Here is a 57,671-nt window from a genome sequence, read left to right on the forward strand (position 1 = left end):
AACTGGTTGAGGAACGACTGGTGGGTGTCGCGGAACTCGCCGAACGAGGCAAGTTCGATAACGGCTTTCACCTCATCTTCGAACAAGGCGGGAAGAATGATGACGTTGGCCGGCGAGGCGCTGCCGAGGCCTGATGTGACGCGCAGGAATTCCGGCGGGACATTGTCGAGCATGATTGCGCGCTTGTCGGCAGCACTTTGGCCGACGAGACCTTCGCGCAGGTCGAGGCGCTGCTTGATCGCCGCCTTGCTTTCAGCGCCATAGGACGCCGCCAGCTCGAGATAGGATTCCTCTTCGTCGCGATTGGTAACGTAGAACACCCCATATTGGGCGTTCACCAGCGGCGCGAGTTCGGACATGATGAGCCGCGAGACAGTGGCGAGGTCGCGCTCGCCTTGCAGCATCCGCGAAAACCGGGCGAGATTGGTTTTCAACCAGTCCTGTTCGGCATTCTTCAGCGTCTGATCCTTCAGGTTGCGGATCATTTCGTTGATGTTGTCCTTGAGCGCGGCAACTTCACCCGAAGCTTCGACGCTGATCGAGCGCGTCAGATCGCCCTTGGTGACCGCTGTCGAAACCTCGGCAATGGCACGCACCTGGGTTGTGAGATTGGCGGCGAGCTGATTGACATTGTCGGTCAGGTCGCGCCACAGGCCAGCCGCTCCTGGCACACGCGCCTGGCCGCCAAGCTTGCCTTCGATACCCACCTCGCGGGCGACGTTGGTCACCTGGTCGGCAAAGGTCGCGAGTGTCTCGATCATGCCGTTGATCGTATCGGCAAGGGAGGCGATTTCGCCTTTGGCATCCACCGTCAGCTTGCGTTTGAGATTGCCTTGCGCAACCGCCGTGACCACGTCGGCGATGCCACGCACCTGGTTTGTCAGGTTCGTCGCCATCAAATTGACGTTGTCGGTGAGGTCTTTCCAGGTACCGGCGACGCCTTCGACACGGGCCTGACCGCCGAGTTTGCCCTCGGTGCCAACCTCGCGCGCCACGCGCGTGACCTCACCGGCGAAGGAGTTGAGCTGGTCCACCATCGTGTTGATGGTTGATTTCAGCTCAAGGATTTCCCCCTTCACGTCGACCGTGATCTTTTTCGACAGATCGCCACGGGCAACAGCGGTCGTCACCTCCGCGATGTTGCGCACCTGCCCGGTCAGGTTCTCGGCCATCGAGTTGACGTTGTCGGTCAGATCTTTCCACGTCCCGGCAACGCCGCGCACCTGCGCCTGCCCGCCGAGCTTGCCTTCGGTACCGACCTCGCGCGCAACGCGGGTCACTTCCGAGGCAAAGGAATTGAGCTGGTCCACCATCGTGTTGATGGTGTCCTTCAGCTCGAGAATCTCTCCACGGACGTCCACGGTGATCTTCTTCGAGAGGTCACCGAGCGCCACGGCCGTCGTCACCTCGGCGATGTTTCGCACCTGACCCGTCAGGTTGGCGGCCATGGCGTTGACGTTGTCGGTCAGGTCCTTCCAAGTGCCGGCAACGCCGCGCACCTGTGCCTGACCGCCGAGCTTGCCGTCCGAACCGACTTCGCGCGCCACACGCGTCACCTCCGAGGCGAACGAATTCAACTGATCGACCATCGTGTTGATGACATCCTTGATCTGCAGGATCTCGCCCAGGGCATCGACCGTGATTTTCTGCGTCAGGTCGCCCGTCGCGATAGCCGTCGCGACCTTGGACACATCGCGCAACTGGACAGTCAGGTTGCCGGCCATCGCGTTGACGTTGTCAGTCAAGTCCTTCCAGGTGCCACCGACGCCTTCGACATGAGCCTGTCCGCCTAGTTTGCCTTCCGATCCCACTTCACGAGCGACGCGCGTCACTTCCGAGGCGAAGGAGTTCAACTGATCGACCATCGTATTGACGGTGTCTTTGAGCTCCAGGATTTCCCCTTTGACGTCGACCGTGATCTTCTTGGACAGGTCACCGCGGGCCACGGCCGTCGTAACCTCGGCAATGTTGCGCACCTGCCCGGTCAGATTGGCGGCCATCAGATTGACGTTGTCGGTCAGATCCTTCCACGTGCCGCCAATGCCCCTCACCTCGGCCTGGCCACCGAGCTTGCCTTCGGTGCCGACCTCGCGCGCCACGCGTGTGACCTCCGAGGCAAAGGAGTTCAACTGATCAACCATCGTGTTGATGGTGTCCTTGAGTTCGAGAATTTCGCCTTGCACCGCCACGGTGATTTTTTTGGAGAGGTCGCCGGAAGCAACCGCCGTCGTCACCTCCGCGATATTCCGCACCTGGCCGGTGAGGTTCTCAGCCATCGAATTGACGTTGTCGGTGAGGTCTTTCCACGTGCCGGCGACGCCACGCACCTGTGCCTGGCCGCCAAGCTTGCCTTCAGTGCCAACTTCGCGCGCTACGCGCGTGACCTCGCCCGCGAAGGAGTTGAGCTGGTCGACCATCGTGTTGATCGTCGATTTCAGCTCGAGGATTTCGCCCTTCACGTCGACGGTGATCTTCTTCGAGAGGTCGCCCAGAGCCACGGCGGTCGTCACCTCGGCGATATTGCGCACCTGGCCGGTGAGGTTCTCGGCCATGGAATTCACATTGTCGGTCAGATCCTTCCAGGTGCCGCCGACCCCTTCGACGCGTGCCTGGCCGCCGAGCTTACCCTCCGTGCCGACCTCGCGTGCCACGCGCGTCACTTCCGAGGCGAAGGAATTGAGCTGGTCCACCATTGTGTTGATGGTGTTTTTCAATTCGAGGATTTCGCCCTTGACGTCGACGGTAATCTTCTTCGACAGGTCGCCCGACGCGACGGCGGTCGTGACCTCGGCGATGTTGCGCACCTGCCCGGTCAGGTTGGTGGCCATCGCGTTGACGTTGTCGGTCAGATCTTTCCAAGTCCCGGCGACGCCTTTCACGCGCGCCTGACCACCCAACTTGCCTTCGGTGCCGACCTCGCGCGCCACGCGCGTCACTTCCGAGGCGAAGGAGGCTAACTGGCCGACCATGGTGTTGACGATCTTGCCAATCCGCAGGAACTCCCCACGCAGAGGCCGGCCGTCAATTTCGACCATCATCGTTTGCGACAGGTCGCCCTTGGCAACGGCACCGATGACTCGGGCGACCTCGGCTGTCGGCTGGACCATATCCTCGATCAGATCGTTGACGGACCGGACACTTGATTCCCAACTGCCAGTGGCGTTGCGAACGCGACCGCGCTCACCTATGCGCCCATCCTTGCCGACAACCCTGCTGAGGCGCTCGAACTCACGCGTCACCTGATCGTTGAGGTCAACGATCTCGTTGAAGGTTTCCGCGATTTCGGAATCGACCCCCTTGTATACGTTGTCGATACGGACGGAAAAATCACCGCGGCGGAAGGCTCTTAGAGAATTCAGAATGATTACATGGTCCAGTTCCCTTTTGGATGCCTGCACGGTCACAGCGCCCCTCCGATGCCGATGGATTGCGTTTGGATAGAAAGCCCCACGGCCAAGCTACATCTCGCCGCAAGCTTGAAAACGTGCCATTTGGATAATGGTTCCATGTCGCTTGGGGGGTGCGCACCGACTGAAAACCCACGTTCCGGCACGATTGTGGTTCTGACGTTCAGCCTCGGACGAACGTTTCCTCAACGCAACGCCGCCAGTTGTGAATCGGCGTGCAAAATTACTCATCCAAGGCAACGAAGCCGGAATCGCTGACCTACTGGTGTGGGGAAAGGCGGTAGCGGTCTAACGCCACCGTCATCAACCACACCAATCTCACCAGCCGATGCATCCTGTTCGCCCCCGAAGGGGTGACCTTCGGCCACCGCGTCACCATCGAGCCGACTTCGATGGCATTTTTCCACAAGAGGGTTTGCGGCGAAATTGGCGCGATCTCTCCTACTTCCGCAGTGCTTACGCACAAAAAGCGCGATGCCAATTGCTAAAATCGTTTTCTTCTAACTATCTGATATCCCTTCATAAGTTGGCGCTCAAGACAGGATTCGGCGCCGATTTTCGTAGGCTGTGGCAGGTCAACATTTTCTTCTGTCTGCTTCCGTGATCTCCTCACCGCCACCTCTTCGTTCCAACTGCCGATCAGACTTGCCAAGTCATGATGCTACGGCGTTATTTGCCGTCAGTTGCCTCGGTTGTGGAGCAAAACTGACGTCTTGCCTCAGACAGTATCGATCGGGAGAGACCGGTATCGCTTTCCAGTGAGACTCGCCAACGCGTTTACCACGGCCGGCGATATGACTGGGGTCGCGGGTTCCCCAACACCCAGCGGGGCGTCATCGCTTGGCACGATATGGACATCGATCGCCGCCGGCGCGTCGGACAGGTAAGGCGGCCGAAATCCATCGAAGTTCGACTGCTCAACCTCGCCGTCCTTGAGTGTGATGGCCGACATGAGCTGAGTGAGACCGAAGCCGATCGCGCCCTGGCACTGCGCTTCGATGGAAAGCGGATTCACCGGCAGCCCGCAGGCGATGGCAACGGTAACGCGGTGGACCCTTGGCCGATTGTCGACGAGCGACACCTCGGCCGCACAGGCGATACCCGTATCCCAATAGTCAGCGCAGGCAATGCCGGCGGCATGGCCGGACGCAAGGCCATTTCGCCAACGGCTCTTCTCCTCGAGCAGGGTCAATGCATCGCGGACCTTGGTGGCCTCGGGATCGAGAAGCTTCAGCCGATAGGCGATGGGGTCGGCTTTGGCGCGAACGGCGAGCTCGTCGATCAGCGTCTCCATGACAAAAGTGTTCTGTGAGTGCCCGACGGAGCGCAGGGTGTAGACCGGCACGTTCACCGCCGGATGGTGTACCGACACCTCAAAGTTCGGAATGCGGTATTTGTTGTTCACCGCTCCCTCGATGACGAGCGGATCAACGCCGTCCTTGATGAAGGTCTTCTCCATCGCCGTTCCGATGATGAACGACTGGCCCACGGCGACGTGTCGCCAGGCCCATGGCATCCCATCGGCCCCGATGCCGATTTCGACGCGATGGGTGGTCATTGGTCGGTAGTAACCGCTCCGCATGTCGTCTTCGCGCGTGTAGATGAGCTTGACCGGCGTGCCGCGCACGCGCTTGGCAATGGCCGCGGCCTCGAAGGGCACATTGCCGTCGAGCGGGCTGCGCCGGCCAAATCCGCCGCCGGCAAAGACCACATGCAGTGTGACTTGGCTGGGATCCAATCCGAGCGCTTGGGCGAGCACGCCTTGGTCAAGCGTGGCAAATTGGGACGGAATCCATGCTTCCGCGCGGTCGCCGTCATAGCGAAGCGTCATGTTCAGGCACTCGAGCGCGGCTGCGGCCAGATATGGAAGTTCATAATCCGCGACGAGGCGCTTGGAGGGTTCTGTCCGCGAAAGCGCGGTCTTGTCGCCTCGGCTGAGAGCGACGTTTCCCGGCGTTTTGGCGAGGGCCTGATACCTGGCGCGCAATTCGTGGCTGTCGGCGCGCTCCACGCCTGAGAAATCCCAGTCGATCTTGAGCTGGTCCCGTGCCTGTTTCGCGCTCCAGAACCGATCCGCGACCACAGCCACGGCGCTCCCCTTGACGAGGGGAATTTCGAACACGTCCCGCACACCGTCCATCGAGCGGACTGCCTGCGCGTCGAACGCCTTGACCTTCGCCCCGAATACCGGCGGCCGTGCGATGAGCGCGATCTTCATGCCTGGAAGGTCGATGTCGAGCGCGAATTTTTGCGACCCATCCGTCTTCGGGCGGCTGTCCATGCGGCGCGTCGGCTTCCCGACAATCCGGAAGTCGCCAGGGTTCTTCAACACGACCTGCTCCGGCACAGGCCTGCGCGAAGCATCGTCCGCGAGTTCGCCATAGCTCGCCGATTGGCCGCTTGGACCATGGACCACGCCGGCTTCCGTGCGGCATTCGTCCGGGCGCACCTTCCATCGGTCGGCGGCCGCGCCCACCAGCATAGCGCGGATGCGAGCGCCGAACTCGCGGTGCTGCTGATAGCCATAGCGTACGGACCACGAACCGCTCGTGCTCTGTATCCCGAGCGGTGGCGCCTTGTAGGCATCTCCCGCCGGGGCAAGCTCGGCGCTCACTTGGGACCAATCCGCATCGAGCTCTTCGGCTACGATCATCGGCAGTGATGTGAGCACGCCCTGCCCCATCTCGATATGCCGCACAGCGATCACGATCCGCCCGTCGGGTTTGATGCGAACATATGCGTCGGCTGGGGCTGGTGGCGCCCCGGCATCCTGCGCGAGCGCGGGAAGATCGAAATGCAGCGAAACCAATAGTCCGCCCGCGGCAACTGCCGATGCGCGCAGGAAGGTGCGGCGGCTCAAATGACCCTTGTCAGGCTGGTATGCGAACCGCATGGTCCGGCTCCTTTGCTAGATCAAACGTGTCGAGGCGTCCTGAATGGCTGCGCGGATGCGCACATAGGTGGCGCAGCGGCATAGATTCGTCATCGTTCCCTCGACATCGGCTTCCGACGGTCGAGGCGTCACCTTGAGGAGCGCCACGGCGGCCATGATCTGGCCGCTCTGGCAATAGCCGCACTGCACGACATCCTTCTCCACCCAGGCCTCCTGCACGGCGCGACCGACACGATCGCCGCCGATGCCTTCGATCGTCACCACCTCCTGATCGCCGACGTCCGAGACCGGCAAGCCGCAGGAGCGGGTTGCTTCGCCGGCAAGGTGCACGGTGCAGGCGCCGCACAGGCCGATGCCGCAACCGTATTTGGTGCCTGTCAGCTTCAGCTCTTCGCGCAGAACCCAGAGCAGAGGGGTCGATGGATCAACGGTTACGTCCCGGCGCTGTCCATTCACCGTGATCTTGTATGTCGCCATCGAGGTTCTCCGTCGTATGACGTCGAGGTTGGTGCCGAGCCTTGACGGCTTGAGGCATCTCGCAGCCTATGGCGCGACGCTGACGATCGAAATGACATAAATCCCAGAAAAACTGCCGCCAACGCCGTGAGACATGGGCCTCGTCCAACCGCGCCTATCGCTGACGCGCCGTTGCCGCGAATGAAGCATCGAGCATCGTGGCCGGGCGCCGGATACCGACAATCATTCGGCACCCGACCACGGGGCAACCAGCGGCAGGCGAGGTGCCGGAGCGGTCGGCTTGCGAAGCGCCGTTCGCTACCAGGTTCGCTCCGGGAAGTGCGCCCCTCCGCTGACCGCCGCGCGAAGGAATGGGCCGTGCAGCAGGTTGTACGGAAAACCGAGTTCGATGGCGCTCACCGCATCCAGCCGTGCCATCTGTTCGGCGCTCAAGGTGACGTCGAGGGCGCCGAGATTGTTTTCCAGTTGCTGCAGCGTGCGCGCGCCGAGCAGCAGAGCCGTCACGCCGGGATTGGCCATGACCCAGGCCAGCGCGACCTGCGCCGACGACCGATCTGTTTCCCGGGCGATCTCGCCGACGACATCGGCGATGGCCAGGCTGCGTTCCGACAGGGACCCGTGGGCGCCGGCAACCGCCTTGCGCGACCCCGCGATGCCGGTCTGCGAAGCGCCGAGATCGGCGCGGCTGTATTTGCCCGAGAGGACGCCATTGGCCAGCGGCGCCCAGGGCATGAAGCCCATACCCATCTCGTTGGCCATCGGGATCAGGTCGCGTTCCGAGGTGCGTTCGACCAGGCTGTATTCGCTCTGCAGCGCGACGAAGGGCGTCCAGCCACGCAGGTCGGCGATTGCCTGCATCCGAGATGCCTGCCAGGCGGGAATATCCGAAAGGCCGAGATAGAGCACCTTGCCCTGCCGCACGAGATCGTCGAGCCCGCGCAGGATCTCTTCGACCGGGGTCAGCCCCTCCCACTGATGGACATAGAGCAGGTCGATATAGTCGCTTTTCAGCCGGCGCAGGCTTTCCTCGACCGAAGCAACCATGCTCTTGCGATGATTGCCACCCGAATTCGGATCGCCCGGATGCGTCGCCATCGTATATTTGGTCGAGATCACCAGCCGGTCGCGCTTGCCCTCGGCGAATTCGCCGACAAGGCGCTCGGAGGAACCGTTGGTGTAGGCGTTGGCGGTATCGACGAAGTTACCGCCGCGATCGACATAGGCGTCGAATATGCGCCGAGCCTCGTCCTGTTCGGCACCCCAGCCCCAATCGGAGCCGAAGGTCATGGTCCCCAGGGCAAGCGGGGAGACGCGCAGGCCAGAACGGCCGAGCAGGCGATAGATAGCAAGGTCAAGCGATTGGGTCATGGGGTGAACCCTCCAGGAACGAGTGAAGTTATGGGACTGAAGATGCACCGTCGCGGCCGATAAAATAATCCTCTATAATCCTGATGGGTCAGTTAGAGAACGATGCATAATGCGAGGATCAGACTTTGCCGAACTGAAAGCCTTCGCGGCAATCGTGGAGCATGGAAGCTTTGCCCGCGCAGCCAACCATCTCGGCTTGTCCCCATCCGCTCTCAGCCAGACTATACGCCTGCTCGAAAGCCGGCTCGGTGCCCGGCTGCTCAACCGCACGACACGAAGCGTGGCGCCGACCGTAGTCGGCCAACGGCTCTATGAGCGGCTGGGGCCAATCCTGCTGGAACTTGATTCAGCGGTGACCGAAGCGGTCGACGCGACCGGCCGCGTGGCCGGCCTGCTGCGCATCAATGCGCCTGGCTACGCTGCGATCATGCTGATCGCGCCCAGGCTCGGGCACTTTCACAGGGCCTATCCGGACGTGGTGCTGGACGTCGTCTCCGACGACAGCCTCAGCGACATCGTCGCCGGGCGCTTCGACGCCGGCATCCGCGCCGGCGAGCGGCTCGAAAAGGACGTCGTGGCCATTCGGCTGACGCCGGACATGGAGATGATGGCCGTCGCGTCGCCAGGCTATCTGAGTACGCGAGGGATCCCGAACACACCGGCGGACCTGCACGCCCATGCTTGTATCAACTGGCGCTACCCCGGCAGCGGCGCGGTCTATCGTTGGGAGTTCGAGAAGGGCGGAAAGGCGTTCGAGATGTCGGTCGACGGACCGTTGACCTCGAACATGCAGGAGGTGGTGCTGGATGGCGCGCTTCAGGGTCTCGGCATCCTCTACACGTTCAATGATCATCGCATCGTGCGTTCAATCGAGGAAGGACGCCTGCAACGAGTCCTGGTGGATTGGTCGCCGACCTTTCCCGGCCTCTTCCTCTATTATTCGAATCGCCATTCACCGACGCCGGCATTGCGGGCCTTCATCGACTGCCTTCTGGATCGAAATTCGTAAAGCGGGGTCAGTTCGTATCGACGCGCCATCGGAAGGGGCACGCAAATCGCATGCGAGCCGCCCACGACGAGCGCTGGTCCTTGCGGGCACTCGTGCGGTTCTTATTGACCGCTAGGGAGACCTGCTCTCCGCCGCCAGCCTCGCCACTGCCAGCAATCCACCGATGACCGCCATGTGTTCGATGGCGAAATCCAAAGAGATCGCGCGGTCGGCGCCCACCTGATTCCAAAAGTCGTGGGCGACCGGAATTGTCAGCGCGACGAAACCACTCAGCGCGATGGCGCCAAGCCATTTATATGGACCGACGATCAACATGGCGCTTCCGAGTAGCTGGACCAGGATCGTCGCTGCTGCATAAGGTGCTGGCGGCGACAGATGGAAGTGTGTCATCTCCGAAATCGCGCTATTCCAATCGCCTAGCTTGCTCAGCCCGCTTATCCAAAACGGCGAACTGACGAGTATGCAGAGCAGTCGCAGCGAGACACTGGAAAACAGTGGATGGCTTGATCTTGCGTTCATGCCGAAATCCCTCTTTGGCTCCTGGCGCTGCGCCCGATCTTGAGCGTGGGATCGGGCGCAGTCGACCGTCAGGACCGGTGCGGGAGGAGCTAGGAAGCCTTCTTGGCGGGGTTTGCGGTCTGGGCCTCGAAGCTGTCCATCAACAGGCTGTAGCTGTGATAGTGATCGCGAACGACCGGCCCGAATTCCTGGGCGGTCGGCAGCCTCCAGTCGCGCTGCAACTCGAAGCCGACGGTTGTCCAGTTGATGGGGGTGACCCCGTGATCCTGCATTCTGGCAATGGCGAGGTCGCGAAGGGTCTCGTCACTCCCGCCAGAGGCGTCGACCACGCCATACACATTGTAGCCCGCCTCGACCGCCTGCATGGCGGGGAAGGCGAGGCATACATCGATGGTGACACCGGCCATGATCAGGTTCTTGCGGCCCGTTTTCTCGACCGCGGCCAGGAATTCAGGATCATCCCACGCACTGATGATCCCTTGCCGCCGAATCAGCGGGGCATCGGGGAACATGCTCAGCACCTCGGGGATAAACGGGCCGTTGGGACCTTGGTCAAGGCTCGTGGTCAGGATGGTAGGCAGCTTGAAGGCTTTGCCGAGCTTCGCAAGCCCCAGAACGTTGTTGCGGTATTCGGCGGGTGAATAGTCATGCACCAGCTGCAAGATTCCCGACTGATGGTCGATCAGCAGAAGTGCCGCGTTGTCTTTAGTGAACCTGGACTTTGTATAGCTGTTCGTAGTCATTGCTGTTTGCTCCTGTGGATGGATGTTACGGTGAACGGAATTTGGACCCGCGCCGGGTGGAACAGTAGACTCGCATTTGGAACTCCAGCGTCTTACATTTGGAACGATGACTGACGCCGTTGACCTCTCCGGGATGGCCCTTTTCGTAAAGATCGTGGAGTGCGGCTCCTTGAGCGCCGCCGGCCGCTTGCTCGGTCTTCCCAAGGCGACGATCAGTCGCCAGCTTGCGCTGATGGAGCAGCGCATGGGGGCGCCGCTGCTCCTGCGCTCGACGCGCGCACTCAGTCTCACCGACACCGGCCGGCGTTACTTTGAGCGGATCCGCCCGATCGTTCACGATGCCGAGCAGGCCCAGGTCGAGGCGCTCGCGGAACATGCCATCCCGAGTGGAACGTTAAAGATCGCCGCCCCTATTGCTTATGGCCAGCATGTCCTCGCGCCGAAACTCTTCACATTTCTGCAGCGCTATCCGGAGGTACGCATCGACCTGCACCTCAGCGACGAGCTCGTGAATGTAATCGCCGGCGGCTTCGATCTTGTGATACGACTTGGCCAGCTTGGCGACAGCGATCTGGTGAGGCGTCGGCTTGGTCATGTCGACAGGAAGCTGGTCGCCTCGCCCGACTATCTCGATCGCGCCGGAACACCTCGGACGGCGGCAGAGCTTGCCAGCCACCGTGGCATCCTCACTCGCACGGATCTCGACCACTGGACGATCGATAATCAATCGATACGCATCCCGTGGAAAATCAGTACCGGCAACATGCACGTAACCCGCGATGCGGCGTGCGCAGGTCTGGGTATAGCCCTGTTGCCTGGGTATCTGGCCGACAACCCGATCGCGGAGGGAAGTCTTGTCCGAATCCTTCCTGAAAGTCGCCTTGATCAGATTGAGACGACGGCACTGCAGGCGCGCTCGGTTATACCGTCCATCGCCGTAAAAGCGCTCATAAAGCACCTTGTCTGACCCCGACAGCATCGTCGCTGCCGTCGGGCGCCATCACCAAGTCCCAGCTCTCGCTCTGCCGGATTCGTTGCGTTCTGAACCCGAACCGGGATGCGCGGTCACCCTTGCCATCTTCAGTCGAACCTGGTCCGCTCCTGCTGGGTCTGGCCGCCATTGATTTCGTAAACCGAGCCGGTCACAAACGACGCTTCGTCGGAGAGCAGGAACGCCACCACGCCAGCGAAGCCGCGACACCACTTACGGGGGTCTCGAGCCGATTTTGCCGAATGACCGATCAAAAGCTTATCTGCCAAGTCAATCACACTTCCTCCGCCCGGCCCTTTGCGACGGACTCGGCGTCAGCATCGAGCCCTTGCAGCGATCTCTCAAGGTCTACTTCTACCTCGGGCGGTAAGACCTCTGAAATGCCGTAATCCCATAGTTTCCGCCATTTTTTGCCTGGTGTGCTCGATTGTGTCTGATGACCACGAGCCGACCTCACCTCTCGGCTGTTCGCCGCATTGTCTTGGATTACCAGACGCCCAGCGCGAAAAGTGCACCAAGAAGAACGACGACCCCCGCCAAGTTCCTTTTTGGCCAGAACGCTGTCCGGGTCGCGCTTGTGATCGCCGAGACCGAGTTTGCGGCCCGCGATCTCGGTGATCGGAACTGGCGCTTGCAGTGGTGCGACGCCGAAGACGCCATGGCGGGTCTCACATCCGATTGTGATTACGCGCCTGCATGACGAAGGTGGAAAAGTGGGCCACGTCGGCGTCGCTTGGTTCCTGCCCGGTGAAGCTGCGCAGATAGGCCGCAAGGTGGCCAAGGCGAATCTCCGCCGGCTCTTTCACGTCGAGCACATAGTAGCCTATTTGCATGTAGTAGAGCACGCGGGCGCGAATGAGAGCGTCTTCTTCACTGTAGCCATGACGCAGATAAAGGTCGCGTATGGCGCCCAGTCTCTCATCATCCGCCGTGTCAATGATCCTGCGCACTTCGGCGGAGCGGCGTGCCCACTCGCGCACAGCGAAATCGAAGCGCGGGTCGAACAGGCTCTCGTCCGCCCAGCACTCAAAGACGTTCATTACACCGCCTATGATATTCGGTGCAGGCCTTGCCGCCCGTTCGACTATTGCCCTGGTGTTGGTGTCGCGCCAATGCTCCAGCAGACGATTCAGCAGATCCTGACGGTTCTCGAAATAATGGTAGAAGCTCGATCGCGACACGCCTAGTCTCTCGCCTACCTGCAGGACGCGTACGCTTTCCACGCCCTCGGTGACTAGCACCTCCAGAGCCAGATTGATCCAATCCCAACGGGTCACCTTGATGTTGCCGGGGGCGGGCTCTTTCTGCGGCATCAGCTTGATCATCACTGACGAATGACACAGCCCAAAACATCGCGCAAGGAGCTACTGGACATATCTGTCCAATCATTGTACATATATGTCCAATGGTGATCATCCTGGTCTTGGGAGGCAGGATTGAAGTCACACTACCGAGCAGTCGCAATCGGAGGCAGGGCCGCCGGCGCTTTGGTGTCGTATCACCTCGCCAAGCTCGGTGGGACGGATGTGGTCCGGATCGGCCGGGCTGAATTCGCCGCCGGCTCAACATGCCATGCGGCCGCTGGCTTCCGCGCTTTGAAATGCCGATCCGAACGCCCCCGCTTTCCACGAGCCGCCAGTCCTCGACCTTTCGAATTTCGGCGCTTCGACGGAGACCAGTTCGCGCCCGGCAACCGAACGCGCCAACGGCATCTGGAGCGGACGCTCGAGGGTTTCCTGTGGCCGCTGCCTCGGCCGAGATCTCGGATGGGTTCATTGCGAGCCGCATAGAAGAGGACGGCGCCATGCCCGTCTCCTGACGGGCATGGCGGACGAAACGGGCCTGATGGCCAATGGGAGGAAGAAATGGGCTTTCTGACACGCAACGACAAACCTGTTCCCGAAACTGTCCAGCGGATGGCGGTGGAGGCCGCTGAGGGACGCATGGATCGCCGCGAATTCCTGGCACTCGCCAGCGTCTTCGGGCTTTCGACAGCCGTCGCCTACGGCATGATCGGTCTCGCGGCCCCGGCGGCGGCGGCGGCACAGCCGAAGAAAGGCGGCGTCATCAAGGTGGCCATGCTGGTCAAGGAGATGAAGGATATACGCAGCTTCGACTGGGGCGAAATGGGCAACATCGCCCGCCAGGTCCTGGAGCCGCTTGTCAGATACACGAAGGATTTCACTTTCAAGCCCATGCTTCTCGAAAAATGGGACGTGAACGACGATGCGACCGAGTACGTGCTGCATGTGCGCAAGGGCGTGAAATGGAACAACGGCGACGATTTCAACGCCGACGACGTCATCTTCAACCTCGAACGCTGGTGCGAAAAATCTGCGGAAGGCAATTCCATGGCCGCGCGCATGGCCAGCCTGATCGACCCGGCGACGGGCAAGGCCCGGAACGGCGCCATCGCCAAGGTCGATGACCATACGGTGAAGCTGACGCCGTCGGTGCCGGACATTTCCATCATCCCCGCCTTTTCGGATTATCCAGCCCTCATCGTGCATCGCGACTTCGAGAAGATGGGTTCGGATTTCGTGAAGAACCCGATCGGCACCGGACCGTTCGAACTCGTCTCCTACGAAACCGCGGTGCACGCGGTCTACAAGCGGCGCGAGAACGGCGGGCCCTGGTGGGGCGGCGAGGTTCATCTCGACGGCATCGAATTCATCGACTACAGCAACGACCCCAACGCCATGATCAGCGCCTTCGAGGCGGGTGAAGTCCATACCAACTATGAGACCACCGGCGACTATGTGGCGATCCTGGACAAGATGGGGCTGGTGCGCAGCGAGATTCTGACCGCCGGCACACTTACGGCCCGCATGAACGTCAACAACAAGCCATATGACGACCAGAGGGTGCGCAATGCCGTGCAACTCGCGGTCGACAATGGAGCGGTGCTCGAACTGGGCTACAACAATCTTGGCGAGGTGGCGGAAAACCATCATGTGTGCGGCATCCATCCCGAATACGCGCCGCTTCCCAAAGTGGAGAGGAATATCGAGAAGGCGAAAGCGCTGATGGCCGAGGCCGGTCAAGCGGACTTCGAGCATGAGATCATCACGGTCGACGAGGATTGGCAGAAGAACACTGGCGACGCGATCGCGGCGCAGATGCGCGAGGCGGGCTTCAAAGTGAAGCGGACTGTTCTGCCAGGCTCGACCTTCTGGAACGATTGGACGAAATATCCCTTCTCGCTCACCGTCTGGTCGATGCGGCCGCTCGGCGTGCAGGTGCTGGCGGTTGCCTACCGCTCTGGCGAAGCTTGGAACGAGTCCGGTTTCTCGAACAAGGAATTTGATGAGAAACTATCTCAGGCGATGGCTACCCCCGACGTAGAGAAGCGGCGCGCGATTATGAAGGATGTCGAGAAGATCCTTCAGGACTCCGGTGTCCTCGTTCAGGCTTACTGGCGCAAAATCTTCAATCACTCTGCACAGGCGGTGAAGAACTATAGCACCCATCCCATGCAGGAAACGATCTTCGAAGAGGTATGGCTGGAAACCTAGGTGAAGCTCACATCGAGCGGCACGGGCTGTCCGTCATAGACACGACCATAGAGTCCGCCCCGATCAACTACGCCGATACCGTTGCCCCCAGATGCAAGGAAACAAAACGTGGCCACACGCTTGACCGAGGAAAGGCATATCGTCCTTGCTGTTTATCCGGGTGTATCGCTGTTGGATCTGGGCGGACCGCTGGAGGCTTTCCGCGTGTTCTCGGAGTTCGGAGGCGAGCACCGCATCCGCTACAAATGCACCGTTGTTTCTTCGCAAGGCGGCCAGGTAGCCACCGCCGACGGAGTGCCGCTTGTCGCTCAATCGATCAAATCCCTCTATCGTGTGAAGATCGATACGCTGATCGTGCCCGGGGCGTTTCTGGTCGATGACGTCACGCGTGATGTCGATCTCATCAAATGGGTGGCAAAAACAGGCCCGCGATGCCGCCGCGTATGTTCCGTCTGCGTCGGCAGTTTCTTGCTCGCCGCGGCAGGCCTGTTGAAGGGTCGACGCGCCGCCACTCATTGGATGCACGCGAAATTGCTTGCCCAACGGTATCCCGAAATAACCGTGGAACCCGACGCCATTTTTGTCCGCGACGGACGTGTCTGGTCGTCTGCCGGAGTGACCACAGGTATTGATCTGGCCTTGGCACTGATCGAGGACGATTGCGGTCGCGAGGCGGCGATGAGCGTAGCGCGGATGCTTGTTGTCTATCTCAAACGCGCCGGCGGTCAATCGCAGTACAGCGCGCTTCTCGCGACTCAAGGAGAAGCGGATTCTGATACGTTCATCGAACTCGACCGTTGGATCGCCGAGAATCTCACCACCTCGCTGAATGTCGAGGCCCTGGCGGATCGTATGCACATGAGCTTGAGGAATTTTACCCGTGTTTACACCCAAAAACGCGGGCGCACTCCCGCCAAGGCGGTTGAAGCAATACGCCTCGACGCCGCGCGACGCCTTCTTGAAGAAAGCGACGATCGGATCGAAGGGATAGCCGAGACTTGCGGATATCGGGGCGAGGAGCAAATGCGGGCCGCGTTTGTGCGCGTGCTAAACATTCCGCCTCGTGAGTATCGCCGCCGCTTCGCCACCAGGAACAGATCGGTGGAGAGGTCAAACGAAGCCGGCGACGGCTGCCAACTCAATTCGCAATGATCCGGCTGTCTTTTGCGTAGTTGGTCGGTTCAAATCGTCGCCGCGACAGTCACCGAGCGACTTTTGTCGCCTATTTTTCAACACCGCCTGCGGCGGCAATAGGGCCTTTACGCGGTTCGGAGCGAGCTCATTGCAATCGAGACACCTGCTCACTGTTGTGCTCCCAGAGCCTCTATTTGACGGGGTTGGCCCGGGCCCAACGGTGTCGATTACGGCGTGGTGAAGCCTCCATCCACGGCATGAACAGTGCCTGTCGCGTAGCGGGAATCATCGGACAGCAAGAAAGCCACGAGCCCGGCTACGTCCTCCGGTGTGCCGTGGCGACCGAGCGGCACGGTCTCGGCGAACGTCTTGTCGGACCCTGCGAACACTTCCTCGGCAAGCTTGAATGTCATGGATCCTGCTATTGGACCTGGAGCGCATGCATTGACCCTGATGCCGCGGTTCCCAACTTCGAGCGCTGCGGTCTTCGTCATGCCGACAATTGCATGTTTAGAGCCGACATAGGCGACGATGCCGGGGCCGCCGACGACGCCAAGCGCGCTCGACATGTTCACCACTGATCCTCCGTCGCGCATTCGCGGAAAAATGTACTTCATCCCGAGAAAGACTCCGCGAACGTTGACAGCCATGACCCGGTCAAAATCCGCTTCGGGAAAGTCGACAATCGGACGAACCCGGGTCTGGATGCCGGCATTGTTGACGAACCCGTCGATCGCACCCCACAGCGAGAACGCCTTTTCGGCATACGCTTTTACCTGCTCGGTGTTTGTGACGTCGGCGACAAAGGACTCCAACACGCCCGGCGGCGGCGAAATCTTGTCCAGCTTGGTGCGTTCTTCCTCGCGCTCCACCACGGCGAGCACGTTTGCTCCCTCCGATATCAGCCGCTCGGCGATGGCCAGACCAAGGTCGCCGCTGGCGCCTGTAATGACGATGTTCTTTCCCGTGAAGCGCATCTTATCCCCCGTGATCGGCTGTCGATCTCTGTCCGTCATGCGTCCCAGGCTCGCGTCGGGAACGCCGAAATCATGGAAAATCTGCGCAACTCGACGTCGCCGGTGATCAGTGTCGGTGCTGCTGCCAGGAACTCTCGGACATGTTTCGCATGCATGTGGGCGTCCAATCCGCTGGCTGTTTTCCAGTTTTCGTAGACGAACCAAACATCGGGATCCTCGACGGACTGGTGCAGGTTGTAGGTCAGACACTCCGATTCGCTCCGTGTAGGCTCGACAAGGGCCATCAGCGCAATCCCCAGCTCATTCGTCCGCCCTGGGCGAGAGCGGAAGAATGCGAGATTTGTGACCGTGCTCATCTTCTTCGATCCTTCCGAAATCACTGGGCGTCACTTGGTAAGGATCTCGGCCAGGCGTTCACCAATCATTATGCTGGGCGCCTGGGTATTGCCGGTGATGATGTCGGGCATGATCGACGCGTCGGCGATGCGAAGATTGTCGACGCCATAGACCTTCAGTTTTGAATCCACGACAGAAGCATCGTCTTGCCCCATCTTGGCGGTGCTCGTGGGGTGATGCATGGAGGTCGCGCCGTCGCGAATGAGATTGTCCAATTCCTCCCCAGCACGATCACCGGGCAGAAGCTCCCGCTTCACAAATGGCTTCATCGCTTCGGAATTGCCGAGATCGCGGGCCAGTTGCATGCCACGTCGCAAGGCCGCAAGATCGCGCGGGTCCGACAGGAAGTTCGAGTTTATTTCCGGCGCAGCGCGAGGATCGATCGATCTAAGTTTGAGAAAGCCACGGCTCGCCGGGCGAACCAGGCCAGGTGCAATCGTCCAGGCGCCGTTTACGGCATATTGTGCGGTGACTTCGGAGACATAGGGAACTTCGATCTGGAATATATGAAGATCGGGAGTGGCCAAATCGGCGCTGCTTTTGACGAACAGATTGGCTTCGGCGGCATTGTTACGGACCACCATAGGCTCGTGTGGTTCCCATAGCGCGGAGCCGATAATGGGATGGTCTTGAAGGTTCCGTCCAACGCCGGGCAAATGCGAAACCAGTGGAATCCCGAACCGGTCCAGTTCGGCACGATCGCCGATACCGGAGAGCAACAAGATCTTCGGTGTTTGAATGGCGCCCGCCGAAAGAACCACTTCCCGTGAAGTCGCTACCCGGTGAATTTCACCCTGCCATTCGAATTCGATCCCGGTGACCGCGTTGCCATCGGCCAGCAGGCGGTAGACGAACGCGTTCGTCAAAACCGTAAGGTTCTGTCGGTCCATCACCGGGTAGAGATAGGAAGCAGCAGTATTCAGGCGGCGGCCGTCACGGATGCGGACGTTCGAGATGGCAGCGCCTCCGGAACCTTCCTGCATGACGCCGTTCTGATCTTCAAAGACAGGTATCCCCAAGAATTCAGCCGCCTTCAGGAAGGCCGGCGCGAGGGGGTTGGGGTCCGGTGCCGGTTGGACGAAGACTTCTCCGCCCTGGCCACGGCGTTCCGGGTCGGGTTCACCATGCCAGTCCTCGATGCGCTTGTAGATTTCCAGCACATGCCGATAGCCCCAGTCCGCATCGCCCGCTGCACTGGCCCAGGAGTCGAAATCATGTTTGTGGCCGCGTGCCCACACCATGCCATTGATGCTCGTTCCGCCACCGAGCGCCTTGCCGGAGGCGTGCTTGATCGAGCGGTGGTTGACGCCAGCGCTCGGCGTGGCTTCGTACGCCCAATCAACGTCGGTGCCCTGGTTGAGGTACCAGGATTCGGTCATGAGGATTCCTGGCCTGAGGTCATCGCCGCCTGCCTCAAGCAGGAGCACGTTGTTAAGACTATTCTCGGCCAAGCGGCGAGCCACCGCAGCGCCCGCGGCGCCGGCCCCCACCACGATGTACTCGTAACTCTTCCTCAGTCGAGATCGGAGCGCGGTCTGGTTGGCTCCAATGGCCATAAACTTCTGTGCCGCCTGGTCGGCGTCCGGGCCCGGCAGGCCCAGTTGCGTCGCGCCGTCCAGGAAAACCCGACGATCGATTTGTCCCGTGACCAGTTGGCCTTCCAGCAGAGCAAGCCGGACAGCGTTCGACGCATTGGAAATTTCGTTCATGGCTCCCTCCCCAATTGAATGGCAGGCGGAAAACTGGAGCCAGCGATCGGATTGGGTGCGAAAGCGCCGCTCTGTCATCTCATGAGGGAATATCCGGCTTCACGGAGGTTCGCCGCAATGACAACTATCCCACAAAAACTGCCACCCGCGAGGCAGCCGCCGATCACCGCAGGGATCGCTGAGCGGCCTTTCGATGCCAGAATGGCACCAAGTGTTTGGTCTGCGGGGTCATTACAGCTATTTCCAGGAAGACAGGGCGACCGCTCACGCGGCCGCGCGGGCTGGCGCGCCTTCCGCGGCCCAGTCATTCAGCCTTGTGGCATAGCTGGAGACAGCGTCGGCCAGTTCCAACGCGGTCAGCTTGTCGGCGCGATAGATCAGGAAGGGGACTTGCGCAAGGCAGCTTGCACCGGTGGGCGTGGCGCAGTGGGTTCAACAGTTCGCCGAGCGGAACCTGGTTTTGCCCACTCAGCGTATAGGCCTCAGGCACGTTGCCAGCCGTCGCCGCGATCAGGATTGGGGTCGAACGAGAAGGCGTCGTTCTCAAAGAGGAATTTCATGTCACTGGCTCCGGTACGGACGAATGCGTAAGCCGGCTCTGAGGTATCGGCCCTACAGTTGAGCGCCAGGAACCTTGGCTACCCCCAGTTGCTGCATGAAAAGCAGGCTGTCGGCATTGGCCCAATATTCAGCCAGAAGACCATGCTCGATGCGCAACGTGTCCGTGCCGGTGAAGGTGATCGTGCGGCCGACCGCATTGGCCGATGCACCGGGGAAACCGCCATGGTAGGTGCCCCGTGCCCGCCAGCGAACAACCAGGAAGTCGCCATCGATGATCGGCCCCTGCTCGATCGTGAAATCGAGGCCGGTGAGGACGGAATTGATGCCGCCGACCCAGGCGTTGAGGGCGGCGCGGCCCTTGATGGTGTCATCGCCGAAGCCGGTCAGCGGCGCGGCGTGGGCGACGAAATCCGGAGCGATGATCTTGTCGGTGTAAGATAGATCTCCGTTCCAGAGCAGACGCCAGGGTTCGGCAAGAGCGGCATGGGATGATGTGTTGGTCATGGGATTCTTTCGAGTTCGAACGGCTTCGTTGGTGATGATGAGGGCGGTCCGCGACGAGTTTTGCGGACCGTGCGAGGCGACAGACGCATCCTCGGCATTCCGGCAACCGACCGACAGCAGAGCGACGGGATTCCCGTCGCTTGCTGCCAAAGTGTCGGCTGTCAATGGCTGCCAAACAGATTACGGTCGCTGCCCTGAACGACGGGCTGCTTGGCCGCGGGCTCCGATTTCTTGATCGAAGCCGTGTACGGGTTGTCGACGGTAGCGGCCGGCTGGTTGGCATCAGCCGAGCCATAATTGTCGCTGCCGGCGAAGGCGGCGCCCATGGCAACGAGCATGGCGGCGGCGGTAATTGCGATCTTGGTCATGTTGGATACTCCTGGTTTTCAAGGTTGGTGGTTTCTGGGAGGGCTGCAGGCCGTCTCCGTGTTTGCTTGCACCTGCTGTATGAAGCCTTTGACTTCGAATAGAAATTGACAGAAAACGGCAATCTGATATTCACAAATGAATGACAGAGATCGACTGGAACCTGATCAAGAGTTTTGTCACCGTGGCGGAAACCGGCAGCCTGTCCGCCGCCGCGCGAAAGCTCGCCGCGAGTCAGCCGACGCTTGGCCGCCACATCGCCGAGTTGGAACAAGCGCTGGGCGTGACGCTGTTCCGGCGCGGCCGAAGCGGCTATGCGCTGACGGAGGCCGGCAGCACGCTTTTCGAACGCGGCCGGGCGGTGAGCGAGCAGGCCAGCGCCTTCTCACGGCTGGCGTTGGGATCCGTCGAGGCCATCGAAGGCAGCGTGCGCATCGCGGCCAGCGAGGTGGTGGCTGCCTATGTCCTGCCGGAGATGACCGCCAGGCTTGCCGTCGAGGAGCCCGGCATCGAGCTCGAAATCGTCGCTTCGAACCAGGTTGAAAATCTCCTGCGCCGGGATGCCGACATCGCCATTCGCATGGTCAAGCCGGCGCAGAACGAGTTGGTGGCGCGCAAGGTCGCGGACATACCGCTGTGCACTTGCGCAGCGATATCCTATCTCGACCGGCGAGGCCGCCCGCGGGAGCTCGGCGATCTCGCCGCCCACGATCTGGTCGGCTTCGACCGCAGCGACGACATGATCCGCGCTTTTGCCCAGTTCGGCATCTCATTGACCCGCAATGCTTTCCGTTTCAGGGCCGACAACCAGATCGTTCTGTGGGAAGCGCTGCGGACTGGAAATGGCATCGGCATCGGTCAGGAGCCGCTGATCCGCCGCGACCCGTTGATGGAAGTGGTGCTGCCGGACCTGCCGCTGCCGGTATTGCCGGTCTGGCTCGCGATGCATCGCGACGTGCGCACCAGCATGCGTATCCGCCGGGTGGCGGATTTCCTGCATGAAGAATTGAAGCTTTATTCGGCCAACGCCGGGTCGGGAGCCAATTGGGCGCGGTGAGCAAGCCCCGCCAGACGGGCCGCGATGGTGGCAGCCGGCTGAACGACACTCATGACAAAGCGCAGGAATGCACGATAGAGTTCCGGGCGCCACTCGACCTTAGGGCGAGGCAAGGTGCCGAAGCCGGGCCAGTCGATGGCGGTCGTCGCGAAGGATGTACCGAGCCGCTCCTGCAGCGACCGCATCTCGGTATGGGTCGAGATTGAGCTGAGCGCCGGCAGCAGGAGCAGGCTCTTGCCCGCTCCAAAACGGGTCAGGCCGATGGCGACCTTGTTGCCATCGGCGCTCCATTCAATTTGATCCTCGATCCAGTCCATGCCTTCAATGCTGTTTGACGTTCACCTTTCGGGGTGAACCATCCGTCGCCTGGCAGGGAAGCCGCCGCTCGATTTGCAGCGCGAGTGCAATGTCAGGCTTTCCAATCATTGCCACGGCCTTGCCGACGCGCAAGCAGCGCATCGGACGCCCCTCCTCGAATATGCTGATGACGGTTTCCAGATCAGGACAGCCCGATTCGCGGCAGCGAACCTCCGTAACGGTGATTGCGACATCTTCCTTCAGATCAAGCCCATTGCGCATCCATTGTTTGATCCTGTCGGCATTCGATGATGACGGCCCCCGTCTGGGAGCAAAGGGATTGACGAATTTCACCAGCTTCTCAGCCTCTCTTGATCGGCAAAGGTTACGCCCGGCACTCCATGAAGCCGCTTTCGATGATGTCCTTCGGCAGATTACGACCGATGAAGACAAGGCGACTGATCCGTTCCTCATCGGCCTTCCATGGCCGCTGGTGATCGCCCTCGAGCAGCATATGGACGGCTTGCACCACGAAGCGGTCGTCGTCTTGCTTGAAAGCGAGAATGCCCTTCATGCGCAACATATCCATGCCGAACCGCTGCGTGATCGTCTGCAGCCATGGCAGGAATTTTTTCGGGTCGAGCGCTTCCCTGGTGACCAGAGCGAAGCTGGTCACATGGTCATCGTGCTCATGCTCGTGGAACTCGACGAGGAAATCCGGCTCCACGTCAAGGATCCGGTCGAGGTCGAATGAATTGCGACCGAGAACCTTGTCGAGATCGACGTCGCAACGCTGCGTGCGGTGGATGGAAACGGTGGGATTGATGCGCCGGATGCGGCTTTCGACCTCCTTCAGTTCCTCGGCCGAGACGAGGTCGGTCTTGTTGAGCAGCACCGTGTCGGCGAATGCCAACTGCTCCTGGGCTTCGTGCGCTTCATCGATCTCGCCGAGCAGATGCTTGGCGTCGACCACGGTCACGATGGAATCGAGCCTGGTCTTGGAGCGAACGTCCTCGTCAACGAAAAAAGTCTGCGCGACCGGCGCCGGGTCGGCGAGTCCGGTCGTTTCCACCAGGATCGCGTCGAAACGGTCGCGACGGCGCATGAGGCTGTCGATGATGCGGATCAGGTCGCCGCGTACCGTGCAGCAGATGCAGCCATTGTTCATCTCGAACACTTCTTCGTCGGCGTCGACGATAAGATCGTTGTCGATGCCAACCTCGCCGAACTCGTTGACGATGACGGCATATTTCTTGCCGTGATTTTCGGACAGGATACGGTTCAGAAGCGTGGTTTTCCCCGCGCCGAGATAGCCGGTCAGCACGGTCACTGGAGTCTGGGTCTGCATGGAGGGAACTCCGTTGAGGGACGGTTTTCATCTTGTTATCGGTTATAGTATAACGTATCAAGCAGAAAGATGTGAGACTTGGGTGGATGCATCCATGCTTCACCGCGCATCACCCGGCGGTGGCCGCCGGTATCGTTGGCAAGCCATCGAGAGATCGATGATACCGTCGCGCCGATCGAGGCCAAGGAAGCCGAGAAACTAATCATTCGAGAGCCTTACAGAAAGCGATCGAATGGCTTAGAAACCGACCCACTACCCATAAAAGTCCAATTTTGATGGCTCCATCAACGGCAATTGGCGTTTTGGCAATCGTGGCAGGTCCGTGAGTGGCGCAGTTTCCTGAAGAAAAAGCGAGCCTGCCGTCCGGCAGATACGAAATCCGGCTTGGCTACTATTCTTACCGTCTCGTGGCGGCTGCGACCGCTTTGACGGCCGGGTCGACAATGGCGCAAGCGCATATCATTCAGCCAGGGACAGGTGGATTTGGCAGCGGCTTTGAACATCCGCTGACCGGGCCCGATCATTTCCTGGCGATGTTTGCTGTGGGACTATGGGGCGCCCAGATCGGCGGACGTTCGATCTGGGCGCTGCCGGTTGCGTTCCCGCTGATCATGGTCATGGGCGGGATCGCCGGGATTGCAGGGGTCGCGCTACCCGGTGTCGAGACTGGTATCGCCCTCTCGATCATGGTCTTGGGGCTTGCCATTGCATGCGCTTGGCGGCCGGCGGAATGGGTCGCGTTGCTTATGATTGCCGTGTTTGCAATCTGCCATGGATACGCCCATGGGGCGGAACTGCCCAATGCAGCCGACCCTGCCGATTATGCCATTGGGTTTGTCATCGCCACCGGCTTCATCCACCTGCTGGGCATCGGTGTCGGACTTCTGCTGGGCAAGGCATTCGGCGGGCGGTTGTCCCAGGCCTTGGGCGGATTGATCGCGGCGGGAGGCCTCTATTTCCTTGCCGTCTGAAGCAACTCCCGGGCGCTCGGCCGGGCGATTCCTGTATCGATGGTCGGGCCCGGTTCTGGCTGTCGCCGGGATCGCCATGATCGCCGCGCTCGCAGCGTCCTCCGAAAGGACACAGACATCATGGTGGATCCTCAACAGCGCCCTTTCGCCCGAACGTATCCTGCCCTTGGTCGGACTGGGCGTTGGAACCGCTTTGGTAGGCGTGAGGCTTCGAGTTTTCACACTCGCGACCTTCCTGCTGGGCGAACTGGTCGGGGCGTTGGTTTATGATCGATATCTTGCCCTTATGGCGGACGTGCCGGGCGCGACGACTCACGCTTTCCTCACTGCGCCGTTTTCGATGCTGATAGTTGGCATCGTCCTTATCGTTTCCGGTCGCTTCAGAGGCTGGACAATCGCTGTGGCGGCGGCGCCGATCGGCGCTTTTTTTGCCGTCGTCATAAAGCTCACCGACCCTACCGTGAACGACCCTCGAATCCCGCTGTTTGGGACGATCATTGCCCTCTGGGTCATCGTCGCAATCGGCCTGACCGGGCGGATTTTCCGACCTGCATGGTACACGATCGGCGCACGCATCCTGGGCAGTTGGCTGGTCGCGATCGGACTTCTGCTCGGAGGCGCGGCCATCGCCACCAAGCCTCCAGCAGCCATGTCCCAACCATCGGAGGCTCCATCCAACGGGTCGAGCCCTGGCAAATACCGCTACGAGCCGCCTGCTCCGCAATTCACCCGGCCGCGCGATCCCTTGAAGCAAGACACGCATAGGTCGATACCGTGAACGGCACGGCAGGCCTGAAGAAACGCGTGGTCCTTCTGCCCGTCAATGCGCCGCCCTCCAACGCTGGATGAGGCCGGCAGCCAGATAGGCGGCTGCTCCGAGCGACGTGATCCAGAAGCTCGTCGGCCAATCGGTCAGGAAAGCAAGCCACAGGCTGGTCCAGGCGATGATGACCGCTAGCGCGATCGAAATAAGAATGCCTCGCAGCACGCCGCGCGCCAGGCGCAGCGTTGTTGCCGCCGGGGCGACCATCAGCGCGAAGACGAGCAGCACGCCGACTATCTGGGTCGCCTCGGCAGTCGTCACCGCGACAATGATCATGAACATGGTCGAGACGAAATCGAGGTTCACGCCCTTCGCCTCCGCCAGTTCGGGCTGCAGGCTGGCGAAGAGCAAGGGCCGGGAAATGAAGATCAACGCCGCCAAGATCACCACGGACAGGACAGCAAGGATGATGACTGTCCGGTAACTTATGCCGAGCACGTTTCCAAACAGCACATTCGTCGCCTGTGACGCGAAGGCGGTGTAGAAATGCAGGAACAGCAAACCGAGACCGAGCGAAAGCGTCAGCACGATGCCGATCGCGACGTCACGATGCGCTCTTTCCCCCAGAAGTCCGATGCCGATACCAGCCAGAACGGTGAAGACGGTCAGCCCGAAGAATGGCGACAGGCCGAGCAAGCCGGCGCCTGTCGCGCCGGGAAATCCGACATGGGCCAACGCATGTCCGGCGAAAGTCTGGCCGCGCAGCACGAGGAAATATCCGACCGCCCCGGTCACGATGGCGACGACCGTGCAAGCCGCGAAGGCGTTGCGCATGAATTCGTAGTCAAACATCGTGAACATGCGCAGCCCCTTCCAACTCGATGCCGTCCGCCATGACGAAGATGCGTCCGGCTACCCGCACCACGTTGATGTGCGTGCCATAAAGCTTCGACAGGACCGGACCGTTGATGACCTCATCGACGCTGCCGATCGCGGCACTGGCGTTGCCGAGATAGAGCACGGCATCGACGACGCGCAGCAAGGGATTGATCTCGTGCGAGCAGAAAATCACGGCGATGCCCAGCCGTTCGCCGACTTCATGGACGAGTTCGATGATGGTGCGCTGATGCGCGGCATCGAGGCTGATCAGCGGCTCGTCGAGCAGGAGAAGCTTGGGGTCGCCGATCAAGGACTGGGCGATGAGGATACGTTGCCGCTCGCCCCCCGACAGCTCCGCGAATGGCCTCCTGGCGATATCGGCCGCGCCAACCTCTTCCAGCGCCTTCCATGCCATGTCCTTCTCGAGCGCCGACGCCGCGGGCCAGCGCCAGCGATGGCCGCCCGCCGCGGTGACGACGAGATCGAAGCCGCTGATGCCGGCATGGGTCACGATGCGGCGCGCCTGCGGCATGTAGCCTATAACGGGATTGCCGCGTGTCGGTGGCCGGCCAAGAACGGAAATCGCTCCACTGGCCGGGCGGATAAGTCCGAGGATGGCGCGCAGCATGGTCGTCTTGCCGGCGCCGTTGGCACCGAGCAGCCCTACGAACGCGCCTTGCGGAATGGAAAAGGAGACGTCGGAAAGCACCCGACGTCCCCCATAGGTCAATGTAACCCTGTCGAAGGCGATGACGTTCATTGCGTGCGCGCGGCAAGGGCTTTCTGCACGTCGCCGATCTGGCCACCGAACCACGACTGGATCGTCTGGCCGGCGGGCTCCGTTTCGGTGACGCCTATGACGGTGACCTTGTTCTGCTTGGCAATGTCGAGAAGGCGCGTCGTCGCCTCGTCCGTCACCTGCGAATTGTAGAACAGGATCTTGGCCGATCCGTCCTTCAGGCTGTTCTCGAACGCAGCCACCTGTGTCGCGCTCGGCTCCGTGTCGTTCATGACCGCCACCTGGAAGTCGTAATTCAACATCTTGAGGCCGAGGGCTTCAGCCATGTAGCCGAATACCGGCTCCGTAGCGGTTACCGCGGTCCCGCCATAGGCCGCCTTGACGTCATTTATCTGCTTGTTGATTGCATCCAGCGACGACTGAAACTTCGCCAGGTTGGCCTGATAATCCGCCGCGTTGGCAGGATCGAGTTTCGAAAGATCGGCGGCGAGTTCCTTGGCGATCGCCGGCAGCGTCACCGGATTGTACCACAGATGCGGGTTGTCGCCCGACTTCTTGCCGATCAGATCCGCGGCCACGATTGTCGTGCGCTGCGTGCTGGTCGAGGCCGAAAGAAGCTTGTCCATCCAAGGGTCATAGTCCGCACCGTTGTAGATGATGATCTTGGCGTCGGCGACAGTACGCGCCGTCGAGGGGCTGGTCTCGAACAGATGCGGGTCGTCGTTGGGGTTGGCAAGGATGCTGGTCACGGAAACGTGGCTGCCACCGATCTGGCGGGCGAGATCGCCATAGAAATTCTCGGCCGCGACGATGTTCACCTTGTCTTCGGCGCGAGCGCCAGCGCCTGCCAGCAGCGTCGCCGCGAACAGCAGCGCCGCCGCGAATGGAAAGGAACGCATGTCTTTCTCCTCTTGCAGTTCGAGAGGCCGGACCGGCCTGCCCCGCTTCACCCGTAGGTAACGGTATAACATTGTGTTAACATTATGGCCGATCTGCCTGACTGCGATCATGCCGCACAGATGTCATCCGAAAACCATCCGGTTCGATAGGCCGTCTCCTGGTCGGGGCACATCCGCCTCACTCATCGGTGCTCGCCATAGAACCCTTGCGTCCTCGAATCGCTGACTGCCGGAAGCTGATCGCCGGCCGAACTGCGCATCTATCATGACGGTCTACCCGGTCACGATTCGCCTGGTCGACGAATATTCTTCTGTTTCATGACAGCCGCGAAATGCAGCGTTTTGGCTACTGGCGTAGCGTGCGGAGGGGTCCCTCTCTGCCGATGACAAACGTCGCTGGAGGCGGTCTCCACCAACTGGTGAGATATAGCCTGACACGGAAATTTGGCAACGACGTCGGGTAATGCGCTTTTGTCGGCGTGCGAATGCTCGAATGGCCGGTTCCAATCGAAGTCTATTCGAAAGAGTAGATGAATCCTTCCGCCGAGGCGCCCACGGTGACCTTTGTCATCTTCGCCCCTTCGAGTGAACGGTTGAGCACGCCGCGGCTCAACTCCGGCAGCAGCGTGTTGGTCAGGATGGCGTCGATCATGCGTCCGCCAGACTCTATCTCGGTGCAGCGTGCCTTGACCAGATCCATGACGCCGTCGCCGATCACCAGCTCGGCATCGTTGCTTGCCTTGAGCCGCCGCGCGATCTTGCTGAACTGGTGTCTGGTGATCGCCTCGATCATCGCATCGGAAAGCGGATAATAAGGGATTGTCACGACCCGGCCAAGGAAAGCGGCAGGAAACACTTTCAGCAGCGGGCCGCGCAAGGCGCTGTCCAGATCGTCGATGCCGGCGCGCAAGGTGCCATTCTTCGTGCGGTCCATGATGACCTCGGAGCCCACATTCGAGGTGAGCAGGATCAGCGTGTTCTTGAAGTCGATCCGACGACCCTCGCTGTCGTCCATCATACCCTTGTCGAAGACCTGAAAGAAGATCTCGTGCACGTCCGGATGCGCCTTCTCGACCTCATCGAGCAGGATCACCGAATAGGGCTTGCGCCGCACGGCCTCGGTCAGGATGCCGCCCTTGCCATAGCCGACATAACCGGGTGGCGCGCCCTTCAGCGTCGAGACAGTGTGCGCCTCCTGGAATTCGGACATGTTGATCGAAATAAGGTTCTGCTCGCCGCCATAAAGCGTTTCGGCCAGCGCCAGGGCTGTCTCGGTCTTGCCGACGCCGGACGGGCCGCAAAGCAGGAACACGCCGACCGGCTTTTCCGGCGCGCCGAGGCCGGCGCGGCTGGTCTGGACGCGTCTCGCGATCATCTCCATAGCATGGTCCTGACCGACCACGCGCTCGGACAAGGTGGCGGCGAGATTGAGTGCCTTCTCGGTCTGGCTGGACAGCATCCGTCCCGTCGGGATGCCGGTCCAGTCCTGGACAACGGCCGCCACGGCATTGCGGTCGACCGACGGCAGGATCAACGGGGTCTCGCCCTGCGCCTCGGCAAGTTCCGCCATCAGTTCGCGCAGTCGTGCCAGATCAGTAGCGGTATCCGAAACAGGAGCAGGCTCGTGGGCCACAACGGCCTCCGTCTTTGCCGCCTTTGTTTTCGTGAATCCGGTCTTCGAGCTGCTGGGCTCCGCCGCCTCGGACTCCGGCGTTTTGGCCCCAGGTGCCTTCTTTTCATGCGCTTCGGCCGCTGGCGCTTCGACAGCTTGGCCCGGAACAGCTTCGCCGTCCTCCACCACGTCAAGCGGCATGCCCTCGCCACGGAGTTTGGCGCGAAGGTCGAGAATCTCGGTCACAAGTGCCTTTTCCCGATCCCAGCGTGCTTGCGCTGCCGCAAGGGTGGTCTCGGTTTCCGCCAGCCCGGCTTCCACGCGGGCCTGTCTGTCGGCCACTTCGATGCCGATCGCTGCCTCGCGGCCAATGATGCCCTTCTCCACCTCGAGCGCCTGGCGGCGGCGCAGGATGTCCTCGACCTCGGCCGGCGTCGCATGCTGCGAGACGGCAACGCGGGCGCAGGCGGTGTCGAGGAGGCTGACCGCCTTGTCCGGCAGCTGCCTGGCCGGGATGTAGCGGTGTGAAAGGGAAACCGAAGCCTCGATCGCCTCGTCAAGGATCTGCACCTGGTGGTGCTGCTCAAGCACGCCGGCGACACCGCGCAACATCAGCACGGCCACCGCTTCGGAAGGCTCGTCGACCTTGACCGTCTGGAACCGACGGGTCAGCGCCGGATCCTTCTCGATATGCTGCTTGTATTCGGCCCACGTCGTGGCGGCGATCGTGCGCAGCTCGCCGCGCGCCAGCGCGGGCTTCAGGAGATTGGCCGCGTCGCCGGTTCCCGCCGCGCCGCCCGCGCCGATCAGTGTGTGGGCCTCGTCGATGAAAAGGATGATCGGCGTCTCTGAGGCCTGCACCTCGTCAATGACGGCCTTCAGCCGCTTTTCGAACTCGCCCTTGACGCTGGCACCCGCCTGCATCAGCCCGACATCGAGCATGCGCACGCTGACATTCTGAAGCGGCGGCGGCACGTCGCCCTCGGCGATGCGCAAGGCGAAGCCCTCGACGATCGCCGTTTTGCCGACACCCGCCTCTCCGGTCAGGATCGGATTGTTTTGCCGGCGCCGCATCAGGATATCGACGATCTGACGGATTTCAGGATCGCGACCGACGACCGGATCGATCTTGCCGTCACGGGCGCGCTGAGTGAGGTCGGTCGCGTATTTGGCGAGCGCCGAATCCCCGCCCGGGCCGCGTTTCAATGGTGTTTCGGCAGCGGCGGCGGGAGGTGAGCCAGCTTCGAGCGAGCCTTCAGTGACATCGGCTAAGCGGGCAATGACTCCGTCGGCGTCGATCTTGTCGAATTCAGCGCTGATCTTCGAAACCAGCCCTTCCAACACCGGTGTCTTCAGGCAGGCGAGAAGAATATGCGCGCTGCGTACCTCCTCGACACCGAATTCCAGCGTGGCTAGGTTCCAGCCTTCCTGTATCGCGTGAAAAATATGGTCGGAGAATTCCTCCACCGAGGTCGCGCCGTAGGGCAGCTTGTCGATGGCGCGGGTCATGTCCGCCGTCAGCCGGCTGACATCCAGCCCGGCATCGGCGACGATCATCTGCACATCCGAGCGCTCGGACAGCACCAGTTGCTGGACGAAATGGGCGAGTTCGACATAAGGGTTGCCGCGCAGCTTGGCCGTGTCCGCCGCGGCCTTGAACGCGCGCACCCCCGTGGGATTGAGCTTCGCAACGAGTTCCTTGCGCTTGAAACTTTGCGACGACCGGCGCTGTTCCATCTGAACCTGCCCCCGAAATCTGCTGGCCATACCCTGCCATAGAAGCGGCTGCTTGACAAAGCCGTATGACGAGCGAGTTCTTCGAAGCTTATCCGGGCGGCACCGCGCGGTTACACAAACCTTGCACACTCCTGCGACGATTGCGGTTCGAACCATGCGAAGCATTTTACATGCCTGATCCGCCAGTCGCCCAAGGGGTTTCGCCGAAAGATAAGTGAGGCATTCAGCTTCTGTTAGTTTTCGAGCATGTGTTCAATTGTCGTGGCGTGGGACCGATGATAACGTTGCGTCACATCGGAGTCACGGGGCCGCCTGCTGGGGGTACGTGTGATTGATCTAGCACTCTGGCTGAATCCTCTGGACGGTGCGAATCCGTCGGGAGAGGATTTACGCAACGACCCGGCTTTCCACGAGCTGGAGCGGCTCACGGAAGCCCAGCTCAAGGTCATCCACGACGGCGGCAACAAGGCTTCGCAGTCGACCATCTCGGTGGACTGGGCGGCCGTCCTCGAAAAAGCGGAAGAATTGCAGTCGCGCGGCCGGGATCTGCGCCTTCTGGTCATCGTCACGCGCGCTCTGGCCAATGAAGAGAGGCTCGCCGGCCTCGCCCTGGGGCTGACCCTGATCGCAAAGACTTTCGACCAGTATTGGGATACGATGCATCCGGCTTTGCGGACAGGTGCCACGCCGCGCGAGGCGGCGCTGCGACGCATCAATGCGTTGCTTGACCTCCAGAACGGCCAGGAAGGCCTGCTGGCGAACCTTAGGCAGACTGTCTTCTTCTCACCGCGCGCGATCGGGCCGATCAGCGGGCGAGATCTGGAACAGGCAGCACTCGACGAGCGCGTCATGCTCCAGGAAGCTGCCTCCGGCCTGGGGACCGCCGAAAAGGCGGCGCTGACGGCCGCCCACAACCAGATGCTGAACCGGGTTCGCACAGGATGCACGGCGCAGTTCGATCAGGCAGCGGACACCGTCACGACACTTTTGGCCGACGCGCGCGCCGCGATTTCGGCGCTGGAGGCGGTGGATACCGCGCTCAATGCCCGCATCGACGGCAATGGCGCGGCCATTCCGGATTTGAAGAAGTTCCTGCAGCGCATGCTGACGACGTTGGAGCGGAATTCCAGCACCGGCGCCATGGCCAACGGTCAGGCAAAGCCTGCCCCCCAGGCATCTCAACCGGCATCGACGCCCCCCCGAAACGGTCATGGAGCCGAGACGATGGCAAGTGCGGCAAGCTCCGTGGAAGCCAGCACCGGCCTGCCTGACCGGATCAACTCGCGCGACGAGGTCGTCAAATGCCTGGATCTGGTGGTCGCATTCTACGACCGCACCGAACCGTCAAGTCCTATCCCGCATCTCGCCCGGCGCGTGCGTCGGATGGTGCACATGGATTTCGTGGAACTGATGGAAGATCTCGCCCCGTCGGGGCTGAAGGAATTCCGGCTGCTTGCCGGTGTCCCCGATCCCAAGAAGCCGACCCAGAAGGATGAAAGGTAACAGGCATGCCAGCAGAGAGCAAAGCGAAGGTCATCGAAAGAAACCGCGCCCCGCGCGTGCAGATCGCCTACGACGTCGAAACCTATGGCAGCCCGACGACGATCGAGTTGCCGTTCGTCATGGCTGTCATGGCCGACCTTTCCGGCGCCTCGCAGACCAAGGAAGCGTCAAAGTCGGTTCTGGATCGCAATTTCGTCGAAACCGACGCCAATCGCTTCCCCAAATTCATGGAAGCGATGGGACCGCGCGTGAAGGCGCGCGTGAAGAACACGTTGCCGCAAGCGGAAGGCGCCGAGCGGGACGAGGAATTGGCGCTCGATCTCACCTTCTCCAAAATGGGTGATTTCGCGCCGGACAAAATCGCCGAGCAGGTGCCGCAACTGGCCGAGATCCTCAAGATGCGGCGTCAACTCGAGGAACTGCTGGGCTTCATGGATGGCCGCGTCGACGCCGAAAAGCGTATTGCGCAGCTTCTGAACAACGAGCCGCTGCTGAGCAAGATCGCCGGCCAGGCGATATCTGACGGCAAGGGCGAGGAGTAAGTCATGGCCGAACAGCAAAAGACCGCAGCCGCTACCGCCGAGGCGGAAGCCATCGATCTTGGCGAGTTTAGCGGCCTCCTTGAAAAGGATTTCAAGGTCAAGAAGGACGACAGTGAGAAGCTGCAGCAGTTGGTGCGCAACCTGGCGCTGGCCGCTCAGTCCCGTTCCGAGACGACGAGCATCTCGTCCAATGCGATCAAGTCGATCAAATCGCTGATCGCGGGCATAGACAAGATGCTGACGACGCAGGTCAACGAGATCCTGCATGCCCCGGAAGTGCGGGAGATGGAAGGCACCTGGCGAGGCCTTTGGTATCTCATCAACAATACCGAGACGGATACCAAGCTGAAGATCCGGGTGATGAACATCTCCAAGGAGCAGTTGGCCGACACGCTGGAAGACTATGAAGGCCAGATGTGGGACCAGAGCCCGATTTTCAAGAAAGTCTACACGGACGAGTATTCGATGCTGGGCGGCGAGCCGATCGGCTGCATCCTCGGCGCCTACGAGTTTTCCAACCATCCACGTGACGTCGGCCTGCTGCGCAACATCTCGGGCGTCTGTGCCTCGGCGCATACGCCGTTCATCGCGGCAGCCTCGCCGCGGCTGTTCCGCATGGACAGCTGGCAGGAACTGCCGAACCCGCAAGACCTGCAGATGATCGTGAACAATCCGGCCTATGCCTCATGGCAGTCGCTGCGCGAGAGCGAGGACGCACGCTATATCGGGCTCACCATGCCGCGCGTTCTGGCACGCCTGCCCTACGGCTCGGAAACCGTTCCGGTGAAGGGCTTCACCTTCGAGGAAGAGGTGGGTGGCGACCACAACAAATATGTCTGGATGAACGCCGCTTTCCCGATGGGCGTGAACATCAACCGCAGCCACAAGCTCTATGGCTGGGGAACACAGATCCGCGGCGTCGAGAATGGCGGCACGGTACTCAACCTGCCGGTTCACTCTTTCCCGACGGACGACGGTTCGATCGCAATGAAATGCCCGACCGAGGTCGCCATCGACGACCGGCGCGAGGCGGAACTGGCGAAGCTCGGTCTGATGCCGATCTTACACCGCAAGAACACCGATCTCGCAGCCTTCATCGGCGCGCACTCGCTTCAGGATGACGAGACGCGGGCCGGGCGTCTGGTCGACCCCGACGCCCAGTCGAACGAACGGCTGAGCGCCAACCTGCCCTACCTCTTCCCGGTGTCGCGCTTCGCGCATTACCTCAAGGCGATCGCGCGCGACAAGATCGGCTCGTTCAAGGAACGCACCGATATGGAGATCTGGCTGACCGAATGGATCAACCGGTACGTGCTGGCCAATCCGGCCTTTGCCGACGACAAGGCGCGGGCCAAGCGCCCGCTTGCTGCGGCCGAGGTTCAGGTCGACAGCGTCGAAGGCCGGCCCGGTTACTACAATGCCCGTTTCTATCTGCGCCCGCACTACCAGCTGGAAGGCATCAACGCATCCCTCCGGCTGGTGTCGGAACTGCCGTCGGTGAAGGGCTGAAATCGCAGTGAAGTCATCCTGTTTCGTTTTGAAAGCGGTGGAGAAAGACAATGCCGACCACAGAGAGAAGCGATGCTCCTTCAATGAAGATTGATGGGTTTTTGAAAGTTCCGGATATCAAGGGTCCGAGCAAGCGCGACGGCCATGAAGACGAGATCGAAGTGCATGGCGTCGATTACAAGATGATTGCTCCCTACGACCCGAACTCGCTTTCGCGACGCGGCCGTGTGTCGATGGGCATGATCAAATTCTCCAAGCACTACGACAAGTCGTCGCCATATCTGAAGAAGGCTCTGTTCGAGAACAAGGCACTCGACGAGGTGGTGTTTTCGGCACGCCGCACCATTGACGGCGAGACCAGCGACTATCTGGTCGTGACGCTCACCGACGCCTCGATCATGGAATACGACATGCGGCAGGCCGCCGACGAGGCGGACCTCATCGAGGAAGAAGTCAGCTTCGCCTATAAGAAGATCAAGTTCGTCTACGACAAGGACGACGAGATCGAAATGGACGTCTATGTCGGCAAGTGAGGCCAAGCGGCCCGGCGCGAAGGCGCAGCTTGCCGGCAGTTCGCGGGCAAAGCGCGAGGCGGTCCAGCCCTCCCTCTGGGACCGCCTCGTCAACGACTTGCCGGGGCTGACGTCGGAGATCGACGGGCTGCGCCGTCAGCTGGATGAAGAACTCGGCGACGAGCGCGTCGAGGCCCTTCTTGCCGGCAGCGCGCGCCCCGTCGATACCGACGCCGCACTCACATCCGAGCAGAAACGGCGCCTGCACCGGCTGGCCTTCCAGACCGAGCATCGCGCCGAAATCGAAAGCCGCGGCGTGGTCGTTTCGGCGCGCGTATTGAGAGAAGCCGTGCGGCGCGACATCGAGGCCCTGTTCAACACCGAGCGTTTCGAATCCGTACCGATGCTCTCCGACGCCGAACATGAACAGCCCCTGGACGAACTGCCGTCGCTCACCGACTTTCCGGAGGTGCGCCGCAGCGTGATCAACTATGGCGTGCCGTCCTTTTCCGGCCGCTCGTCACGGGATTTCGACCGCGATGCGCTGGCGCGCGAAATCCGCGCGGTGCTCGCCACCTTCGAGCCGCGCCTGAAGGAAAGCGCCACGACCGTCAACGTCACGCTCGGCGACAAGAACGTCGGCCTCAAGATCGAGATCGACGCGGTGCTGATCATGGCCCCGACGCCGGAGCGTATGCGGCTGCGCACCACGATCAATCTCGACAACGGCCTGGCACGAACCGAATTCCGGGAGACCTGAGATGGATCGGGTCTTCGTGGAGTACTACGAAGAAGAACTGACCCATATCCGGGCGCTGGCCGCAGAATTCGCCGACATGCATCCGGCGGTTGCCCGCAATCTTTCCCTCGATACGGTCCCATGTCCCGATCCTTATGTGGAACGCCTGCTTGACGGCGTGGCCTTCCTGGCCGCGCGCACCCGTCTGAAGGTCGACGCGGAGCGCTCGCGCTTCTCGCGCGCCGTGCTCGATGTGCTTTACCCGGATCTGGTGACATCGGCGCCGGCAACGGCGATGGCTGTGCTGAAACCCGGCCAGCAGGTGCAGTCGATGATCGCCGGCCACGCCGTCGCGCGCGGCACACGACTGGTCTCCGGCCTGCATCCAGGGCTTTCGACGCGCTCCACCTTCACCACCGCGCAGGAGGTCACGCTGTGGCCGATCGCCATCACCTCGCTCAGCTATTTCCAGGATCGCAGCGCGCTCGCCGCCGCCGGAATCGCGCCGATCGGCGATGTGCGCGGCGAGGCGGCGTTTCGCGTCACCCTCGCCCGGACAGGAAAAGGCAAGCTCAGCGAGTTGTCGCTCGACCGTCTCGACCTTTATTTCGCCGGGCGTGCCAAGGCACCGATGCTTTTCGATGCAATCTTCGGCGCCTGCTCGGCCGTCGGCGCGCGGGCCCAAGGCAAGACCGATCGGTTATCGGCGCTGCCCGAGCCCGAAATGATCGGCATCCGCGACGACGAAGCGCTGATGCCGCGCACCCGTCCGACCTTCGAGGGATATCGGCTGCTGCGCGAATATTTCATGATCCCGGAGCGCTTCCATTATGTGCGGGTCGCCGGCCTCCAGCCGGTGGTGCGCAAGTGCGATGCGGGGATCGAGATCATCTTCCTGTTCCGCCGCCCCGTGCCCGAGCTCGCGGATGTGACGGCCGCCGATTTCGAGTTGTTCGTGACGCCGGTCATCAATCTCTTCGAACGCGAATGCAACGTCATCGAGATCGATCCGCGCAAAACGCGTCAGGTTCTGCACGCCGACCGCACCCGCGCGCGGGATTTCGAGATCTTCCGGGTCTCCCGGGTCGAGGATGCCGACGCGGAGAGCGGCGAGGCGACAATTCCCGAATTGTTCAGCCTGGGGCAGAACAGCGGCAGCGGCTGGGTCTATTCGACCGAGCGACGGCCGCGCCGGGCCACGGAAGACGAGCGGCGCGAGGGCCTGACCCGCACCTCCTACACGGGCGACGATGTCTTTATCGCCGTCTCGCGCCCGGCAGGAAGCGCACCAAACCGGCCGCTCAAGCGCCTAGACATCACGGCGCTCTGCACCAACCGCGACCTGCCGATCCTGGACGATACGCCGACGCTGACGCTGGAGACGGCCGATCCGGTCGAAGCGGTACGCTTGCTCGGGGCACTACGGGCGCCGCAGCCGGCAATCCCGGCGTCCCTGCCGGCCGGCGCTGAAGGCGAATCCCGCGCCGACAATCTCGCCTGGCGGCTGGTGGCGCAGCTCTCTCTCAATTTCCTCAGCCTTGCCCAGGAAGGCCGTGGCGTCGATCCGCTGCATGCCTTGCTCGACCTCTATGCCGATCGGGGCGATCCCGGCCTTGCCCGCAACGTGCATTCGATCGTCCGTATCGATTCGCGCCCGGTGATCGAGCGGCTCCAGATCGACGGGCCAATGTGCTTCGGACGCGGCACCGAGATAACACTGCATGTCGACCAGTCCGTGCTGGCGGGTCAAAGCTCGCTGCTGCTTTCGGCCCTGCTTTCGCGGCTGTTCGCCCGCCACGCTGGGATAAACGGATTTGTGCGGACCCGCACGCGGTTGTTGCAGAAGCAGGAGGATGTGCCATGGCCGATGACGCCCGGCAATCGCTACCTGATCTAGAGGAGCCCGCAACGGTCGCAGCCGAACCGCTGTCGGAGAGCTTCGACTTTTTCGAGCTGCTGCGACGCCTGGAGCAGCGCCGTGGATTGTTCGGCCATTCCGGAACGGCCGACCGCGAACCGGCGAGACTTGGCCAGCATGTGCGCCTGAGCTTCTCTGCCCGGGACGTCGTCAAGCTCCATGACACCGGGGGCAAGGCCCCGGCGCGGGTAACCGTCGCCAATCTCGGGCTGCTTGGACCGGAAGGACCGATGCCATTGCATCTGACGCGCTGGGTGCTCGACCGGCTATCGCAGCGCTGGTTCACGGGGGCCGACGCCGAGCAGACCAGCGACACGACCTTCGTCGATTTCGTCAACATCCTGCAGCACCGCATGATGGCGCTTTACTACCGCGCCTGGGCTGACGCCCATCCGGCGGTTCAGGTCGAGCGTTCCGTCGGCGGGCGCGTTCGCGGCATGCTGGAGGCAATGTCCGGGATCGGCCTCCCCGGCACGCAGGATCCCGAACTAGACGCTGTGCGACTGCGACAGGCTGGATCGCTCGCCAACCAGGTCGACGGCGTGGAGCGGCTTACCTTGTTTCTCGCCACCGCCTTCAAGGTACAGGTGCAGATCAAGGAATTCGTCGCCGCCTGGATCACCATACCGACGGCGCTGCAGACGCGTCTCGGCAAGGCCTATGCCGGTCTCGGACGCGGTGCTACGATTGGGCCGCGGGTCTTCAGCCGCCAAAGCAGGATCGAATTGCGCGTCGGCCCGCTGAGCCTCGATGACTTCAAGTCGTTCCTGCCCGGCGAACGGCGTCTTGGCCTGTTCAAGAAGGCGGTGCGCGACATGATCGGCGAGACGCTCGACGTCGATCTGCGCATCGTGCTCGCGCGCGACGCCGTGCCGCCGCCACGGGTCGGGACTGTCCAGCTTGGCCGGACGGCCTGGCTGGCACGGCCCGCCGAAAAGGGTGACGCCGACGATCTCAGGTTGCGCACCATCGTGGGTTGGCGGCCGGAAATCGCGGAGGCGGCCGCATGAGCCTGCTGCTGACGCTGGAACAGGGGCCGCGCTCGCAAGTGGTCAGGCAGACCCGGCTGGACGAGGGCGAATTGGTGATCGGGCGCGGCGCCGATGCCGGCTGGCAGATCGACGACCCGGACATGTTCGTCTCGCGCGCGCATTGCAAGATCAGCGGCGGCCGGGCTGATTATTTCGTTACCGACACGTCGAGCAGCGGATTGTTCGTCGACGATTCCGACAGCCCTCTAGGACCTGGCCGGTCGATGCGGCTGCAGAGCGGCATGCGGCTGCGCATGGGCGACTATGTGGTCTATGTCGAGGTTCAATCCAAAGCGAGCCAGACGTCGATCGGCCCTGCGCCGGTCGCCAGCCATCCCATGCCTGCGTGGTCATCGCCGGGAGCGCGAACGCCGGCCAGCATCGGCGGCGACGACTTCTTCTCGGCCAAGGTCGAGGAAGAGCCGCGGCCGCCGCGCCCGGCGGATCTGCCGAACCCGTTCGAGCAGCCTGTTCCTGGGGCTTATGACCGCCCATCGAGCCAACGCAGTTCGCCCGCCTTTGACGATCCGTTCAGCCTCGACCCGGTGGCGACGCCGGACTCCAGCGGTGCCGCTGCTCCAGGTCAGCCAGATCCGTTCGGGTTTGGTGAAATGTCTTCGCGCAACGATGCGCCCGAGCATGCGGCAAAGCCAGCCAGCCACGATGACGATTTCAGCTTTGGACCGGTCGCGACGCCGCCTCTCACCAACGGCGCCGACCTGGCAGGACGTGCGCAGCATCAGGTTGAAAAGCCGCGAACCGCGCATTCTTGGGATATGCCGGCGCAGGAAGCGGCGTCACCGCCGCCGCGCCGCGCCGTTCCTGCGTCAAAGCCGTCGCGCCCCGCGCGGCCTGCTTCCGGTGATATGGGGCTTCGTGCCGCATTTCTACGCGGCATGGGCGTCGACGAGGCCGATTTTCCCGGCCGCGATGCCATCGCCGAAATGGAAAAGTTCGGGCGCGAATACCGGCTGATGCTGGATGGTTTGATGCAACTCCTGCGCAAGCGCGCCGAGGAGAAGGGAAGCGCCCGCGTCGCCCAGACGGTGGTCGGTGCTTCCGAGGTCAACCCGCTTAAATTCCTGCCGACGGTCGAGGATGTCATCGTCACCATCATCTCGGAACGCAGTCCGGGCTTTCTCTCCGGCGAGGCCGCGATTTCCGATGCGGTGCGCGATCTCGCGCAGCACCATGTGCGCGCTTGGCGGGGGGTGCAGGCCGCACTCAGGCGCATGATCGACCGTTTTGACCCGGCCGCTATCGAGGAAGAACTCAAATCCAATTCCGCCATCGGCAATCTGCTCTCCGGCGGGCGCAACGCCAAGCTGTGGGAGCTCTACCAGAAACGCCACCGCGACATCGCCCAGAGTGCGGAATCGAGTTTCCTGGGCGAGATCGGCGCGGACTTCAGGGACGCATATGAAGAGGAGTAGGACATGATCGACAGACGCGAATTCGTCGTTGCCCTGGGCGCTACGGGGTTGCTTGCGGCTTGCCAGAGCGGCCCGCCGAAACCATCGGTTATCTCGGTCAACGTGACCGGCGGCGCCGGTATGAATCCAGGACCGGGCGGCGGCGACCGGCCGGTGACGGTTCTGGTGATGCGGCTTGCCAGCACCGGCAAGTTCAACTCGGCTGACTATTTCGCGCTGCAGGGCAACGCGAGTTCGGCGCTCGGGGCCGACCTCCTCGGCTCCGACACGATCTCGGTCGCGCCGGGCAAGACGGCGGCCAAGACCATAACGGTCGAACCGAACGCAGCGGCCCTCGGCTTCGTGGCCCTGATCCGCGAGCCTGGCGGACGCAACTGGCGCACGACCAAGTCGGTGTCGCCAGGGTCGAAATTCACCATCAACGTCAGCCTCGGCAAGGGCGGCATTTCCGCCTAGCGACAAAGCAGCAGATGGTTGCGTGCAGAGAGTAGCGGCATGAGCGATGCAAACAGGGTGCTGTGGTCGGAGGGCCTGTTTCTCAGGACCCAGCATTTCCAGCAGCAGGATCGGTTCTTCGAGGGCATGGTGCGCGGCGCATTGCAGGCCGGCCAGCTTCATACTTTCGGCTTCCAGCAGCTGACCCTCGACCAATCGCTGCTCGACGCCGGCCAGGTCTCGATCGTGTCCGCCCGTGGCATTTTCCCGGACGGCACGCCTTTCTCCATCCCCGAACTGATGGATGCACCGAAGCCGCTGCCGGTCACGGCCGATACCGGTGCCGGTCCGGTGTTGATCGCACTGCCGCTCGAGCCGCCCGGTGGCGTCGGATTCGACCCGGCGCATGCGGCATCGACGGGCGCGCGCTACCACGGCAAGGTCGTTTCGGTGCGCGACGCCGTCCAGAGCGGCGCCGATCCGGAAGAGATCGAGATCGCACGGCCGCAAGCGGCCCTGATCGCGCCCGGCAAATCGGTCGGCGGTTACACCGCCTTGCCGATCGCCGACATAAAAGGCGTGCGCGCCGACGGCGGCGTCTCGCTCGATGAGACGTTCCTGCCGCCGACGCTGATCACCGGCGCGGTCCACTGGTACCGGCAATTGCTGCAGGAGGTCGTCACCGGCCTCGACCAGATCGCCGAAGCGCATGGCAAGATGGTGATGGGCGGCGCCGGCCGCAGCGTCGAAGACCTTTTGATGCTGCACCTCGCCAATGCCGCTCGCCCAAGGCTTGCCCATATGCTTGCCCAGGATGTCTTTCATCCGGCCGAACTCTATCTCGAACTTGCCGGACTCGCCGGCGAGATGGCAACGTATGGCTCGAGTTCGCGGCGGCTCGGCGAACTGCCGGCCTATGACCACATGGCACCTGGCCCCCCCTATATGGCGCTGGCGGACGCCTTGCGTTCGCTCATCCTCAGCCTGCGCTACATCGAGCCGAAATCGCGCGCGCTGCCGGTGATGCGGCACGCGACCAATGTCTGGAAAGTGCGCATCGACAACCCGAAGCTTTTGGTCGCCAGCCGCATCGTCATCCGCGTCGGATCGGAACTGTCGGAAGACGCGCTGCGCAAGATCTTCGTCAACCAGGCGACAGTCGGCGCCGCCGATCAGTTCGAAGGGCTCTGGAAGTCCCGCCTGCCGGGCATTCCGCTGAAGCCGCTTCATTCGCAGCCCCGCGAGATTCCCTATGATGGCGACCGGCTGTGCCTGGAACTGGATCAGAAAAGCGAGCATTGGGCCTCGTTGCTCGACGCCCCCGGCTTCGTCATTGGCGTTTCCGGTGTCCTGCCGAGCGAGCCGCAGGTCGACTGCTATTCAGTGAACAGGTGAGGCCATGAGCCGGGATGATCCTTTCGGACTGTCGGAGGATCGAGAGCGCACCCGCATCAGGCTGTCGGGCGCCGCGCCACGGCCGATGGCGCCCCTGGTACCGGGCGCACCGGTCAAAAGGTCGCGCGCTCATCCCAACACGCTCATCAACATCTTCGCGCCATTGCTCGAATTCGCGCCAGAACTCGAAAGCGCGCTGGCGCCGGAGAACCCGGAAGTGATGCGGACGCGCCTGCTCGACGAGTTGGTTCAGGCGCGCGACGCCGCGATGGCCGCGGGCTCCTCGCTGGAGCGCGCGGACCAGGCGGCCTGGGCCGTGGCGGCGTTGCTCGACGACCTCGCGCTCAACACACCCTGGGGCGGCGCCAGCGCTTGGCCGCGCCAGCCGCTGGTGGTCATGCTGCGCGGCGACGTCGATGCCGGCACCCAGTTTTTCACCCGCCTTGACGAGTTGGAGCGTCATCCGAACCGCGACCGCGAGATGCTGGAGCTTCAATACTACTGTCTGGCGCTCGGCTTCCGCGGTAAGTATCGGGTGCCGGGCCGCGCCGGTGACCGCTCGCTCAATGCCGTGCGTGTGGCAGCCGCGCGCTTCCTGCGCAATGCGGACGCCGAGGACGCGCCGCTGTCGCCGAACTGGAAAGGCGTGATCGCTTCAGACGAGCCGCAGCGCTTCATCGTTCCGATCTGGGTGATGCCGCTTGCCGCGGTTGTCGTCGCCGCCGCCGCTTATATCGGTCTGTCGATGGGCTTGAGCGGCCAGGCGGTCGAACTCTCCGCGCTCGTGCGCACGCTGCCGCCGGCCTCACGTAGCGACGTCACCCGTGCCGCACCCAAGCAGGATGCTCCCGAACCTGAACCGCCACAGCCGGTCGATTTCGCGCTGCTGCCCGAGTTCAAGGCCGAAGCGCCGGCGAACCTCAAGGGCGCGCTCAGCGGCACCGAGAGCGTCTCGCTGGCCAAGCTGATCATCCAGTCCTCCAACCCCGAGCTCTTCCAATCCTCGCGGCCGACACTGTCCCAAGGCTATGAGCCGCTGATCGAGTCGATCGCCAAGGTGATCCTCGCCAATCAGGAGCTGATCGGAAACATCACGATCGTCGGTCATACCGACAACGTGCGCCTGCAACGGTCCAATCCGCTCGCGAGCAACCAGCGGCTCTCGGAGGCGCGTGCCCAAACCATAGCGGACCTCCTGGTGCAGGCGGGAGTGCCACAGGAGCGCGTCCATTCCGAAGGCCGCGCCGACGCCGAGCCGGTGGCCGACAACTCGACGCGCGAGGGCCGCGCGCTCAACCGGCGCGTCGAAGTCCTGGTCGAGAAGAGGCTCTGAGATGTTCATCCTGCGCTTCCTCTGGGCGGTCGTCACCTCGCGTTTTCTGTGGACGCTGATTGGCATTGCGCTGCTTTCGCTTTTGATCTGGGTGTTCGGCCCCATCGTGCAGGTCGGCCGCTACGCGCCATTCGAATCCGACAATGTGCGCGTTGCCATCATCGCCGGGCTGATCATCCTGTGGCTGATCTGGCTTATCATCGCGCAACGGCGCGCGATCCGCGCTAACCGCATGTTCGTCGCCGAGATCGCAGCACCCGTGGCCGAAAAGCGGCTCACCCCCGGCGAGGAGAGTGTCGCGGCCGTCGGCGCCAAGTTCGGCGAGGTGATGGCCGAGCTCAAGCGGCGCAAGCTCGGCGGACGGAAATTCCTGCGCGAAATGCCGTGGTATGTGATCGTCGGGCCTCCTGCCACCGGCAAGACCACGGCGTTGCGCCAATCGGGCCTCAACTTCCCGATCGACCTCACCGATGATCTGCAGGGCGTCGGCGGCACACGCAATTGCGACTGGTTCTTCTCCGAGAACGCGGTGCTGATCGATACCGCCGGCCGCTACGTCCAACAGGAAAGCCAGCCGGACGTCGACGCCGCGGAATGGCTGGGTTTCTTGGACCTTTTGAAGAAGCACCGGGGTCGCCGCGCGCTCAACGGCGTCATTGTAGCGCTGTCGATCGATGCGCTCTCGGAGGGCGACGAGGCGATCAAGGCGCACGGCCGCAAGATCCGCCGCCGGTTGGCGGAGCTGAACGATCGGCTGGAAATTCGTCTTCCTGTCTACCTGATGCTGACGAAGGCCGACCTGATCAAAGGGTTCGAAGCCTTTTTCGGCGGCCTGTCGACGACCGCGCGCGAGCAGGTATGGGGAACCACTTTCCCGCTGGATGCCCGCGTCAATGCCGGCACGATCCAGACGGAGCTCGCCAGGCTTGCCACCGAGTTGGAGCGGCGGCTGGTGCCCCGGCTGGAAGACGAGGACAAGCTCGGATCGCGTGCCGAGATCTTCCGCTTTCCGGCGCAGCTGGCGAGCCTCTCCGAGCCGATCCAAGTGCTGGTCGAGGCGATGTTCGGCGAAAGCCGCTATGAGGAAGCCGCCTGGCTGCGCGGCCTCTATCTGACGTCAGCGACGCAGGAAGGCGCGCCCATCGACCGCCTGACCGCGGCGTTGTCGTCCTCTTTCGGACTGCCCCCGCGCCGTGCCCTGCTGACGGCGCGCGTCGAGAAACGCAGCTTCTTCCTCAGGAACCTCCTCACCGAAGTGATCTTCAAGGAGGCTGGCCTCGGTACATACGATCCGCTGGCGCAGCGTCGCCGCGCCTGGATCTGGCGTGGCGCTGCCGCCGCCTGTGCGCTCGCGGCTCTGCTGGCCGGCGGGGTGTTCACATGGTCTTACCTCGACAACCGCAATGCAATCACCGCACAGGCCGGTCAGTTCGAAGCCCTGCAGGGGCCGCTCACCGATGTCGCCGCCATTCCGGCCGCGGTCGAGCAGCCGACCATGGACGGCGCGCTGGCGGCGATGGACGCAGTGACGACGGCTCGAACGCAGCCACCGGACGCCGTCCATAACCTGCTCGGCCCGACCGCTTCGGCGGAGCTGGTGCGCGCACAGACCGATACCTACGACCATGCGCTGCGCAATGTGCTCGAGCCGCATATGGTCGCCCTGCTCGAGGCCACGATGTGGCGGCAAATCCGCGATCCGGATTTCATGCTCGGCGCGCTGAAGACCTACCGGATGATGACCGGCCTGTCGCAGATGGACACCGATTTCGCCCAGAACTGGTGGGTGAACAGCCTGCCGCAATTCGCGGCGGCTCCGCCATTCCCCACTGCCGACGCCGAAGAGCATCAGCTCGCCGCTATCCGCCGCATGGCCGTGGACGACAGCTACATCGCCCCGGATAAGCAACTGGTCGCGGAGGCACTGAAGACCGTATGCACGATCTCACTGCCGGAGCGCGCCTACAAGCAACTGCTGGCGGACCCGGAAGTGGCAGCCCTCAAGGAATGGGTGCCGGCCAATTTTGCTGGGCCGAACGGCGCCAAAGTGTTCGCGCGCCGCTCCGACAAGACGTTGCGCGTCGGTGTTCCTGGCCCCTATACCTATGCGGGTTTTCACGACGCCATCCTCGACCGGGTCGAGGATGTTGCGGGACAGGCGGCCCTCGATCGCGCGGTGTTTGCCGGCGGCTGCTCGGAGAATTCGGAGACCTCGGTTTCGGCGCTCTCCGAGGACATCTTGAAGCTCTACTATGACGACTATATCGCCCAATGGGACTCTTTCCTGCGCGACATGCGGCTTGCGCCGCTTACCGATCTCAACATCGCCAGTGAGAACCTCAAGGATCTTTCAAGCGCCGACTCAGCGCTGAAGCGGCTGTTGACGGCAGTGGTGCAGGAGACCGACCTCACCCGCTCCGACGACACGTCGGCCGAAAAAAATGGCGCTGCCGTCACGACCGGCTCGAAGCTGCTCAGCAAACTCGGCAAACTCGGCAAGGTCGTGACCACAGGGGCGAAGCTGCTGCCGCGCGCCGGTTCCGCCAGTCAGGTGGACATGACCGGCAGCCTCGTTGCCGAGCATTTCAAGCCGCTCAAAGGCACCATCGCCCAGGTCGACGGCCAGCCCCCAGCGCTGGACGCCGCCATTGTGGCGCTGACGGCGCTGTCGAATGTGCTGCAGACGGTGACCGCCAATCCCAACCCGCAGGATGCGATCAAGAAACAGGGCGGCCTTGCCGAACTGACGGGCGCGGTCGCCAGGCAGGCGCAGATCCTGCCTTCGCCGATCAATGACTGGCTGGGCGGCATTGCCGGCGACACCAGCGGCCTCTCGCAGAAGGCCGTAACCAACGAGCTCAACGCCATCTGGCGGGCCGACATACTCCCCTTCTGCCAGGCGGCGCTGAACAACCGTTATCCATTCAGCCCGGACAGTGCGGTCGACGTCAATGTGCGCGACTTTCAACGTCTGTTCGGACCGACCGGCATGATCGATGCCTTCACCAACGACCATCTGATCAACTATGTCGACACCGCCAGCGAGCCATGGAAGTGGCGGGCCGATTTCGGCCTCGATCCCGCGGCGCTCGCCGCGTTCGAGCAGGCGAGGCATATCCGCGACGACCTGTTTCCCGGCGGCACCGGCCCGGTGATGAACTTTACGCTGGAGCCCAAGGACCTCTCACCCAATGTGGCGCGGGTCACGCTCAACCTTGATGGCCAGAACCTCGTCTACTACAACAACGCGACCAGGCCGCAGCCGATGACGTGGCCCGGTAAGGATGGCACCGGGGTGATCTCGCTCGCCTTCCAGCCGGTCGACGGCTCGCCAGAGGTGATGCTCAACGAGACCGGCAGCTGGGCGTGGCTCAGAATGCTGCGCGGCGGCCGCTTCGCCGCGACCAAGCTCACCGACGTCTACAGCCTGCGGCTCGGCACGAAGGGAATGTGGGCCGATTTCGAACTCAAGGCCGCCAGCGTCGAGAACCCATACACGCTCGAAATGTTCAAGAAGTTCACATGTCCGCCGCAGATCTGATAGTGCCCGGCTTCTACGGCAAGATGCCCGCCACCGGCGATTTCGTGACCCGGCGGCTGCCTGGAGACTTCGTGCGCACATGGGACCGCTGGCTGGCCCAGCACATCGTGCCGTTGTTCGAGCTCGAAGCCTGGCCCCAGAGCATGGCGTTGCGCTTCCTGGCTGGCCCCACCACCTTCGGCGCCTCGGCCGGCATCGTGCTGCGGAGCGCTGACAGGGTCGGAAGGCGGTTTCCGTTGAGCATCGTGGCGCAGCTCGCCGGAACTCCCCTTCAGCTGGCCTACGCCGATACATGGTTCGACAGCATCGAGGACGCTGCCTTCGCCGCACAACGCGGCGAGATGACGCCCGACGAACTGGACGCCGCGCTTGTCGCCCTGCCGGTGCCATGCGTCGAGCAGAATGGCGACGTCGTTGACGACCTGGTCGTTTGGACAGCGCGTTCGGATATTTTCGATGTCGATCCGCAGGCGCCTCAACCGACCCTGGAGCAGATCTTCGCCGCGAACTGGGAGACCAGTTGATGCAGATCTGGAACCAGATGGGCTATCCGCATCAGTTCACCATGGGCATGGACAAGGCCGGCCATGAGTGGATTGTCATTGTGGTGAAAGGCACGTTCGATTTTCCGGCGAAGCCTGGCGGCCTGGTGCAGAAATCGGCGCAGCAGGTCCCGCTCGTCATGGCCGATACGCAGACCGGCGCGCCCGGCTATTCGGCGACGCTCTGGGAGACTGATTTCGCCTTCCGCAAACCGCGCTGCGACGTGATCGCCAACGGTTGCGCCTATGCGCCGGGAGGACGTCCGGCGAAGCGCGTGCCGGTCGGCATCAAGGTAGGCAACTGGTCGAAGCTGTTCGAGGTTGTCGGCCATCGCGAGTGGCGTTCGATTGGGCCGGTCTTCACCGCAACCGCGCCGCAGCCCTTCCTGAAACTGCCGATCTCCTACGACGTCGCGTGGGGTGGCGTCGACCGGCTGGACCCGGAAGACAAGCTTCCCGCCAGCTACAAGTACAATCCCGTCGGCACGGGCTGGTCGCGCTCGAAGAACCAGCGTTTCGTTCCGGGCCTGCGGTTGCCGAACACCCAGGCCGTCGGCGAAGAGATCCGCTCGCCGTTCGGCGAGTACAAGCCGATGAGCTTCGGGCCAATGGGCCGGGGCTGGCCGGGCCGCATCGAATATGGCGGCACCTACGATCAGAACTGGATCGACAACGTTTTTCCCTTCCTGCCCCAGGATTTCGACGAACGCTATTTCCAGATGGCGCCGCCCGACCAGCAGATCGACCATCCAAGAGGCGGGGAGGAGGTGGTGCTCGTGAATTTGACTCCAGAGGGACGTGTTGGCTTCCGGCTGCCCTCGACGGCACTGCCGATCACCTTGTTCAAGGGCAACGAGAAGTCGTTGGAGGCGAGCATTCACCCGGACACTATCCTGCTCGATCCCGAGAACCGTCGATTCTCGCTCGTGTGGCGTGTTTCGCAGCGCATCCAGAAGACTATCCTCGATTTCTCGGAATGTTGGGTCGGTCCGCCGACGGAGTCGATGCTGCGTGCCCGTGCAACCGGCAGGGACTATGTCCGAAGCGAGGGAGCCGCGTCCGAGGAGGTGGAAGACGCATGAGTACGAGGCTCGACATAGCCTCTGTCGGCATGGTGACGGCCGTCGGTCTCGATGCACCCTCGGCCTGCGCTGCAATGCGTGCGCGCCTCGACGGCTTCCAAGAGACGAGATTCGTCGGCTCGGGAACCGATCTGCTGATCGGCGCGCCCGTGCCGCTGCCACGGGACTGGATCGGCGAAAAACGTATGGCGCACCTGGCCGCAGCCGCGATCTGCGAGGCGTTCGAGACTATCCCTCAGGCGCGTGGCCAGACCGCGCTCATCCTTTGCCTCGCCGAGGAAGATCGCCCGGGCCGTCCGGCCGGCGATAGCGTGCGCCTGCTCCGCAATGTTTCGGAGATTACCGAAATCGAACCCAACATGCGCTCACGTATTGTCGCGCATGGCCGGACTTCCGGACACATAGCACTTGATCAGGCGCGCAGGATGATCGCTTCGGGTGAGGTTCCCTATGTGATGATCGCGGGCGTAGACAGCTATCTGACGGCGCCTGCCATCGCTTATTATCTCGGCGAAAATCGCCTGCTTGCCGCTGACAATCCGAATGGCTTCATTCCAGGCGAGGCCGCCGCCGCCGTTCTATGCACGGGCTCGCGTGGCGACGGCCTCCGCCTCTTCGGACTGGGTTTGGCGCGTGAATCCGCAACAATCTACAATGCCGAGGATCTGCCGCTGCGTGCCGACGGCATGACGTCCGCTTACAGCGCTGCATTCAAGGAAACCGGCATCGAGATGAACCGGCTTGGCTACCGCATCGCCGATCTCATCGGCGAACAATATTGGTTCAAACAGAGCGCCCTGGCGAGCCTGAGGTTGCTACGCGGCCGTCACGATTTCCAGGACATCTGGTCGCCCGGCGAATCCCTCGGCAATGTCGGCGCGGCCGTGGTCCCGCTGATGATCGGCATGGCCTGGATGGCGGCCCGCAAGGGATACGCCGCCGGCAATCCAGTGCTGATCGAAGCGTCGAACGATGCCGGTGCCTGCGGGGCGGCAATCCTCGCCGCGAGGGCAGCCTGATGACTGTCTACGCGAACGGTCTCGAGGTTGCCTGCAAGGCACAGGCCAACAAGGTGATCGCCGCCTTTCCGGACGTCTGCTTCACGCCGCCCGAAACCCCCGCGACGCCGCCGGGCGTCCCCATTCCCTATCCCTCGTTCGGACTTGATTCCGATACCGACAACGGCACCGGCACCGTCAAGATCGGTGGCGAGACCATTACCCAGAAGAATAAGTCGTACTACACCAAGACCAGCGGCACAGAGGCCGGATGCGCCGCCAAGAAAGGCGTGATCACTTCGGTCAATACCGGCAAGGAATATGCTGTCGCCTGGTCGAGCGACGTGAAAGCCGATGGCGAACCCGTCAGCCGCATGACTGACCTGTCGACCAACAATCATGCTTCTCCGACCGGCAACGCGCCGCCTTGGCCAAAGATCGGAAAATTGAAGGTCGGCAAGCAGTCCTGCGCGTCAATTCTGGCAAAGCTCGGCATGAAGGTGCACCGCTACGGCGACGCCAGCAAGGAATGCTCGTCCAATCAGCAATCGGACCACATCCTGCAGAATGCCTGTTTCCAGAATTCGCGCGGCGGCCAGGCCATCAGCACGACGCCGAGCTATACGATGAACGATGCGCCCTGCGTCTGCCTCCAAGACGCCACCGATCCCAACACCGAGCATGGCCGCAAAACAGCCGCCCAAGGCGAATGGGCAAAGGCACAGCGCGCGAAAGGCACGAACCCAAGCTACGAGGAAGTTCGGGAAGCCAATATGGAGGCCATGAAAAAGGCCAAGAACATCCCGGATGGACCACGAGGCAAGGAGCACCCCGCCATCGAATGCCTGAGGATGATTTGCGACATTCACTTCAAGGAGATGATGAGCGGACCGGAGAAAAAGAAAGACAGCACCGAGGCGCGTGCACCAGCAACCGGCAAGTTCAAACCAACCCCATCGAGCACGGTTCGCAGACGCTAGGAGAGATAACATGGCTGATTATAGCGTAACGGTAAATGGCACGGTTGCAGCGGATGACGGGACCATTTTCTCCGCCGTCGCGTATTACGACGGAGAGAGTTTTTACTCATTCGTCATTTCGGAATCCGACGTGGCCAGCGACGACAATCAGACTGAACGAATTTACGAAAAACCATGTTGGTTCACCGACATATGGCGCTCCGGTTCCGGTCGTCTCTATGTGTGCGACGACAACGGCATGGTGCATTCGGGCTCGGGGAGCGAATGGACGTCAAGCCAAGTTTCGCCTCGCCACTTGAATACCGTCTGGGGCTTCGACGACAACACCGTCTACGCCGGAGGATCGGAGGAGGTTGTCTATCGCTGGGATGGCGCACGCTGGGCCGCCGTTAGCCCCGCGCTCGGCAACACCATTCTTTGCATTGCAGGGTCGTCGCCGAGTGACCTTTATGTATCCGGCGAAGGAGCGCTTTTCTGGCACTATGACGGCAGGCAGTGGACTCAAATCCAGTTGCCGACCAACGCGATCCTGGTTGGACTGCTGGGATTGTCGTCGACGGATGTCCTGGTCTCAGGCAGCGCAGGGACCCTGTTTCGCGGGGCGGGCCTTGCCTGGACCGACGTCTCGCAACGCGGTCGGGATTTCTACAAAATGGCATTCTACCGGAAGACAATCCACATTGCCGGCGGCGGACAGGGGGTGTTCACGTTCGACGGGGCAACGGTTTCCAACCTGAAAGACGGTTTTCCCGTCTACCGTCTTTCGTCGAACGGCTCGTATCTAACGGTGGCCGGCGGGAACTCAGCCATAAGATATGACGGCTCGGAATGGGTCGGGCCTGACTACACCTGACGGCCTGAGACGGCCGGCGTGTCTGGGTTGGGCTTCGCAGCCAGATAAGCCCGCACCCTTCTGAGGTCGAGATCGGCAATGCGCAACGCCTCTTTGATCGACAGCATGCGCACGACGAATAACTCCCCGGCTTCGGGATATTCGGCGTAGCGCTCGCTCGCGATCTCGATGCCGACCTCGCCAGCCACTCGCAATCCGTCAAGATGCGCTTCCAAACGCTCGACGAGTCGGGCAAGCCGCTCCTCATCCATGTCCGGATTCTTGCCGGGGTTGAGCAGGTTGTAGTCGTAAACAGTCCAGAGGAACGCAGCCATCTCAGCGTGTTGGCGGACAATCTCGTGAAGAACGGGCGCTGGCATCAGTTCAGATTGACCGAGCCACCGCGGAGGCGGTTGGTGGCACTTGCGTGGCTGGTCACATAGGTGCCGCGGATGGTGATGTGCCCATCCTTTTCCATGATGATCGTAGCTTTGCCGCACCGCAGCTCAAGACGTTCATTCGCAGTGATCCTCATTTTCTCACCGTCTCTGATGACGTGGGGAACATTTGACCGGTGCGCGGGATCGATGATGCGCCCGACAATCAACGGTCGACCGGGATCTCCATCCTGGAACAACAGCGCCACCTCCGCGCCGATCATGTCCGACGTGAGCTCAGTGAGGCTGCGCGCGGCCGCTGCTGTTTCTCGAGGGTTTCCCGGGAAGACGACAAGGGGCGCGTCCTCGCCGAAGCCCAGGAATATGCCAATCACCACGCCTTCAATTCGCTCTACGATCTTTGTCATCGAGGCCCCTCAGTTCTGCTTTATCTCCGAGCCTTTCATGGTGATGTCGCTCGATGCCTTCACATTGATCTTACCCGACCCATTCACGGTAATATCCTTGCCGGAAATGTTGATCGTGCCGTCCTTCTTCATAGCGATCGCAGCCGAGCCGCATGTAATTGTGATGGCATCGCCAGCTTCAATGATCAGGGTCTTGCCGACCTTTATGGCTCCGTCCTCACCGACCTCTACCAGACTGCCTTTGGCTATTTTCAACGCCCGCGAACCGCCGACATCGGTCGCATCGTCCTCGGCAATCTTGGCGTCCCGTCCCTTGCCGATCTGGGAGGCATGCGCTCCACCTATGTTGAAGCTCTGGTTTGCGCCAACATCGACCGATTGGTTTGCCCCCACCGTCCAGCTGTCCGATGTGCCAATGCTGTGGCTCTGTCCCGCACCGACGGTCACGCTCCGCGAGGCCCCGATCGTGTTCGTCTGCACCGCTCCGACACTTCGCGTCTCGGAAGTCCCCACCGTGTCGACGCGCGCGGCACCCACCGTGATGGTCTGGACGATCGCCACGGTCTGGGAATGGTTGGCGTCGATATTTTCCGTCGAGTTCGCACCGATATGGATCGTCTCGTTCGAGCCGACCGTCAGCGAGCGGTTCGCGCCCACCGTCTCGGTGTCATTGCTGCCGATATGGGTGGTCTGGTCGACGCCGACCTTGACGGTCTTGTTGTTACCGACGTCCTCGTCGAGGTTGTGGCCGACAGAGTGCCTGGCGTCGTGGTCAATACGATCGGACTGGTCGTGCTGCACCGTCTTGTTACGGTCGTGCTTGATCAGCAGATGGTGGTCCTTCTGAGCCTGGAAATTGACGAGTTCGGAACCAGCCTTGTCCTCGAACATCAGCTCGTTGTAGCCGCCGCCGCCTTTCGAGGAATTGGATTTCCAGCCAGATTGCGTCGCGTTGCCCGGCAGCGCGTAAGGCGGCATCTCGGCGGCGTTGTAGACGCGGCCGGTGATGATCGGCAGGTCCGGATCGCCCTCGATGAAATCGACGATGACCTCTTGGCCGATGCGCGGTATCTGGATGAAGCCCCAGCCGCTGCCGGCCCAGGTCTGCGACACGCGCACGAAACAGGACGAGTTCTGGTCCTTCTTGCCGAGGCGGTCCCAATGGAACTGCACCTTCACTCGGGCATATTTGTCGGTGAATATCTCCTCGCCCGAAGGACCTACTACCGTCGCGGTCTGCGGGCCACGCATGATCGGTCGCGGTGTAATGCGCGCTGGCCGGTAGGGCAATTTGGTGGGCGCAACGCCGAGCACCACCTTGAAATTCTCACTATGGGCCTCATTCTGCGTCCGGTAACCCGGATCGAACAGCCGGTATTCGGCGCTGACCACCAGATATTCCTGGTTCTGGTCGTCGCGCGGAAAACTTTCCAGCGTGAATTTGCAGCCGGAAAAAAGGCCGCGCACAGTGCCAACCGCTGTGCTGTGCTGGTGAACGGCCTGCAGTTCCTCACGCCGGATGCCGGCGATCGTGTCGCCGCGCCCGACATCCAGATGCGCTCCGGGCTGCCGATAGTTCTCGCCCGAAGCCTCCTTGTGGCTGAAGGGTTGGGAGGATTTCGCCATCAGGTCGGCGCCGGGCTTCTCGAAATCATAATCCGTATGAGCGTAGGCGCCCGGACGCACCGCGCTGCCTGGAATCCATTCGGTGATGTATTCGACGTCGCGTCGCGAGCCATGGCCCTCGAAATTGTAAAGCACCTTCTCGTAGCCTGGCGCCGGCTTCAGCTTGTTCATCGCGTCGCACAGCACGAGCGTGTGCTTGCCCTCATCATGCTCGAAGAAATAGAAAATGCCTTCGTGCTCGAACAATCGCTGCACGAAATCGAGGTCGCTCTCGTCATATTGGACACAGTATTCGCGCGACGGATAGGAACCCTGCAGTCGCTTCTCGAATTTTGCGATGCCGTATTTCGCAAAGATCTTTTCGACGATCTCGACAGCGGTCATGTTCTGGAAAATGCGGCAGTCGGTGGTGTTGCCGAGGAACCAGAGCCATGGTCTGACGCTGGCCTCGTAATAGGCCAACCGATCCTCTATGCGCGTTAGCTTGAAATCCGACACCAGGCCGCTGAACCAGCGCTTTGGATCGGATTCACCTTCGACGGAAACGACGCCGCCAAGGATCTTCAGCGGATCGACGTCACGGCTCTTGCTGACGAACCCGACGGTATAGGCGAAACATCGGCTGATCTCGTCACGACCGACGAGATGGGTAAAGGTCAGCACATCGGCGCCGACGGGCGTCTGTACAGCCGTGGCACGTTCGTTCGGCATGGGTCGTGCCCCTCCTCGACGCGGCCAGTGTGATGGATTGAAGCCCCGCCCTCACGTTCGGAAGGTTTTCGAATTCACCGCATCGGATCGCTGCAAGCGTAGCATATGTTTGATGAAGGCCAAATAAGAGCAAGGGCTAAACCATGGCGTGCGTTCATATGAAACGCACCTGTCCCACTGCGCTGGCAAGCTGCTAGAATGTCTAGGATTCAGGATTGCCAGCGGCTTCGAATGTTCATTTCGCTCCAGATCAGCAATGTTGACAGGCTGCCGCCAGGCATCGCGAAGAGCTACGGCGCCCGCGACCGCAGCTTCGAAATCGGGCGTGAAAATTGCGACTGGACGCTGTCCGACCCCGACAAGTTCATCTCGGGCCGGCATTGCGAAGTCCGCTACAAGGCGGGCTCGTTCTGGCTTTTTGACGTCTCGCGCAACGGCACTTTCGTCAACGGCTCCAGCCAGCGCATGAATGCGCCGCACCGGCTAACCCAAGGCGACCGGCTGCTGATCGGCCGTTATGTCATCGTCGTTGCCATTGACGAAGAGAGCGTTGCCACGGGTCATTCGCAAGCCAGGACCGGTTCGACGCAGCACGAGTTGCCATCGTCGACGGGAAGACAGCTTGAACCCGGCGGTGTGCAATTCCCCAATCCGGCGCAGCAGCGCCCCGTCGAGGCAGCGCCGCTGTCGACGTCTCCGGCACTGCAGCCCAGCCCGGCTGTCGGTGCCATGCAGCCAGTGGAAGCGGACGGGATACTTCGCGAAATCGCCAAGGCAGCCGGCTTATCGCCGGAGCTATTGCAGTCGCGTAACCCGCATGACGTCGCCGCCGAGATCGGCTCAGTGTTGAGAACGACCGTCGAGCAACTGTCCTTGCTGCTCAAGGCGCGCGCGGCGGCCAAGGTGCTCGCCAAAAGCGCGAACCGCACGATGATCGGCGCCGAGGACAACAACCCGCTGAAATTCGTTCCGGGCACCGACGACATATTGGAGATCATGTTTGCCAAGCGCCGGGCTGGCTATCTCGATGCCAGGCATAGCATCGAGGACGCGTTCCGCGACCTGAAGACCCACGAAATCGCGACCTACGCCGCCATGCAGGCCGCGCTCTCGAGATTGCTCGACGACCTGTCGCCGGAGGCGACCGCCAAAAGAATCCCGCCGGCGTCCTTTTCATCCAGGAAAAGCCAAGCCTGGGATGCGCTCGTCGCAACGTGGCGGACGATGGAGGACAAGCACGAAAACGGCATGCTGGATGTCTTCCTTGCCTATTTCGCCGACGCCTACGCCAAGGCTGGCAAGCAGAAATAGCCATGCTCGGCAAAAGTCGCGAACACGGCTCTTACAGGCTGTGCGACCGGCCTCGTGGGAAATCCGCTTCTTTGGTCATCCTGCTTTCCGATTTCAATCGGCTTGCTGTGCGACTAGGATAGCACGTGGGAGCTTGCCTGGCTGGCAAAGCAGCGTGGCTTGGAGCGTGTGCAGGAATGTCATGTTTCGGCAAGATCGGTCTTTCCGTGCGGCTCGTTGTTGATACTCAGTCCGGTGCGCAGCTTTCATCGGGCCTGAAAGAAGCTCGTTGGACCTCGACGATGGTGCGCCGATGAGCTCGAAGGACGACCCCTCCGAGCCGCCGGACAAAACCGTCATCCGCGCGCCGCGGCCAAGGCAAAAGCCGCTCGTGGCTCCCGGTAGTTCCGGTCCGCGAAGCGTGCGACCTCGTCCATCGCCCGCCAGGGAATCGACCGTATTCGACCCCGGCGTCGGCCGGCAGGTGCCGCCCGGCTGGTCGTCCGGAACCGTGGTCGTCCAGGAGGCCAAGCACGGAATGATGCCCGCAGCGACACCGGCATTGCAGCAGGATGTCTTGCTCGACGTCACTGCTGGCGTGGAGTATGCCGCCGCAAATCCTCTCCTTGCCGCTGCGGGCCCTTTGCTTCTGCTGTTCGGTCAATTGCGGCTGATCCCGGTCGAACGGCAAGCGGCGGCCTTGGCGGAGCATATAGCAGACGCCATCGAGACCTTCGACCGTACCGTCGCCAAAGCCGGCATCGTGGAAGAAGATGCGCGGATCGCGAAATTCGCACTTTGCGAAACCGCCGACGATCTCGTCGGCAACCTGCCCTGGCCGAACAAGGAAACCTGGCTTCAGCACAGTCTGGTGGTGCAGTTCTTCCACATGCAACCGACAGGCGCCAGCTTCTACGAAGCGCTGAACAATATCCTCGCCAAGCATGAAGCGCATTACGACCTGCTCGAATTGATGCATGCCTGCCTGTCGCTGGGATTCCAAGGCCAGTACCGGGGATTGCCTGGCGGGCCGAACATGCTCGAACGCGTCCGGCGCGACGTCTACGACACCCTACGCTATTTCAGGCCGCGCCCCCCCGAGGACATTTCTCCGCGGTGGCAAGGCATGGCTGCGGCGATGGCCAAGCCAAGGAGGAGGCTGCCGCTCTGGGCGATTGCGGCTGCCGCGACGGCTCTGGTGACTGCCGCCTTCTTCGGTCTACGGATATTGATCACCGATGAAGGCGATGCAACCGCCGGCGAGTTGCTGGCGCTCAATCCTTCTACCCCGGTTACCATTGAACGCGCCAGTGTGGCGGCACCCGCTGAACCGGTGCAAGCCAACCCGCCGCCGCCAGTTCCTCCAAGCACCACGCAGATCGACCGCATCCGCGCTACACTCGCCAAGGAGATCGCCGCTGGCGGACTGAGCGTCGGCACGAAGGGCGACTTTATCGTTGTCGAGATCAGCAACCAGCTTTTGTTCGCATCCGGCCAGGCTGAGTTGAAGGCACAGTTCCAGCCCATCGCGGCGGATATCGCCACGGCGCTCGACGCCGAACCCGGACCGATCAGGATCGTCGGCCACACCGACAATGTAAAGCCGAAGAAGTCGAGCACGTTCAAATCGAATTTCGATCTCTCCGTCGCGCGCGCGAAAGCGGTGCAGGCCATGATGGCCAAGCAATTGAAGGATCCATCGCGTCTGAGCGTCGACGGCAAGGGCGAAGACGAGCCCATTGCCGACAATGCGACGGCGGATGGCCGCGCCAGGAACCGCCGCGTCGACGTGATGATCCCAAAGGACGAGACGTTGTGAGCGGGCGCGGCGAGGAGCGGCTGATCCGCTGGGCGCTGCGGATATTCAGCATGCTTGCCTTGGCCGGCTACTCGGCCGCCGTCTGGTATGCCGGACCGCTGATCCGCTTCGCCGATACCCACCCGCTTGGATCCATCTGGCTCAGGGCAGTGATCATCGGCGTCACCATTGCGGTGCTGGCGCTGTTCTATGGCATTCGCTTCTGGCAAAGGCGCAAGGCGCAA

General features: G+C 62.0%; 50 protein-coding genes (2 of these 50 cut by a window edge). 27 read left to right on the forward strand and 23 right to left on the reverse strand.

Annotated elements, in window-relative coordinates; all coding sequences use genetic code 11:
• The 4 genes from FJ548_RS00485 to FJ548_RS00500 all read right to left on the reverse strand — a co-directional run.
• Positions 1-3,398 carry the 5' portion of a HAMP domain-containing protein gene (locus FJ548_RS00485; RefSeq protein WP_140776453.1) on the reverse strand. 2,314 nt of this gene lie to the left of the window's left edge, so only the first 3,398 of its 5,712 coding nucleotides appear in the window; the start codon lies at positions 3,396-3,398; its stop codon lies off the left edge, out of view.
• A 727-nt stretch (positions 3,399-4,125) separates the two neighbouring features.
• A complete protein-coding gene (locus tag FJ548_RS00490; protein ID WP_181168673.1) occupies positions 4,126-6,267 on the reverse strand; it encodes a molybdopterin cofactor-binding domain-containing protein in 2,142 nt (713 codons plus the stop codon).
• Between the two features lie 48 nt (positions 6,268-6,315).
• Positions 6,316-6,777 (reverse strand): (2Fe-2S)-binding protein, encoded by a 462-nt coding sequence (locus FJ548_RS00495; protein WP_140776203.1) that lies wholly within the window; start codon positions 6,775-6,777, stop codon positions 6,316-6,318.
• A gap of 297 nt (positions 6,778-7,074) precedes the next feature.
• On the reverse strand, positions 7,075-8,145 hold the full coding sequence (locus FJ548_RS00500) for an aldo/keto reductase (RefSeq protein ID WP_140776205.1): 1,071 nt from the start codon (positions 8,143-8,145) through the stop codon (positions 7,075-7,077).
• Between the two features lie 109 nt (positions 8,146-8,254).
• Here FJ548_RS00500 and FJ548_RS00505 point away from each other — a divergent pair, with 109 nt between their 5' ends.
• Positions 8,255-9,154 (forward strand): LysR family transcriptional regulator, encoded by a 900-nt coding sequence (locus tag FJ548_RS00505; protein ID WP_140776207.1) that lies wholly within the window; start codon positions 8,255-8,257, stop codon positions 9,152-9,154.
• 111 nt (positions 9,155-9,265) lie between these two features.
• Here the strand turns inward: FJ548_RS00505 and FJ548_RS00510 are convergent, their stop codons facing one another.
• Both FJ548_RS00510 and FJ548_RS00515 read right to left on the reverse strand, forming a co-directional pair.
• Positions 9,266-9,673, reverse strand: coding sequence for a DoxX family protein (locus FJ548_RS00510; RefSeq protein ID WP_140776209.1), 408 nt, complete (start codon positions 9,671-9,673; stop codon positions 9,266-9,268).
• Between the two features lie 89 nt (positions 9,674-9,762).
• Positions 9,763-10,416 (reverse strand): isochorismatase family protein, encoded by a 654-nt coding sequence (locus FJ548_RS00515; protein ID WP_140776211.1) that lies wholly within the window; start codon positions 10,414-10,416, stop codon positions 9,763-9,765.
• 106 nt (positions 10,417-10,522) lie between these two features.
• On the opposite strand from FJ548_RS00515, the gene FJ548_RS00520 reads away from it, so the two are divergent.
• Positions 10,523-11,383: a LysR family transcriptional regulator gene (locus tag FJ548_RS00520; protein ID WP_140776213.1), complete on the forward strand. Its 861-nt coding sequence runs from the start codon at positions 10,523-10,525 to the stop codon at positions 11,381-11,383.
• Positions 11,384-11,496: 113 nt separating this feature from the next.
• Here FJ548_RS00520 and FJ548_RS00525 read toward each other — a convergent pair whose 3' ends face one another.
• Together FJ548_RS00525 and FJ548_RS00530 are read right to left on the reverse strand one after the other, a co-directional pair.
• Positions 11,497-11,676 carry a hypothetical protein gene (locus FJ548_RS00525; protein WP_140776215.1) on the reverse strand — a complete coding sequence of 60 codons (180 nt, stop codon included), beginning with the start codon at positions 11,674-11,676 and terminating at the stop codon, positions 11,497-11,499.
• Between the two features lie 399 nt (positions 11,677-12,075).
• Positions 12,076-12,732, reverse strand: a complete 657-nt coding sequence (locus FJ548_RS00530) for a TetR/AcrR family transcriptional regulator (RefSeq protein ID WP_140776217.1) — start codon at positions 12,730-12,732, stop codon at positions 12,076-12,078.
• Positions 12,733-13,272: 540 nt separating this feature from the next.
• Between FJ548_RS00530 and FJ548_RS00535 the strand changes: the two genes are divergently transcribed.
• Entirely contained in the window at positions 13,273-14,922 is a 1,650-nt protein-coding gene (locus FJ548_RS00535; RefSeq protein ID WP_140608508.1) for an ABC transporter substrate-binding protein, read from the forward strand.
• Positions 14,923-15,030: 108 nt separating this feature from the next.
• Positions 15,031-16,074 (forward strand): GlxA family transcriptional regulator, encoded by a 1,044-nt coding sequence (locus tag FJ548_RS00540; protein ID WP_210240594.1) that lies wholly within the window; start codon positions 15,031-15,033, stop codon positions 16,072-16,074.
• A 209-nt stretch (positions 16,075-16,283) separates the two neighbouring features.
• Here FJ548_RS00540 and FJ548_RS00545 read toward each other — a convergent pair whose 3' ends face one another.
• From FJ548_RS00545 to FJ548_RS00565, 5 genes are all read right to left on the reverse strand, one after another.
• Positions 16,284-17,072, reverse strand: coding sequence for an SDR family oxidoreductase (locus FJ548_RS00545; RefSeq protein ID WP_140608506.1), 789 nt, complete (start codon positions 17,070-17,072; stop codon positions 16,284-16,286).
• Positions 17,069-17,389 carry a putative quinol monooxygenase gene (locus tag FJ548_RS00550; protein ID WP_140776219.1) on the reverse strand — a complete coding sequence of 107 codons (321 nt, stop codon included), beginning with the start codon at positions 17,387-17,389 and terminating at the stop codon, positions 17,069-17,071. Before FJ548_RS00550 ends, FJ548_RS00545 begins: the two co-directional genes overlap by 4 nt.
• 30 nt (positions 17,390-17,419) lie before the next feature.
• The gene (locus FJ548_RS00555; protein ID WP_246678522.1) at positions 17,420-19,138 is read right to left on the reverse strand and encodes a GMC family oxidoreductase N-terminal domain-containing protein; all 1,719 of its coding nucleotides are present in this window, start codon (positions 19,136-19,138) and stop codon (positions 17,420-17,422) included.
• Between the two features lie 612 nt (positions 19,139-19,750).
• Positions 19,751-20,203, reverse strand: coding sequence for a nuclear transport factor 2 family protein (locus FJ548_RS00560; protein WP_140608502.1), 453 nt, complete (start codon positions 20,201-20,203; stop codon positions 19,751-19,753).
• Between the two features lie 161 nt (positions 20,204-20,364).
• On the reverse strand, positions 20,365-20,571 hold the full coding sequence (locus FJ548_RS00565; RefSeq protein WP_140608500.1) for a DUF680 domain-containing protein: 207 nt from the start codon (positions 20,569-20,571) through the stop codon (positions 20,365-20,367).
• 140 nt (positions 20,572-20,711) lie between these two features.
• Between FJ548_RS00565 and FJ548_RS00570 the strand changes: the two genes are divergently transcribed.
• Positions 20,712-21,626, forward strand: coding sequence for a LysR family transcriptional regulator (locus tag FJ548_RS00570; protein WP_140608498.1), 915 nt, complete (start codon positions 20,712-20,714; stop codon positions 21,624-21,626).
• Here FJ548_RS00570 and FJ548_RS00575 read toward each other — a convergent pair.
• From FJ548_RS00575 to FJ548_RS00585, 3 genes are read right to left on the reverse strand one after another with little or no spacing between them, the layout of a single operon-like run.
• The gene (locus tag FJ548_RS00575; RefSeq protein ID WP_140608496.1) at positions 21,584-21,943 is read right to left on the reverse strand and encodes a hypothetical protein; all 360 of its coding nucleotides are present in this window, start codon (positions 21,941-21,943) and stop codon (positions 21,584-21,586) included. The genes FJ548_RS00570 and FJ548_RS00575 overlap by 43 nt on opposite strands.
• A gap of 4 nt (positions 21,944-21,947) precedes the next feature.
• Positions 21,948-22,277 carry a nitrate reductase gene (locus FJ548_RS00580; protein ID WP_140776221.1) on the reverse strand — a complete coding sequence of 110 codons (330 nt, stop codon included), beginning with the start codon at positions 22,275-22,277 and terminating at the stop codon, positions 21,948-21,950.
• Positions 22,278-22,308: 31 nt separating this feature from the next.
• Complete coding sequence (locus tag FJ548_RS00585) at positions 22,309-23,271, reverse strand: GTP-binding protein (RefSeq protein ID WP_140608493.1); 963 nt, start codon at positions 23,269-23,271, stop codon at positions 22,309-22,311.
• Positions 23,272-23,597: 326 nt separating this feature from the next.
• On the opposite strand from FJ548_RS00585, the gene FJ548_RS00590 reads away from it, so the two are divergent.
• The gene (locus FJ548_RS00590) at positions 23,598-24,242 is read left to right on the forward strand and encodes a HupE/UreJ family protein (RefSeq protein ID WP_348640842.1); all 645 of its coding nucleotides are present in this window, start codon (positions 23,598-23,600) and stop codon (positions 24,240-24,242) included.
• A gap of 76 nt (positions 24,243-24,318) precedes the next feature.
• Entirely contained in the window at positions 24,319-25,020 is a 702-nt protein-coding gene (locus FJ548_RS00595; RefSeq protein WP_140608491.1) for a hypothetical protein, read from the forward strand.
• A gap of 42 nt (positions 25,021-25,062) precedes the next feature.
• On the opposite strand, the gene FJ548_RS00600 is transcribed toward FJ548_RS00595, so the two are convergent.
• The 4 genes from FJ548_RS00600 to tssH form a co-directional block, all read right to left on the reverse strand.
• On the reverse strand, positions 25,063-25,866 hold the full coding sequence (locus FJ548_RS00600) for a metal ABC transporter permease (RefSeq protein WP_210241951.1): 804 nt from the start codon (positions 25,864-25,866) through the stop codon (positions 25,063-25,065).
• The gene (locus FJ548_RS00605) at positions 25,850-26,644 is read right to left on the reverse strand and encodes an ABC transporter ATP-binding protein (protein ID WP_140608489.1); all 795 of its coding nucleotides are present in this window, start codon (positions 26,642-26,644) and stop codon (positions 25,850-25,852) included. Before FJ548_RS00605 ends, FJ548_RS00600 begins: the two co-directional genes overlap by 17 nt.
• Positions 26,641-27,522, reverse strand: a complete 882-nt coding sequence (locus FJ548_RS00610; RefSeq protein WP_210242630.1) for a zinc ABC transporter substrate-binding protein — start codon at positions 27,520-27,522, stop codon at positions 26,641-26,643. The genes FJ548_RS00605 and FJ548_RS00610 overlap by 4 nt, the downstream gene beginning before the upstream one ends.
• A 514-nt stretch (positions 27,523-28,036) precedes the next feature.
• On the reverse strand, positions 28,037-30,871 hold the full coding sequence (tssH, locus tag FJ548_RS00615; protein WP_140776223.1) for a type VI secretion system ATPase TssH: 2,835 nt from the start codon (positions 30,869-30,871) through the stop codon (positions 28,037-28,039).
• Positions 30,872-31,198: 327 nt separating this feature from the next.
• On the opposite strand from tssH, the gene tssA reads away from it, so the two are divergent.
• The 17 genes from tssA to FJ548_RS00700 all read left to right on the forward strand — a co-directional run bounded on the left by tssA (position 31,199) and on the right by FJ548_RS00700 (position 51,217).
• Positions 31,199-32,374 carry a type VI secretion system protein TssA gene (tssA, locus tag FJ548_RS00620; RefSeq protein WP_140776225.1) on the forward strand — a complete coding sequence of 392 codons (1,176 nt, stop codon included), beginning with the start codon at positions 31,199-31,201 and terminating at the stop codon, positions 32,372-32,374.
• A 5-nt stretch (positions 32,375-32,379) separates the two neighbouring features.
• Positions 32,380-32,916 (forward strand): type VI secretion system contractile sheath small subunit, encoded by a 537-nt coding sequence (gene tssB, locus FJ548_RS00625; RefSeq protein WP_140608481.1) that lies wholly within the window; start codon positions 32,380-32,382, stop codon positions 32,914-32,916.
• A 3-nt stretch (positions 32,917-32,919) separates the two neighbouring features.
• Entirely contained in the window at positions 32,920-34,425 is a 1,506-nt protein-coding gene (tssC, locus tag FJ548_RS00630) for a type VI secretion system contractile sheath large subunit (protein WP_140608479.1), read from the forward strand.
• An 83-nt stretch (positions 34,426-34,508) separates the two neighbouring features.
• Positions 34,509-34,958: an Hcp family type VI secretion system effector gene (locus FJ548_RS00635; RefSeq protein WP_181165554.1), complete on the forward strand. Its 450-nt coding sequence runs from the start codon at positions 34,509-34,511 to the stop codon at positions 34,956-34,958.
• A complete protein-coding gene (gene tssE / locus FJ548_RS00640) occupies positions 34,945-35,697 on the forward strand; it encodes a type VI secretion system baseplate subunit TssE (protein WP_140776227.1) in 753 nt (250 codons plus the stop codon). Before FJ548_RS00635 ends, tssE begins: the two co-directional genes overlap by 14 nt.
• 1 nt (position 35,698) lies before the next feature.
• Positions 35,699-37,573: a type VI secretion system baseplate subunit TssF gene (gene tssF, locus FJ548_RS00645; RefSeq protein ID WP_140776229.1), complete on the forward strand. Its 1,875-nt coding sequence runs from the start codon at positions 35,699-35,701 to the stop codon at positions 37,571-37,573.
• Positions 37,537-38,604, forward strand: a complete 1,068-nt coding sequence (gene tssG / locus FJ548_RS00650; protein WP_140776231.1) for a type VI secretion system baseplate subunit TssG — start codon at positions 37,537-37,539, stop codon at positions 38,602-38,604. Before tssF ends, tssG begins: the two co-directional genes overlap by 37 nt.
• On the forward strand, positions 38,601-40,058 hold the full coding sequence (tagH, locus tag FJ548_RS00655) for a type VI secretion system-associated FHA domain protein TagH (protein WP_140776233.1): 1,458 nt from the start codon (positions 38,601-38,603) through the stop codon (positions 40,056-40,058). The genes tssG and tagH (FJ548_RS00655) overlap by 4 nt, the downstream gene beginning before the upstream one ends.
• A 3-nt stretch (positions 40,059-40,061) precedes the next feature.
• A complete protein-coding gene (gene tssJ, locus FJ548_RS00660; RefSeq protein WP_140763854.1) occupies positions 40,062-40,514 on the forward strand; it encodes a type VI secretion system lipoprotein TssJ in 453 nt (150 codons plus the stop codon).
• Positions 40,515-40,553: 39 nt separating this feature from the next.
• Complete coding sequence (gene tssK / locus FJ548_RS00665; protein WP_140776235.1) at positions 40,554-41,888, forward strand: type VI secretion system baseplate subunit TssK; 1,335 nt, start codon at positions 40,554-40,556, stop codon at positions 41,886-41,888.
• Between the two features lie 4 nt (positions 41,889-41,892).
• Positions 41,893-43,221 (forward strand): type VI secretion system protein TssL, long form, encoded by a 1,329-nt coding sequence (gene tssL, locus FJ548_RS00670; protein ID WP_140776237.1) that lies wholly within the window; start codon positions 41,893-41,895, stop codon positions 43,219-43,221.
• Between the two features lies 1 nt (position 43,222).
• Positions 43,223-46,762 (forward strand): type VI secretion system membrane subunit TssM, encoded by a 3,540-nt coding sequence (tssM, locus tag FJ548_RS00675; protein WP_140776239.1) that lies wholly within the window; start codon positions 43,223-43,225, stop codon positions 46,760-46,762.
• Positions 46,744-47,286, forward strand: a complete 543-nt coding sequence (gene tagF / locus FJ548_RS00680) for a type VI secretion system-associated protein TagF (RefSeq protein WP_140608457.1) — start codon at positions 46,744-46,746, stop codon at positions 47,284-47,286. The genes tssM (FJ548_RS00675) and tagF overlap by 19 nt, the downstream gene beginning before the upstream one ends.
• Positions 47,286-48,386 (forward strand): DUF2169 domain-containing protein, encoded by a 1,101-nt coding sequence (locus tag FJ548_RS00685; RefSeq protein WP_140776241.1) that lies wholly within the window; start codon positions 47,286-47,288, stop codon positions 48,384-48,386. The genes tagF and FJ548_RS00685 overlap by 1 nt, the downstream gene beginning before the upstream one ends.
• Complete coding sequence (locus FJ548_RS00690) at positions 48,383-49,405, forward strand: 3-oxoacyl-ACP synthase (RefSeq protein ID WP_140690759.1); 1,023 nt, start codon at positions 48,383-48,385, stop codon at positions 49,403-49,405. Before FJ548_RS00685 ends, FJ548_RS00690 begins: the two co-directional genes overlap by 4 nt.
• Positions 49,405-50,364 carry a DUF4150 domain-containing protein gene (locus FJ548_RS30220; RefSeq protein ID WP_246678523.1) on the forward strand — a complete coding sequence of 320 codons (960 nt, stop codon included), beginning with the start codon at positions 49,405-49,407 and terminating at the stop codon, positions 50,362-50,364. The genes FJ548_RS00690 and FJ548_RS30220 overlap by 1 nt, the downstream gene beginning before the upstream one ends.
• Positions 50,365-50,374: 10 nt before the next feature.
• Positions 50,375-51,217 carry a hypothetical protein gene (locus FJ548_RS00700; RefSeq protein ID WP_140608450.1) on the forward strand — a complete coding sequence of 281 codons (843 nt, stop codon included), beginning with the start codon at positions 50,375-50,377 and terminating at the stop codon, positions 51,215-51,217.
• Here the strand turns inward: FJ548_RS00700 and FJ548_RS00705 are convergent.
• The 3 genes from FJ548_RS00705 to tssI are packed head-to-tail and all read right to left on the reverse strand — an operon-like array spanning position 51,208 to position 54,338.
• Positions 51,208-51,576, reverse strand: coding sequence for a hypothetical protein (locus tag FJ548_RS00705; RefSeq protein ID WP_140776243.1), 369 nt, complete (start codon positions 51,574-51,576; stop codon positions 51,208-51,210). The two genes, FJ548_RS00700 and FJ548_RS00705, sit on opposite strands and share 10 nt — an antisense overlap.
• Entirely contained in the window at positions 51,576-52,001 is a 426-nt protein-coding gene (locus tag FJ548_RS00710; RefSeq protein ID WP_140690765.1) for a DUF6484 domain-containing protein, read from the reverse strand. The genes FJ548_RS00705 and FJ548_RS00710 overlap by 1 nt, the downstream gene beginning before the upstream one ends.
• Positions 52,002-52,010: 9 nt before the next feature.
• Positions 52,011-54,338: a type VI secretion system tip protein TssI/VgrG gene (gene tssI / locus FJ548_RS00715; protein ID WP_140776245.1), complete on the reverse strand. Its 2,328-nt coding sequence runs from the start codon at positions 54,336-54,338 to the stop codon at positions 52,011-52,013.
• A gap of 231 nt (positions 54,339-54,569) precedes the next feature.
• Between tssI and tagH (FJ548_RS00720) the strand changes: the two genes are divergently transcribed.
• From tagH (FJ548_RS00720) to tssM (FJ548_RS00730), 3 genes are all read left to right on the forward strand, one after another.
• Complete coding sequence (gene tagH, locus FJ548_RS00720; RefSeq protein WP_140776247.1) at positions 54,570-55,649, forward strand: type VI secretion system-associated FHA domain protein TagH; 1,080 nt, start codon at positions 54,570-54,572, stop codon at positions 55,647-55,649.
• Positions 55,650-55,941: 292 nt separating this feature from the next.
• Entirely contained in the window at positions 55,942-57,447 is a 1,506-nt protein-coding gene (tssL, locus tag FJ548_RS00725; protein WP_140776249.1) for a type VI secretion system protein TssL, long form, read from the forward strand.
• Positions 57,448-57,497: 50 nt separating this feature from the next.
• Positions 57,498-57,671: the 5' portion of a type VI secretion system membrane subunit TssM gene (gene tssM / locus FJ548_RS00730; protein ID WP_246678534.1), read on the forward strand. The gene runs 3,330 nt beyond the window's last position; only the first 174 of its 3,504 coding nucleotides appear in the window; it begins with the start codon at positions 57,498-57,500; its stop codon lies off the right edge, out of view.

The sequence above is a fragment of the Mesorhizobium sp. B2-4-17 genome (genome assembly GCF_006441275.1).
GTDB lineage: Bacteria > Pseudomonadota > Alphaproteobacteria > Rhizobiales > Rhizobiaceae > Mesorhizobium.

Bases quoted from the DNA above. Each gene is read 5' to 3' on its own strand.
- FJ548_RS00595 (WP_140608491.1), top strand. From the start codon at position 24,319: ATGATCGCCGCGCTCGCAGCGTCCTCCGAAAGGACACAGACATCATGG.
- FJ548_RS00560 (WP_140608502.1), bottom strand. From the start codon at position 20,203: ATGACCAACACATCATCCCATGCCGCTCTTGCCGAACCCTGGCGTCTG.
- FJ548_RS00705 (WP_140776243.1), bottom strand. From the start codon at position 51,576: ATGCCAGCGCCCGTTCTTCACGAGATTGTCCGCCAACACGCTGAGATG.
- tssK (WP_140776235.1), top strand. From the start codon at position 40,554: ATGAGCGATGCAAACAGGGTGCTGTGGTCGGAGGGCCTGTTTCTCAGG.
- tssL (WP_140776249.1), top strand. From the start codon at position 55,942: ATGAGCTCGAAGGACGACCCCTCCGAGCCGCCGGACAAAACCGTCATC.
- tssL (WP_140776237.1), top strand. From the start codon at position 41,893: ATGAGCCGGGATGATCCTTTCGGACTGTCGGAGGATCGAGAGCGCACC.
- FJ548_RS00585 (WP_140608493.1), bottom strand. From the start codon at position 23,271: ATGCAGACCCAGACTCCAGTGACCGTGCTGACCGGCTATCTCGGCGCG.
- FJ548_RS00565 (WP_140608500.1), bottom strand. From the start codon at position 20,571: ATGACCAAGATCGCAATTACCGCCGCCGCCATGCTCGTTGCCATGGGC.
- FJ548_RS00610 (WP_210242630.1), bottom strand. From the start codon at position 27,522: ATGCGTTCCTTTCCATTCGCGGCGGCGCTGCTGTTCGCGGCGACGCTG.
- FJ548_RS00570 (WP_140608498.1), top strand. From the start codon at position 20,712: ATGACAGAGATCGACTGGAACCTGATCAAGAGTTTTGTCACCGTGGCG.
- FJ548_RS00635 (WP_181165554.1), top strand. From the start codon at position 34,509: ATGAAGATTGATGGGTTTTTGAAAGTTCCGGATATCAAGGGTCCGAGC.
- FJ548_RS00510 (WP_140776209.1), bottom strand. From the start codon at position 9,673: ATGAACGCAAGATCAAGCCATCCACTGTTTTCCAGTGTCTCGCTGCGA.
- tssE (WP_140776227.1), top strand. From the start codon at position 34,945: ATGTCGGCAAGTGAGGCCAAGCGGCCCGGCGCGAAGGCGCAGCTTGCC.
- tagH (WP_140776247.1), top strand. From the start codon at position 54,570: ATGTTCATTTCGCTCCAGATCAGCAATGTTGACAGGCTGCCGCCAGGC.
- FJ548_RS00550 (WP_140776219.1), bottom strand. From the start codon at position 17,389: ATGAGCACGGTCACAAATCTCGCATTCTTCCGCTCTCGCCCAGGGCGG.
- FJ548_RS00575 (WP_140608496.1), bottom strand. From the start codon at position 21,943: ATGGACTGGATCGAGGATCAAATTGAATGGAGCGCCGATGGCAACAAG.
- tagH (WP_140776233.1), top strand. From the start codon at position 38,601: ATGAGCCTGCTGCTGACGCTGGAACAGGGGCCGCGCTCGCAAGTGGTC.
- tssF (WP_140776229.1), top strand. From the start codon at position 35,699: ATGGATCGGGTCTTCGTGGAGTACTACGAAGAAGAACTGACCCATATC.
- tagF (WP_140608457.1), top strand. From the start codon at position 46,744: ATGTCCGCCGCAGATCTGATAGTGCCCGGCTTCTACGGCAAGATGCCC.
- FJ548_RS00605 (WP_140608489.1), bottom strand. From the start codon at position 26,644: ATGAACGTCATCGCCTTCGACAGGGTTACATTGACCTATGGGGGACGT.
- FJ548_RS00700 (WP_140608450.1), top strand. From the start codon at position 50,375: ATGGCTGATTATAGCGTAACGGTAAATGGCACGGTTGCAGCGGATGAC.
- FJ548_RS00710 (WP_140690765.1), bottom strand. From the start codon at position 52,001: ATGACAAAGATCGTAGAGCGAATTGAAGGCGTGGTGATTGGCATATTC.
- FJ548_RS00520 (WP_140776213.1), top strand. From the start codon at position 10,523: ATGACTGACGCCGTTGACCTCTCCGGGATGGCCCTTTTCGTAAAGATC.
- FJ548_RS00545 (WP_140608506.1), bottom strand. From the start codon at position 17,072: ATGACGGACAGAGATCGACAGCCGATCACGGGGGATAAGATGCGCTTC.
- FJ548_RS00495 (WP_140776203.1), bottom strand. From the start codon at position 6,777: ATGGCGACATACAAGATCACGGTGAATGGACAGCGCCGGGACGTAACC.
- tssM (WP_140776239.1), top strand. From the start codon at position 43,223: ATGTTCATCCTGCGCTTCCTCTGGGCGGTCGTCACCTCGCGTTTTCTG.
- tssJ (WP_140763854.1), top strand. From the start codon at position 40,062: ATGATCGACAGACGCGAATTCGTCGTTGCCCTGGGCGCTACGGGGTTG.
- FJ548_RS00500 (WP_140776205.1), bottom strand. From the start codon at position 8,145: ATGACCCAATCGCTTGACCTTGCTATCTATCGCCTGCTCGGCCGTTCT.
- FJ548_RS00555 (WP_246678522.1), bottom strand. From the start codon at position 19,138: ATGAACGAAATTTCCAATGCGTCGAACGCTGTCCGGCTTGCTCTGCTG.
- FJ548_RS30220 (WP_246678523.1), top strand. From the start codon at position 49,405: ATGACTGTCTACGCGAACGGTCTCGAGGTTGCCTGCAAGGCACAGGCC.
- FJ548_RS00600 (WP_210241951.1), bottom strand. From the start codon at position 25,866: ATGTTCACGATGTTTGACTACGAATTCATGCGCAACGCCTTCGCGGCT.
- tssC (WP_140608479.1), top strand. From the start codon at position 32,920: ATGGCCGAACAGCAAAAGACCGCAGCCGCTACCGCCGAGGCGGAAGCC.
- FJ548_RS00690 (WP_140690759.1), top strand. From the start codon at position 48,383: ATGAGTACGAGGCTCGACATAGCCTCTGTCGGCATGGTGACGGCCGTC.
- FJ548_RS00530 (WP_140776217.1), bottom strand. From the start codon at position 12,732: ATGATCAAGCTGATGCCGCAGAAAGAGCCCGCCCCCGGCAACATCAAG.
- FJ548_RS00535 (WP_140608508.1), top strand. From the start codon at position 13,273: ATGGGCTTTCTGACACGCAACGACAAACCTGTTCCCGAAACTGTCCAG.
- FJ548_RS00515 (WP_140776211.1), bottom strand. From the start codon at position 10,416: ATGACTACGAACAGCTATACAAAGTCCAGGTTCACTAAAGACAACGCG.
- tssI (WP_140776245.1), bottom strand. From the start codon at position 54,338: ATGCCGAACGAACGTGCCACGGCTGTACAGACGCCCGTCGGCGCCGAT.
- tssG (WP_140776231.1), top strand. From the start codon at position 37,537: ATGGCCGATGACGCCCGGCAATCGCTACCTGATCTAGAGGAGCCCGCA.
- tssB (WP_140608481.1), top strand. From the start codon at position 32,380: ATGCCAGCAGAGAGCAAAGCGAAGGTCATCGAAAGAAACCGCGCCCCG.
- tssH (WP_140776223.1), bottom strand. From the start codon at position 30,871: ATGGAACAGCGCCGGTCGTCGCAAAGTTTCAAGCGCAAGGAACTCGTT.
- FJ548_RS00505 (WP_140776207.1), top strand. From the start codon at position 8,255: ATGCGAGGATCAGACTTTGCCGAACTGAAAGCCTTCGCGGCAATCGTG.
- FJ548_RS00685 (WP_140776241.1), top strand. From the start codon at position 47,286: ATGCAGATCTGGAACCAGATGGGCTATCCGCATCAGTTCACCATGGGC.